55 protein-coding genes and 2 tRNA genes (1 of these 57 running past the window's edge) are annotated in these 55,567 nt (G+C 70.5%); 23 read left to right on the top strand and 34 right to left on the bottom strand.

Features of this window, described 5'->3' with window-relative positions; translation table 11 throughout:
- Positions 1–101: 101 nt before the first annotated feature.
- The 8 genes from AB0G28_RS09365 to AB0G28_RS09330 form a co-directional block, all read right to left on the bottom strand.
- Positions 102–986, bottom strand: a complete 885-nt coding sequence (locus tag AB0G28_RS09365; protein WP_361085239.1) for a DUF4268 domain-containing protein — start codon at positions 984–986, stop codon at positions 102–104.
- A gap of 351 nt (positions 987–1,337) precedes the next feature.
- On the bottom strand, positions 1,338–2,033 hold the full coding sequence (locus tag AB0G28_RS09360) for a TetR/AcrR family transcriptional regulator (RefSeq protein WP_361085236.1): 696 nt from the start codon (positions 2,031–2,033) through the stop codon (positions 1,338–1,340).
- Positions 2,034–2,067: 34 nt separating this feature from the next.
- On the bottom strand, positions 2,068–2,445 hold the full coding sequence (locus AB0G28_RS09355) for a gamma-glutamylcyclotransferase (protein WP_361085233.1): 378 nt from the start codon (positions 2,443–2,445) through the stop codon (positions 2,068–2,070).
- 10 nt (positions 2,446–2,455) lie between these two features.
- Positions 2,456–3,901, bottom strand: coding sequence for an NCS2 family permease (locus AB0G28_RS09350; RefSeq protein ID WP_361085231.1), 1,446 nt, complete (start codon positions 3,899–3,901; stop codon positions 2,456–2,458).
- 108 nt (positions 3,902–4,009) lie between these two features.
- A complete protein-coding gene (locus AB0G28_RS09345) occupies positions 4,010–4,492 on the bottom strand; it encodes a nucleoside deaminase (RefSeq protein WP_361085228.1) in 483 nt (160 codons plus the stop codon).
- Position 4,493: 1 nt separating this feature from the next.
- Complete coding sequence (gene pucD, locus AB0G28_RS09340; protein ID WP_361085225.1) at positions 4,494–6,785, bottom strand: xanthine dehydrogenase subunit D; 2,292 nt, start codon at positions 6,783–6,785, stop codon at positions 4,494–4,496.
- A complete protein-coding gene (locus AB0G28_RS09335; protein ID WP_361085222.1) occupies positions 6,782–7,252 on the bottom strand; it encodes a (2Fe-2S)-binding protein in 471 nt (156 codons plus the stop codon). The genes pucD and AB0G28_RS09335 overlap by 4 nt, the downstream gene beginning before the upstream one ends.
- The gene (locus AB0G28_RS09330) at positions 7,243–8,112 is read right to left on the bottom strand and encodes an FAD binding domain-containing protein (RefSeq protein WP_361085219.1); all 870 of its coding nucleotides are present in this window, start codon (positions 8,110–8,112) and stop codon (positions 7,243–7,245) included. The genes AB0G28_RS09335 and AB0G28_RS09330 overlap by 10 nt, the downstream gene beginning before the upstream one ends.
- Before the next feature lie 297 nt (positions 8,113–8,409).
- On the opposite strand from AB0G28_RS09330, the gene AB0G28_RS09325 reads away from it, so the two are divergent.
- On the top strand, positions 8,410–8,703 hold the full coding sequence (locus AB0G28_RS09325; RefSeq protein ID WP_361085216.1) for a hypothetical protein: 294 nt from the start codon (positions 8,410–8,412) through the stop codon (positions 8,701–8,703).
- A gap of 7 nt (positions 8,704–8,710) precedes the next feature.
- Here the strand turns inward: AB0G28_RS09325 and gcl are convergent, their stop codons facing one another.
- Genes gcl through AB0G28_RS09310 form a run of 3 tightly spaced genes read right to left on the bottom strand, consistent with a single transcriptional unit; the run spans position 8,711 to position 12,106 of the window.
- Positions 8,711–10,402 (bottom strand): glyoxylate carboligase, encoded by a 1,692-nt coding sequence (gene gcl / locus AB0G28_RS09320; protein ID WP_361085213.1) that lies wholly within the window; start codon positions 10,400–10,402, stop codon positions 8,711–8,713.
- A gap of 1 nt (position 10,403) precedes the next feature.
- Positions 10,404–11,291 (bottom strand): NAD(P)-binding domain-containing protein, encoded by an 888-nt coding sequence (locus AB0G28_RS09315; protein ID WP_361085210.1) that lies wholly within the window; start codon positions 11,289–11,291, stop codon positions 10,404–10,406.
- Positions 11,288–12,106, bottom strand: a complete 819-nt coding sequence (locus AB0G28_RS09310) for a TIM barrel protein (protein ID WP_361085207.1) — start codon at positions 12,104–12,106, stop codon at positions 11,288–11,290. Before AB0G28_RS09310 ends, AB0G28_RS09315 begins: the two co-directional genes overlap by 4 nt.
- Positions 12,107–12,323: 217 nt before the next feature.
- Here AB0G28_RS09310 and AB0G28_RS09305 point away from each other — a divergent pair, with 217 nt between their 5' ends.
- The 4 genes from AB0G28_RS09305 to AB0G28_RS09290 are packed head-to-tail and all read left to right on the top strand — an operon-like array spanning position 12,324 to position 15,944.
- On the top strand, positions 12,324–13,241 hold the full coding sequence (locus AB0G28_RS09305; RefSeq protein ID WP_361085204.1) for an ABC transporter ATP-binding protein: 918 nt from the start codon (positions 12,324–12,326) through the stop codon (positions 13,239–13,241).
- Positions 13,238–14,038 (top strand): ABC transporter permease, encoded by an 801-nt coding sequence (locus AB0G28_RS09300; protein WP_361085201.1) that lies wholly within the window; start codon positions 13,238–13,240, stop codon positions 14,036–14,038. The genes AB0G28_RS09305 and AB0G28_RS09300 overlap by 4 nt, the downstream gene beginning before the upstream one ends.
- 41 nt (positions 14,039–14,079) lie before the next feature.
- Complete coding sequence (locus AB0G28_RS09295; protein WP_361085198.1) at positions 14,080–15,279, top strand: histidine kinase; 1,200 nt, start codon at positions 14,080–14,082, stop codon at positions 15,277–15,279.
- On the top strand, positions 15,276–15,944 hold the full coding sequence (locus AB0G28_RS09290; protein WP_361085195.1) for a response regulator transcription factor: 669 nt from the start codon (positions 15,276–15,278) through the stop codon (positions 15,942–15,944). Before AB0G28_RS09295 ends, AB0G28_RS09290 begins: the two co-directional genes overlap by 4 nt.
- On the opposite strand, the gene AB0G28_RS09285 is transcribed toward AB0G28_RS09290, so the two are convergent.
- Genes AB0G28_RS09285 through AB0G28_RS09270 form a run of 4 tightly spaced genes read right to left on the bottom strand, consistent with a single transcriptional unit; the run spans position 15,941 to position 21,466 of the window.
- Positions 15,941–16,798: a 2Fe-2S iron-sulfur cluster-binding protein gene (locus AB0G28_RS09285; protein WP_361085192.1), complete on the bottom strand. Its 858-nt coding sequence runs from the start codon at positions 16,796–16,798 to the stop codon at positions 15,941–15,943. The genes AB0G28_RS09290 and AB0G28_RS09285 overlap by 4 nt on opposite strands.
- Positions 16,795–18,537, bottom strand: a complete 1,743-nt coding sequence (locus AB0G28_RS09280) for an NAD(P)H-dependent oxidoreductase subunit E (RefSeq protein WP_361085189.1) — start codon at positions 18,535–18,537, stop codon at positions 16,795–16,797. Before AB0G28_RS09280 ends, AB0G28_RS09285 begins: the two co-directional genes overlap by 4 nt.
- Before the next feature lies 1 nt (position 18,538).
- Complete coding sequence (locus AB0G28_RS09275) at positions 18,539–20,458, bottom strand: molybdopterin-dependent oxidoreductase (protein WP_361085186.1); 1,920 nt, start codon at positions 20,456–20,458, stop codon at positions 18,539–18,541.
- A 12-nt stretch (positions 20,459–20,470) separates the two neighbouring features.
- Positions 20,471–21,466, bottom strand: a complete 996-nt coding sequence (locus AB0G28_RS09270; protein ID WP_361085183.1) for a 2-dehydropantoate 2-reductase — start codon at positions 21,464–21,466, stop codon at positions 20,471–20,473.
- 175 nt (positions 21,467–21,641) lie between these two features.
- On the opposite strand from AB0G28_RS09270, the gene AB0G28_RS09265 reads away from it, so the two are divergent.
- Positions 21,642–22,379, top strand: coding sequence for a GntR family transcriptional regulator (locus AB0G28_RS09265; protein WP_361085180.1), 738 nt, complete (start codon positions 21,642–21,644; stop codon positions 22,377–22,379).
- A 30-nt stretch (positions 22,380–22,409) separates the two neighbouring features.
- Here the strand turns inward: AB0G28_RS09265 and AB0G28_RS09260 are convergent, their stop codons facing one another.
- Genes AB0G28_RS09260 through AB0G28_RS09245 form a run of 4 tightly spaced genes read right to left on the bottom strand, consistent with a single transcriptional unit; the run spans position 22,410 to position 28,928 of the window.
- Complete coding sequence (locus tag AB0G28_RS09260) at positions 22,410–23,786, bottom strand: OFA family MFS transporter (protein ID WP_361085177.1); 1,377 nt, start codon at positions 23,784–23,786, stop codon at positions 22,410–22,412.
- A 15-nt stretch (positions 23,787–23,801) separates the two neighbouring features.
- Positions 23,802–25,946, bottom strand: a complete 2,145-nt coding sequence (locus AB0G28_RS09255; RefSeq protein WP_361085174.1) for an acetate--CoA ligase family protein — start codon at positions 25,944–25,946, stop codon at positions 23,802–23,804.
- 1 nt (position 25,947) lies between these two features.
- A complete protein-coding gene (gene frc, locus AB0G28_RS09250; protein ID WP_361085171.1) occupies positions 25,948–27,177 on the bottom strand; it encodes a formyl-CoA transferase in 1,230 nt (409 codons plus the stop codon).
- Between the two features lie 14 nt (positions 27,178–27,191).
- Positions 27,192–28,928, bottom strand: coding sequence for a thiamine pyrophosphate-binding protein (locus AB0G28_RS09245; protein WP_361085168.1), 1,737 nt, complete (start codon positions 28,926–28,928; stop codon positions 27,192–27,194).
- 252 nt (positions 28,929–29,180) lie between these two features.
- Between AB0G28_RS09245 and sucC the strand changes: the two genes are divergently transcribed.
- The 3 genes from sucC to AB0G28_RS09230 are packed head-to-tail and all read left to right on the top strand — an operon-like array spanning position 29,181 to position 32,130.
- Positions 29,181–30,326, top strand: coding sequence for an ADP-forming succinate--CoA ligase subunit beta (gene sucC / locus AB0G28_RS09240; RefSeq protein ID WP_361085164.1), 1,146 nt, complete (start codon positions 29,181–29,183; stop codon positions 30,324–30,326).
- Positions 30,327–30,329: 3 nt separating this feature from the next.
- On the top strand, positions 30,330–31,211 hold the full coding sequence (gene sucD, locus AB0G28_RS09235) for a succinate--CoA ligase subunit alpha (protein ID WP_361085161.1): 882 nt from the start codon (positions 30,330–30,332) through the stop codon (positions 31,209–31,211).
- Positions 31,212–31,236: 25 nt separating this feature from the next.
- Entirely contained in the window at positions 31,237–32,130 is an 894-nt protein-coding gene (locus AB0G28_RS09230) for a LysR family transcriptional regulator (RefSeq protein WP_361085158.1), read from the top strand.
- Here AB0G28_RS09230 and fdhD read toward each other — a convergent pair.
- The 3 genes from fdhD to AB0G28_RS09215 form a co-directional block, all read right to left on the bottom strand.
- Complete coding sequence (gene fdhD, locus AB0G28_RS09225; protein WP_361085155.1) at positions 32,118–32,951, bottom strand: formate dehydrogenase accessory sulfurtransferase FdhD; 834 nt, start codon at positions 32,949–32,951, stop codon at positions 32,118–32,120. The genes AB0G28_RS09230 and fdhD overlap by 13 nt on opposite strands.
- Position 32,952: 1 nt before the next feature.
- Positions 32,953–34,284, bottom strand: a complete 1,332-nt coding sequence (locus AB0G28_RS09220; RefSeq protein WP_361085152.1) for an OFA family MFS transporter — start codon at positions 34,282–34,284, stop codon at positions 32,953–32,955.
- Positions 34,285–34,811: 527 nt separating this feature from the next.
- Entirely contained in the window at positions 34,812–35,213 is a 402-nt protein-coding gene (locus AB0G28_RS09215; RefSeq protein WP_361085149.1) for an Lsr2 family protein, read from the bottom strand.
- Positions 35,214–35,431: 218 nt separating this feature from the next.
- On the opposite strand from AB0G28_RS09215, the gene AB0G28_RS09210 reads away from it, so the two are divergent.
- Positions 35,432–36,313, top strand: a complete 882-nt coding sequence (locus AB0G28_RS09210; protein WP_361085146.1) for a class I SAM-dependent methyltransferase — start codon at positions 35,432–35,434, stop codon at positions 36,311–36,313.
- 7 nt (positions 36,314–36,320) lie between these two features.
- Here the strand turns inward: AB0G28_RS09210 and dinB are convergent, their stop codons facing one another.
- Complete coding sequence (gene dinB / locus AB0G28_RS09205) at positions 36,321–37,511, bottom strand: DNA polymerase IV (protein ID WP_361085143.1); 1,191 nt, start codon at positions 37,509–37,511, stop codon at positions 36,321–36,323.
- A gap of 155 nt (positions 37,512–37,666) precedes the next feature.
- On the opposite strand from dinB, the gene AB0G28_RS09200 reads away from it, so the two are divergent.
- Both AB0G28_RS09200 and AB0G28_RS09195 read left to right on the top strand, forming a co-directional pair.
- Entirely contained in the window at positions 37,667–38,086 is a 420-nt protein-coding gene (locus AB0G28_RS09200) for a hypothetical protein (protein WP_361085140.1), read from the top strand.
- 30 nt (positions 38,087–38,116) lie between these two features.
- On the top strand, positions 38,117–38,629 hold the full coding sequence (locus AB0G28_RS09195; protein ID WP_361085137.1) for a 2'-5' RNA ligase family protein: 513 nt from the start codon (positions 38,117–38,119) through the stop codon (positions 38,627–38,629).
- A gap of 6 nt (positions 38,630–38,635) precedes the next feature.
- Here the strand turns inward: AB0G28_RS09195 and AB0G28_RS09190 are convergent, their stop codons facing one another.
- From AB0G28_RS09190 to AB0G28_RS09175, 4 genes are all read right to left on the bottom strand, one after another.
- Entirely contained in the window at positions 38,636–39,694 is a 1,059-nt protein-coding gene (locus tag AB0G28_RS09190; protein WP_361085135.1) for a hypothetical protein, read from the bottom strand.
- Positions 39,695–39,703: 9 nt separating this feature from the next.
- Positions 39,704–40,291 carry a hypothetical protein gene (locus AB0G28_RS09185; RefSeq protein ID WP_361085132.1) on the bottom strand — a complete coding sequence of 196 codons (588 nt, stop codon included), beginning with the start codon at positions 40,289–40,291 and terminating at the stop codon, positions 39,704–39,706.
- Positions 40,292–40,314: 23 nt separating this feature from the next.
- Positions 40,315–40,749, bottom strand: coding sequence for an XRE family transcriptional regulator (locus tag AB0G28_RS09180; protein WP_361085130.1), 435 nt, complete (start codon positions 40,747–40,749; stop codon positions 40,315–40,317).
- Positions 40,750–41,036: 287 nt separating this feature from the next.
- Positions 41,037–41,870 (bottom strand): helix-turn-helix transcriptional regulator, encoded by an 834-nt coding sequence (locus tag AB0G28_RS09175; protein ID WP_361085307.1) that lies wholly within the window; start codon positions 41,868–41,870, stop codon positions 41,037–41,039.
- 78 nt (positions 41,871–41,948) lie between these two features.
- Between AB0G28_RS09175 and AB0G28_RS09170 the strand changes: the two genes are divergently transcribed.
- Positions 41,949–42,299, top strand: coding sequence for a VOC family protein (locus AB0G28_RS09170; protein ID WP_361085127.1), 351 nt, complete (start codon positions 41,949–41,951; stop codon positions 42,297–42,299).
- Between the two features lie 52 nt (positions 42,300–42,351).
- Here AB0G28_RS09170 and AB0G28_RS09165 read toward each other — a convergent pair whose 3' ends face one another.
- Positions 42,352–45,585 (bottom strand): TIM-barrel domain-containing protein, encoded by a 3,234-nt coding sequence (locus tag AB0G28_RS09165; protein WP_361085125.1) that lies wholly within the window; start codon positions 45,583–45,585, stop codon positions 42,352–42,354.
- Positions 45,586–45,698: 113 nt separating this feature from the next.
- Positions 45,699–46,187, bottom strand: a complete 489-nt coding sequence (locus AB0G28_RS09160) for a DinB family protein (RefSeq protein WP_361085122.1) — start codon at positions 46,185–46,187, stop codon at positions 45,699–45,701.
- A 98-nt stretch (positions 46,188–46,285) separates the two neighbouring features.
- On the opposite strand from AB0G28_RS09160, the gene AB0G28_RS09155 reads away from it, so the two are divergent.
- The 4 genes from AB0G28_RS09155 (at position 46,286) to AB0G28_RS09140 (ending at position 48,914) form a co-directional block, all read left to right on the top strand.
- Positions 46,286–46,684: a hypothetical protein gene (locus tag AB0G28_RS09155; RefSeq protein WP_361085120.1), complete on the top strand. Its 399-nt coding sequence runs from the start codon at positions 46,286–46,288 to the stop codon at positions 46,682–46,684.
- Positions 46,685–46,694: 10 nt separating this feature from the next.
- Positions 46,695–47,777 carry a histidine kinase gene (locus AB0G28_RS09150; RefSeq protein ID WP_361085117.1) on the top strand — a complete coding sequence of 361 codons (1,083 nt, stop codon included), beginning with the start codon at positions 46,695–46,697 and terminating at the stop codon, positions 47,775–47,777.
- Entirely contained in the window at positions 47,774–48,382 is a 609-nt protein-coding gene (locus AB0G28_RS09145) for a response regulator transcription factor (protein WP_361085114.1), read from the top strand. Before AB0G28_RS09150 ends, AB0G28_RS09145 begins: the two co-directional genes overlap by 4 nt.
- 458 nt (positions 48,383–48,840) lie before the next feature.
- A tRNA-Met gene (locus tag AB0G28_RS09140) sits at positions 48,841–48,914 on the top strand.
- 44 nt (positions 48,915–48,958) lie between these two features.
- Here the strand turns inward: AB0G28_RS09140 and AB0G28_RS09135 are convergent.
- From AB0G28_RS09135 to AB0G28_RS09115, 5 genes are all read right to left on the bottom strand, one after another.
- A complete protein-coding gene (locus AB0G28_RS09135; protein WP_361085111.1) occupies positions 48,959–49,420 on the bottom strand; it encodes a hypothetical protein in 462 nt (153 codons plus the stop codon).
- Positions 49,421–49,460: 40 nt separating this feature from the next.
- Positions 49,461–49,847 (bottom strand): hypothetical protein, encoded by a 387-nt coding sequence (locus AB0G28_RS09130; RefSeq protein WP_361085109.1) that lies wholly within the window; start codon positions 49,845–49,847, stop codon positions 49,461–49,463.
- Positions 49,844–50,140, bottom strand: coding sequence for a hypothetical protein (locus AB0G28_RS09125; protein WP_361085106.1), 297 nt, complete (start codon positions 50,138–50,140; stop codon positions 49,844–49,846). The genes AB0G28_RS09130 and AB0G28_RS09125 overlap by 4 nt, the downstream gene beginning before the upstream one ends.
- 127 nt (positions 50,141–50,267) lie before the next feature.
- Positions 50,268–50,468, bottom strand: a complete 201-nt coding sequence (locus AB0G28_RS09120; protein WP_361085103.1) for a DUF397 domain-containing protein — start codon at positions 50,466–50,468, stop codon at positions 50,268–50,270.
- On the bottom strand, positions 50,410–51,318 hold the full coding sequence (locus AB0G28_RS09115) for a helix-turn-helix transcriptional regulator (RefSeq protein ID WP_361085100.1): 909 nt from the start codon (positions 51,316–51,318) through the stop codon (positions 50,410–50,412). The genes AB0G28_RS09120 and AB0G28_RS09115 overlap by 59 nt, the downstream gene beginning before the upstream one ends.
- A gap of 662 nt (positions 51,319–51,980) precedes the next feature.
- On the opposite strand from AB0G28_RS09115, the gene AB0G28_RS09110 reads away from it, so the two are divergent.
- The 6 genes from AB0G28_RS09110 to AB0G28_RS09085 all read left to right on the top strand — a co-directional run.
- On the top strand, positions 51,981–52,355 hold the full coding sequence (locus tag AB0G28_RS09110) for a hypothetical protein (protein WP_361085097.1): 375 nt from the start codon (positions 51,981–51,983) through the stop codon (positions 52,353–52,355).
- A gap of 634 nt (positions 52,356–52,989) precedes the next feature.
- A complete protein-coding gene (locus AB0G28_RS09105) occupies positions 52,990–53,322 on the top strand; it encodes a hypothetical protein (RefSeq protein WP_361085094.1) in 333 nt (110 codons plus the stop codon).
- Positions 53,323–53,547: 225 nt separating this feature from the next.
- Positions 53,548–54,021 (top strand): hypothetical protein, encoded by a 474-nt coding sequence (locus AB0G28_RS09100; RefSeq protein WP_361085091.1) that lies wholly within the window; start codon positions 53,548–53,550, stop codon positions 54,019–54,021.
- Positions 54,022–54,069: 48 nt separating this feature from the next.
- A complete protein-coding gene (locus AB0G28_RS09095; protein ID WP_361085304.1) occupies positions 54,070–55,020 on the top strand; it encodes an ABC transporter substrate-binding protein in 951 nt (316 codons plus the stop codon).
- Positions 55,021–55,176: 156 nt separating this feature from the next.
- A tRNA-Gln gene (locus AB0G28_RS09090) sits at positions 55,177–55,248 on the top strand.
- Between the two features lie 29 nt (positions 55,249–55,277).
- Positions 55,278–55,567, top strand: partial view of a hypothetical protein gene (locus tag AB0G28_RS09085; RefSeq protein ID WP_361085089.1) — the 5' portion only. 148 nt of this gene lie beyond the right edge of the window; 290 of the gene's 438 nt are visible here — the first part of the coding sequence; the start codon lies at positions 55,278–55,280; its stop codon lies beyond the right edge, outside the window.

Below are 55,567 nucleotides of genomic sequence, written 5' to 3'. Positions count from 1 at the left end.
GTCAATATGTTGCGAGCCGCAACATATTGAGCCACGCGCCGGTGACAGGCAATGTCCGATCGGACTGTATCGATCCAGGCCCCTATCTGGCGTCGTCGCCCTCAGTGAGATTCGAGAAACTTGAGAACCGAGAGATCGCCGACGGCTGCGCGGAGCCGCGATTGCGTGTCGGTCATCCACCGCAGCACGTCCGCCCAGTGTTCTTCGTCTTCGACGGTGGGCCCGAGAAGCCGCGTTTCGATCCGGCAGCCCTTCTTGCCCGGCAGGTCGTCGACGATCAAACTACCCCCGAACCGACCGGTGATCTCGTCGCGCCGGTCTGCGAGGGCCTGCCAACGACTCAGATTGCGCCCACCGTCGGAATCACCGAAGTAGAGCTCCGACCGGCAACCGAACTTGGAAAAGGACACCACCCAGTTTACACCAGCGATCCCCGATGGCATTTGGAACCAGTTGTAAGTCGTGGGGGCAGCCTTGCTCCAACCATTCTGTTTCGCGATGGACGTGAATCGAGACCAGAAGTTCCGGTAGAGCGCATCCTTGGCCGATCCGGAGACACCCACGGTTTTCTCGTCAAGATTTTCTTCGGCCGGCAGATCCGGCACAGCAGGCGGTGGTCCGATGACGTGGACGATCGCCCTGGCCACCAGGTCGATGGTATCGACCGCCTCCGATGCCTCATTGGCCGTAATGGACCGCTTCGCGTCCGTTCGCTCCGGGTCTCGATCCGCTTCGTGGGCAATCTTGTTTCGCCGATTGACGATTTTCCGGAGCATGTCCTGAACCTCGCCGGGCGAGACAGCTTGCTCACGATGATGGGTTATCCACCCGGCGACGGACTGCCACAGCGAGACCTCGCTGACATGACTCAGTGCTTCCTTGATCTTGTCGGGGGCCTGGAAGGACTGCCACCCGAACTGATCACGCAGGTAAACCGCAAAGGCTTCGTGCAGGCTGTCGGGCCGGCGCCGGACATTCTCGAACAAGGACAGCGGTATCCGCAATTTCAAGAACTTCGGAGGACTCTGCGCCGACATTGTGAGCGCGAACCCGAGAGCACGGTCGTACAGTTCGCGGTGGACCCAGTGATCCAGAGCCGAAACGGTCTGACCCCACGCCGCGCGGTACAAGTCGGCGACATCGAAGGATCCGACCTGAAGCCGTTCCAGGTGCTAACCACCGCTGATCAGATCCCTGGCGTAGTCGAGGTTGCTCCGGAACTCGACGAAGCCTCCCGTAGTCCAGGTCGAGGAGTCCGCGGTTCCGAAAGGATCCACCATCCAAGCAGTATGACCGGCGCCGCCAACCGACGAGTGGTGAACGCGAGGCTCGACGACTCAGGCGTCGGCGATGCGGTCCAGCCACTCGGCCAGCAGGACCCGCTCGGCCTCGGTGAGGACGCCTGCGCCGTCGAGCCCGGCCCGCAGCGCGACCGCGCGCTCCGGGAGGTCCGAGCCCGCCGGTTCCGCCGTGCCGGTCAGGATGCGGTCCAACACGGTCTCCCGAGCCGTCGCGGACAGCTCCGTGTCGCGCTCCTCCTCCGGTGTCGCGATCAGCGAAAGCACCACACCCATGCCCGCCGCGTGCACCAGCCGCGCCGCGCGGTCGACGCTCATCCGCAACCGTCCCGCTGCCGCGACACGCTCGACGATGCTTCGCAGCATGGCCTCGCCTTCCCGCGCCGCCGGTGACGTGCGGCCCTCGCGCGCGTCGCCGTACATCAGCACGTAGAACTCCGGGCGGGACAGCCCGAACTCGATGTGCAGGTCCCAGCCGCGGCGGAGGTCCTCCACCGGGTCGCCGGTCGAGCCCAGGGCCCGCTTGCTCGCGAGGTACTCGTCGAAGCCGTACGCGGCGACCGCGTCGAGGAGGCCGTCCTTGTCGCCGAAGAGCCGGTACAACGCCGGCGGCTGGACACCCGCGGCCGCGCTCACCGCGCGCGTCGAAAGGCCGTCACGCCCTTCCGCCGCCAGCAGCGCGGCCGCCGCCTGGAGGATCCGCTCCCGGGTGTCCATCGCCGCCTTCGTCACCATGGTTCCGATGATAACAAAACCGCGGTAGCAGTCGTTACACGCTCGCTTTGAAGGCCCTCCAGTCGCCGATCTCGGTGATGTCCCGCAGCGCGACGTGCGAGGTGTACGGCCGCCGCAGCAGCATCGCGAACGCCGAACTGCCGTCCGCCAGCTCCACCACGCCCAGCTCCAGCTCGTGCGGCTCGGACGGCAGCACCTTGTCCCGCAGGTCGTCGAGCGAGATGTCGTAGACCTCGCCGGTCACCGGAGCGCCGCCGTGGGATACGGGATACAACGCCGGGCACTGGTCGCCGACCGCGTAGAACCGGTACTTCGCCGCGGTGCGCGCGGTGCCGACGAACGGCGATCCGTCGAGGAGGTGGTGCAGCGGTTCGCCGCGCATGGCGCCACCGTTGAAGAACATCAGGGCCACGGGAAACTCCTTAGCGGAAGAGGGCTTCGACGCCGTCGATGGCGAAGTACACCGCGAAGACCAGCGCCAGCAGCGAAAGCAGCCAGCCGGCCTCACGCCACTTGCCACGGCCGATCTTGATCAGCACGAACGCGATCAGGCCGGCGCCGACGCCGTTGGTGATCGAGTACGTGAACGGGATCAGCGCGGCGGTCAAGAACACCGGGATCGTGTAGTCCGGGTCGTGCCACGGGATGGTCCGGCACTGCGCGACCATCATGCCGCCGATGACCACCAGCGCGGGCGCCGCGGCCTGGGCCGGGACGACCCCGGCGAGCGGCGTGAACAGCAGCGTCCCGGCGAACAGCAGGCCGGTGACGACGCTCGCCAGCCCGGTCCGCGCGCCCTCGCCGACGCCGGCCGCGGACTCGAGGAACACCGTGTTCGGCGACGAGCCGGTGACGCCGCCGGCGATCGCGCCCGCGCCGTCGACCAGCAGGATCCGGCCCATCCGCGGGACTTTGCCGTTCTTCGACAGCCCGGCTTCGTCGGAGACGCTCGTGATCGTGCCCATGGCGTCGAAGAACCCGGAAAGCACCAGGGTGAACAGGAAGACCGTGGCCGCGAGCGCGCCCGCCGAGGCGAAGCCGCCAAAGAGATCGATGTGGCCGAAGAGCCCGAAGTCGGGGGCGGCGACGACGTGGTCGGGCAGGGCCGGGTCGGTGCGGCCCCAGCCGCCGACGCCGAAACCGTCGTGCAGCACGACGGCGAACACCGTCGCGACGCCGATGCTGATGAGCACCGCGCCCGGGACCTTGCGCGCCACCAGCACGATCATCAGCAGCAGGCCGACACAGAACACGACGATCGGCCAGCCGGACAGGTGCCCGTCGGCGCCGAGGCGGACCGGGACCGGGGTGGCCGCCGCGTCCGGCACCCGCGACACGAAGCCGGCGCTGACCAGGCCGACGAGCGCGATGTAGAGCCCGATCCCGACGGTGATCGCCGTCTTGAGCGGCCGCGGGATGGCGTTCATGATCCGTTCGCGGACGCCGCTGACGGCCATCAGCACGATGCACGCGCCTTCGAGCACGACCAGGCCGAACGCCTGCGGCCAGGTCATCTCGGGCGCCATCTGGAAGGCGACGATGCCGTTGATGCCGAGACCGGCGGCGAGCGCGAGGGGCGCGTTGCCGACGAGTCCCATGAGGACGGTCATCACGGCGGCGGCCAGTGCGGTCGCCGTGGTCACCTGCGCGGCCGACAGCCGCGCGCCGGTGATGTCGGCGGAGGCGCCGAGGATGAGCGGGTTGAGGAGCACGATGTAGGCCATCGCGACGAACGTCGTGACGCCGCCGCGGACTTCGCGGCCGATCGTGGTCTGCCTGGCGCGCAGTTCGAACAGCTTCTCGAGCGGTGAACGACGTTGCGGAGGTACTTCGTCGACTACTGGGGTGGGGACTTCGGTCTGGGTCATGCGTCCTGCCCTTGCCGGTGGGTGTGCTCGGCCAGGCCAAGGCACAGCGCCGTGCCTGGGCGAGCGGGACGTTCGATTCGGTTGGCTCCGGTCAGCTGGCCTCGTGGGTCAGTAGTCGGTGCGGTCGCTCTTGTCGAGCCAGGCCGCGAACGGCGCGAAACCGTCCTTTGCGGACAGTCGCGTCACGGGAACCGTCCACGTCTCGCGCGGACGGTCGAAGAGTTCGTAGAAGGCGCGGTCGTCGAAGCCGGCCTCCGCCGCGTCGTCGCGGTCGGCCGCATACAAAATCCGGTCGACCCGGGCCCACAGTGCTGACGACAGGCACATCGGGCACGGCTCGCAGCTGGAGACGAGCACGCAGCCGTCCAGCTTGAACGTGCCCAGCTCCTGGCAGGCCGCGCGGATCGCGACCACCTCCGCGTGCGCGGTCGGGTCGAGGTTCGCCGTGACGCGGTTGACGCCGGTCGAGACGACCTCACCGTCCTTCACGACCAGCGCGCCGAACGGGCCGCCGCCGTTCTCGACGTTCTGCGTGGCGATGCGGACGGCTTCGTGGAGCCATTCCTGCTCGACGGAAAGCGACGTGGTCATCTCAGACTCCGGTGATGTGTTCGGGACGGATCGGGACGCGCGGCAGCTCGAGGCCGGTGGCCGCGCGGATGGCGTTGGCGATCGCGGGCGTGGCCGAGATCGTGGGCGGCTCGCCGACACCGCGGACGCCGTAGGGCGCGTGCGGGTCGGGCCGTTCGAGGACCTCGACGCGCATCGGCGGCATGTCGAGGATCGTCGGGATCAGGTAGTCGGTGAACGACGGGTTCCGGACCTTCCCGCCCTCGACCAGGATCTCCTCCATCACGGCGAGGCCGAGGCCCTGGGCCGAGCCACCCTGGATCTGGGCGACGACGGCGTCGGGGTTCATCGCCTTGCCGACGTCCTGGGCGCAGTCGAGCTGCACCACCTTGACCAGGCCGAGGTCCAGGTCGACGTCGACCACCGCGCGGTGGGCGGAGAAGCCGTACTGGACGTGGGCGTCGCCCTGCCCGGTCTCCGGGTCGAGCGGATACGTCTTGCGGTGGTGGAACTCGCGGGTCTCCTCGATCGCGGTGTCCCCCAGCAGCTCCGCCAGGTCCGCGACGACCTCGCCGTCGGCCGCGACCACCTTGCCGCCGGTCAACGACATCCCGTCGGGGGCGATGCCGAGCCGACTGTATACGGTATCCGCCAACGCACGGCAGGCGTTGCGGACCGCGCCGCCGGTGACGTACGTCTGGCGCGACGCCGAACTGGATCCCGCGTCGCCGACGCTCGTGTCGGCCGGGTGCACGCTCACCCGCGTCACGCCCAGCTCGGTGCGGGCGATCTGCTGCTGCAACGTCACCAGCCCCTGGCCGACCTCCGCGGCGGCCGTGTGCACCATCGCCACCGCTTCGCCGCCGATCACCTCCAGCCGGACGCGGGCGGTCGAGTAGTCGTCGAGGCCTTCGGCGTAGGAGATGTTCTTGATCGTCACGCCGTAGCCGACACCCCGCACCACCCCTTCGCCGTGGGTGGTGTTGGACGCGCCGCCGGGCAGCTCGCGAATGTCCGCGTCACCGCTGCGCGAAGGCGGCAGCGGCAGGTCACGGACCCGCTGGACGAGTTCCGCCACCGGCGCCGGGAAGTCGACCACCTGGCCGGTGACCACGGTGGACCCTTCGCTCAGCGCGTTCCGGATCCGCAGCTCCGCGGGATCCATGTCCAGCGCGGCGGCCAGCTTGTCCATCTGGGACTCGTAGGCGTACGTCGGCTGCACCGCGCCGAGCCCGCGCATCGCGCCGCACGTCGGGTTGTTGGTGTATACACCCCAGCCCTCGATGTGGGCGTTCGGTACATCGTAGGGACCGACGCTCAACGTCGTGCCGTTGCCGACCACGACCGGGGTCTTGGACGCATACGCTCCCCCGTCGAAATACAGCTTCGCGCGGACGCAGACGAGCTTGCCGTCGCGAGTCGCGCCGTGCTCGTAGTACATCTTCGCTGGATGGCGGTGCACATGACCGAAGAACGACTCCAGCCGGTTGTACACCATTTTCACCGGACGGCCGGTGTGCAGCGCGAGCATGCAGGAATGGATCTGCATCGACAGGTCCTCGCGGCCGCCGAACGCGCCACCGACCCCCGACAGCGTCAGCCGTACCTTCTCCAGGGGCAGGCCGAGGGCCTTCGCCGTCTGGCGCTGGTCGACGTGCAGCCACTGGGTGGCCAGGTAGAGGTCGACGCCACCGTCCTCGGCCGGGACCGCGAGCCCCGACTCCGGACCCAGGAACGCCTGGTCCTGCATGCCGATTTCGTAGACGCCGGTGACGACGACGTCGGCGGTCGCGTCCGGGTCGCCCTTGACGATCCGCTGGTGCCGGACCAGGTTCCCGCCCGGGTGCAGCTTCGGCAGGGTGTCGTCGTGCGCGGCGCGTTCGGGGTCGGTGACCGGCTCGAGGACGTCGTACTCGACGACGATCTCCTTGAGCGCCTGCCGCGCGATCTCCGGGTGGTCGGCGGCCAGGATGGCGACCGGTTCACCCTGGTAGCGGACCAGGCCGGAAGCCAGCGCCGGGGTGTCCTGGAACTTGAGGCCGTAGACGTTCTCGCCGGGCACGTCTTCGTGGGTCAGCACCGCGTGCACGCCCGGCTGGGCGAGCGCGCGGGAGACGTCGAGGCGGACGATCCGGGCGTGCGGGTGCGGGCTGCGCAGGGTGGCGCCCCAGAGCATGTCCTCGTGCCAGAGGTCCGAGGAGTAGGCGAACTCGCCGCGGACCTTGAGGGTGCCGTCCGGGCGCAACGGGCTTTCGCCGATGCCGCCGGCGATGGTGTCGTGCAGTTCCTGCGGGGAACGGGCCGGCGCGCTCATCGGGCGGCCTTCTTCGCGGCCGCGTCGCGAACGGCGTCCAGGATCTTCTCGTAGCCGGTGCAGCGGCAGAGGTTCCCGGCGAGGGCCTCGCGGATTTCGACGTCGGAGGGCTCGGGGTTCCGCTCGATCAGGTCGTGCGCGGCCACCACCAGTCCGGGCGTGCAGAAGCCGCACTGGACGGCGCCGCGTTCGACGAACGCCTCCTGCACCGGGTCGAGGGCTTCCCCGTCGGCCAGGCCCTCGACCGTGACGATCTCGCGGCCCTCGGCCTGCCCGGCCGCGACCAGGCACGCACACGCCGGGACGCCGTCGAGGTAGACCGTGCACGAACCGCATTCGCCCTGCTCGCAGGCGTTCTTCGAGCCCGGCAGGCTGAGCCGCTCGCGCAGGACGTAGAGCAGGCTTTCGCCTTCCCAGACGTTGTCCGCCCGGCGGGGTTCGCCGTTGACGGTGACGTTCACGCGCACTTCGCGCTCCCTCCGCAATATTCGGTCCAGGCCCAGGTCAGCGTCCGGCGGGCCATGACGCCGAGGGCGTGCCGCCGGTAGGCCGCGCTCCCTCGGACGTCGTCGATCGGCGAGGCGGCCGCGGCCACGAGGTCACCGAAGCGGCGTTTCACCGAGTCGGCGATCGGCTTCGGCGAATCCCAGTCCAGCTCGGCGGCCAGGAAGTCTTCGGCGGCGAAGGCCCGCCGGGGCGTCGGTGCGGCCGAGCCGACACCGGTGCCGACCCGCTTCTCCGCCGGGTGCAGGGCCAGGCCGAAGGCGGCCACGGCGATGACCATGGCGTTGCGCGTGCCGATCTTGCTGAACTGCTGCGGCCCGGTGGCCGGGGCGAGCAGGACGCCGGTGATCAGCTCGTCCGGCTCCAGGACGTTCCTCTTCACCCCGGCGTAGAAGTCCTTGGCGGCGACCATCCGAGTACCCCGGACCGAGGCGATCTCGACGTCGGCGTCCGCGGCCAGCAACGCCGGGTGGGCGTCACCCGCGGGCGACGCCGCGCCGAGGTTGCCGCCCACGGAACCGCGGTTGCGGATCTGCGGGGACCCGACCGTCCGCGCGGCCATCGCGAGCCCGGGCAGCCGCGTGCCGAGTTCGCCGATGATCCGGGCGTAGGGCACGGCCGCGCCGATCCGGATCCGGTCGCCGTCGGTGCCGTGCTCGTGCAGCTCGGGCACGCGCCCGAGGTCGAGGAGCGACTCCGGGCGGCGGTGGTCGAAGTTGAGCTCGACCATCACGTCCGTGCCGCCGGCGATCGGGACCGCACCGGGGTTCGCGGCCTTCGCGGCGAGCGCGTCGGCCAGCGAGGCGGGTCGGAGGAATTCCACTGTGGACGTCCTTTCGGGGCTGCTTCGGCAAGAAGTACACACGCTCCCGTGCGGCTCCGACCACGGCTGAACCCCTGAAAGACGGGTGAATTTCGGGCCCGCGTTTGTACTTTCCGACAAGGGCTGTGCCGTGGACGCGGAAAGGCCGCCGTGCGAGGTCGGGGGCCTCGCACGGCGGCCTGGGGTACCGCATGTTCCGGAAGGGTCCTGCGGGGAACGCGGAACCTGGGCCAGGGCGACCCGCCCCCTGGTTACCGTCGGGTGTCAGGTCCCCTTTCCGTGCTCAGGAGCTGGATCATGGTCAACCGGATCGAAACCGCCGCGGCTTCGGCCACCACCCTCACCCCGCTGGAGATCCAGGAGCCCGGCCTGCCGGTCGCCTGCTTGTTCGCCGGCATCATCCGCGCGATCGCCTGCCAGGCCGAGCTGGCCCGGGCCGCGAAGTTCGCCGCTCAGCGCCAGAACTTCTACAAGGCGGTCGCGAACGACGTCGTCCGCGGCCCCGGTTTCGTGGCCGGCGCGCCCTCGATCGACACGCCGGTCAACCTGGCCGACCGGAGCAGCGACGAGCTGCTCGGGCTGCTCGCCTGAGCGGACGTCAGCCCGCCGGTTCGAACTCGCGGACGGCGTCGAGGGCGGCGCCCATGGCGGCGTTGCCCTCGCGCTCGATCATGATCTCCACCAGGACCGGCCGGCTGGTCCGCTCGGCCTCCTTCCGCGCCCACTCCAGGGACGTCCGGATCTCCCCCGGCTCGTGCACGCGGGTGCCGGAGCAGCCGTAGGCCTCCATGATCTTCACGTTGTCCGTGCCGATCGTGTCGTAGTGGATGTCGACCTCGAAGTTCATCTCGTAGCCGGTCTCGGCCTGCCGGATGAGCCCGAGGTACTCGTTGTTCAGCATGATCAGCACGAACCCGACGTCGTACTGCGCGGCCACGGCCAGCTCCTCGACGAGGAACTGGAACGAGTAGTCCCCGACCACGCCGACGACCTCGGCGTCCGGCCGCGCCTTCTTGACGCCGATCGCGGCCGGGATCTCCCAGCCGAGCGGGCCGGCCTGGCCGCACACCTGGTAGTGCCGCGGCTTGTGCGCCTTCTGGAACTGGCCCGACCAGATCTGGTACAGCCCGATCGCGGTGACGAAGTACGTGTCCTCGCCGAAGGTTTCGTTGATCTCCTTGAACACCCGCGGCGCCTTGATCGGCAGGCTGTCGAAGTCGTCCCGCCGGGGCAGGGCCTCCTTCAGCTCTCCGATCCGGGCGACCCACTCGCGCCTCGGCGTGCTCGAACGACGCTCCAGGGCCGCCAGCAGCGCGTCGAGGAACTCGCGCGTGTCCGAGACGATCCCGAGGTCGGGGCCGAACACCTTGCCCAGCTGGGTCGGCTCGATGTCGACGTGGATGAACTTCCGCGCGCCGCGGTAGACCGAGAGCTCGCCGGTGTGCCGGTCGCCGAACCGCGCGCCCAGCGCCAGCACCAGGTCCGCCTCCAGGAACGCCGCGTTCGCCCAGCGCTGCGACGTCTGGATACCGGCCATTCCGGCGAACAGCTCGTGGTCCTCGGGGAAGCTGCCCTTGCCCATCAACGTCACCTGCACCGGGACGTCGAGCCGTTCGGCCACGGCCCGCAGCCGCTCGCTCGCCTCGCCGAGGACGACCCCGCCGCCGGCCAGGATCAGCGGGCGTTCGGCGGCCAGCAGCAGGTCCAGGGCCCGCTCGACCCGCGCGGGCGCGGGCTTCACCGCCGTCACCGGCAGCGGCGAGTCGATCGACGAGTCCCACTCGATGTCCTGCTTCTGGACGTCGATCGGCAGGTCGACGAGCACCGGGCCCGGACGGCCGGACCGCGCGATCCGGAACGCCTCGCGGAAGATCCACGGCAGCTGCGCCGCCTCCTTGACCTGCACCGCCCACTTCGTCACCGGCTTGGCGATCTCGACGATGTCGACCGCCTGGAAGGCTTCCTGGTGCAGTTTCGCCGTCGCGGCCTGGCCGGTGATGCAGATGATCGGGATCGAGTCCGCGTGCGCGGTGTAGAGGCCGGTGATCATGTTCGTCCCGGCCGGGCCGGACGTCCCGATCGCGACGCCGACGTTGCCGTTCGTCCTCGCCCAGCCGTCGGCCATGTGCGTCGCGCCCTCTTCGTGCCGGACGATCAGGTGCTCGATCGCCCGGCCTTGTAGGGCGTTATACAGCGGGAGGATGGCGGCCCCGGGGCAGCCGAAGACGGTGTCGACGCCTTCGCTTTCCAGGACGTCGACGACCGCCTGCATCGCGGGGATTCTGGGCATGTCACACCTCCGCCGGGACGCGGCCCGACAACTGTTCGACGACCTTCAGCAAGGCCGAGTGGTCCAGGGAGCCGTACCCCATGGCGCGGCCGGCGGCGACGAGCTGGGCGACCAGCCCGGTGAGCGGGAGCGCGACGTCGGCCTGCCGGGCGGCGGCCAGCGCGATCCCCATGTCCTTGTGGTGCAGGTCGATCCGGAACCCGGGAGCGAACCGGCGGTCCACCATGGACTGCCGCTTGAGCTCGAGGATCCGGCTGCCCGCGAGACCGCCGGCGAGCACGTCGAGGCCCGTGGCAGCGTCCACACCGGACGCTTCGAGCAGCACGATGGCCTCGGCCACCAGACCGTAGATCCCGCCCACGACCAGCTGGTTCGCGGCCTTCACGACCTGGCCGGCGCCGTGCGGCCCGACGTGCACGATCGTCTTGCCGACCACGTCCAGGACCGGCTTCGCGGCTTCGAAGTCTTCTTCGAAGCCACCGACCATGATCGACAGCGACGCCTGCTCGGCCCCGGCCTGGCCCCCGGACACCGGGGCGTCCAGCACGCGGATCTTCTTGTCCCGCGCGGCTTCCGCGACCGCGATCGACGTCTCGGGCCGGATCGTGCTCATGTCGATGAGCAGCGTGCCGGGCCCGGCGGTGTCCAGGACGCCGCCGTCGGCCAGCACCACCTCCTCGACGTGCGGGTGGTTCGGCAGCATCGTGATCACGACCTCCGCCCCCGCCACCGCGTCGGCGACACCGGTCGCGGCGCGGCCGCCCGCGGCGGCGAGCTTCTCCCCCGCCGCCGCGCTGACGTCGTAGCCGCTCACGTCGTGCCCGGCCGCGACCAGGTGCGCGGCCATCGGGGCACCCATCACGCCCAGTCCGATGAATCCCAGTTTCATGCTCGTCCCCTTCGGGTCTTCGGCAGCCAGGCCAGCGACGTGACGGTGTCGGGGTCCGGGACGTACTCGATCCCGACGAACCCCGCGTAGCCCGCGGCTTCCAGCCGCCGCAGGTGCCCGTCGAGGTCGAGGGAGCCGGTGCCGGGCTGGTGCCGGCCGGGCGCGTCGGCGATCTGCACGTGCCCGATCCGGGAGATGTGCTTCGTCGCCAGTGCGTCCAGGTCGTCGCCGTTGACTGCCAGGTGGTAGAGGTCGGCCAGCAGCCGCACGTTTTCGCGCCCGAGGTCGTCGAGCACGGCCACGGCGTCCGCGGCGGTCTTGAGCGGATAGCGGTCCGCGCCGGAGAGCGGTTCGAGGACCAGCTGCGCGCCGATCCGCGCGGCCGCGTCGGCGGCCTTGTCCAGGTGCGCCCGGGCGAGGTCGTCCTGCTTGGCGGGGTCTTCGCCGTCGAGCCGGTTGCCGTAGAGCGCGTTGAAGCTGCGGCAGCCCGTGCGTTCGGCGATGCCGAGGGCGACGACGAGGCTGTCGGCGAACTCCGCCTCGCGGCCGATCCACGAGACCAGGCCCCGCTCCCCCGCCGCCATGTCCCCGGCGTAGAAGTTCAGCCCGCGCAACCGGACGCCGGCCTCCTCGAGCGAGCGGACGAAGCCGTCGGCCTCGTCGCGCGCCGGGACCGCGGTGTCGAACGGCCACCAGTACTCGACGTCGGTGAACCCGGCCTCCCGCGCGGCGGCCGCACGTTCGGGCAGCGGCACCTCCTTGAACAGGATCGACAGGTTGGCGACGTACGGCAGGGAGTGACCCTCTTCAGGCATCGCGACCTCAAATTTCACTATCCGGAATCTTTCTTTCGTATATCGAGAATAGCCGGCGCGCGGCCGGGTGGTCAACGCCCGAGCGGGTGCGACCTCCGGCGTAGCCCGTACGCCGCGAGTCGCACGCCGGCGCCCGACGGATCGTCCGCGGGACGGTCGATCAAGCCGCGGTACGCGCCTACGTTGGGCCGCCACGACCGGCGAAAGGACCACAGGAATGATCGAGGCACGGGCGGTGTCGAAGCGGTACGGCCGCCGCACCGCCGTCGACGGGGCGACGTTCACCGTCCGGTCCGGGGCGGTGACCGGCTTCCTCGGCCCGAACGGGGCGGGCAAGTCCACCACCATCCGGATGATCATGGGCCTGGACGCGCCCACCTCGGGCTCGGTGACCGTCAACGGCAAGGCCTACCACCGGCACGCCGCGCCGCTGCGGGAAGTCGGCGCGCTGCTCGAGGCCCGGTCCGTCCACACCGGACGGTCGGCCTACCACCACCTGCTCGCGCTCGCCCTCACCACCGGCATCCCGCGGCGGCGCGTCGACGAGGTGCTCGCCCTGGTCGGCCTGACCGAGGTCGCGCACCAGCGGGCCGGCGCGTTCTCCCTCGGCATGGGCCAGCGGCTCGGCGTCGCCGCGGCCCTGCTGGGCGACCCGGCGACGCTGATCCTCGACGAACCCGTCAACGGCCTGGACCCGCAGGGCATCCTGTGGATCCGCACGCTGCTGCGCCGGCTCGCCGCCGAGGGGCGCACGGTGTTCGTCTCCTCGCACCTGATGAGCGAAATGGCGCTGACCGCCGACCACCTCGTGGTCATCGGCAAGGGCCGGATCATCGCCGAGGCGTCGGTGAGCGAGATCGTCGACCGGGCGTCGGCGAAGGTGGTGCGTGTCAGCACGCCCCGGGCCGCCGAGCTGCGGACTCTGCTGGCCGGGCCCGGGATCGACGTCACCAGCACCGCGCCCGGGCTCCTCGAAGTGCACGGCCTGACCAGTGCCGAGATCGGCCTGCTCGCCTGCCGGCACGAGCTCCCGCTCGAAGAGCTGACGCCGGTCCGGGCGTCGCTCGAGGAGGCCTTCATGGAACTCACCGACGACGCGCTCGAGTACCGCACGCCGGAAGGACAGCCCGCATGACGACCACGAACCCGCCCGGCGTCACGTTCGGCCGCGTGATGCGCTCGGAGTGGGTGAAGTTCCGCTCGCTCACGTCCACGTCCGTGACGATCACCGCCGCCGTCGCCGGCATGGTCGGTCTCGGCTGGCTCACCTGCGCGCTCTACGCCGACCGGTGGCCGCAGCTGACCGAGCAGACTCGCGAGCGGCTCGAACCCACCGCGCTGAGCCTGCAGGGGTACGCCCTCGTCCAGCTGGCGTTCGGCGTCCTGGGGGTGCTCGTGGTGTCCGGCGAGTACAGCACCGGGCAGATCCGCTCGACGTTCTCCGCGGTCCCGGCCCGGACGCCGGTGCTGCTGGCGAAGGCCGCCGTGTTCGCCGCGGTCACGCTCGTGGTCGGCGAGCTGGCCGCGTTCGCCGCGTTCCTCGGCGGCCAGGCTTTCCTTTCCTCGCAGGACATCGAGACCACGCTCGCCGCTCCCGGCGTGCTGCGCGCGGTGTCCGGCACCGGGCTCTACCTGACCGGGATCGGCCTGCTCGGCGTCGCGTTCGGCTGGCTCGTCCGCTACACCGCGGGCGCGATCGCGGGGCTGGTCGCGCTGGTCCTCATCGTCCCGGGGCTGGCCGGGACGCTGCTGCCGCAAAGCTGGGCCCCGTACGTCGTGCCCTACCTCCCGAGCACGGCCGGTCAGGCACTGCTCGCGGTGCGGCCGCAGCCGCTCAGCCTCCCGCCCTGGACCGGGTTCGCGTGGTTCTGCGGCTACGTCGTCGTCGCGCTGGCCGCGGCCGCCGTCGTGCTCAAGCGGCGGGATGCCTGAAAGCCGTGTCCGCGTGGCGGCCGGGACGAGATGATGGCCGGGTGACCCCCGTACCGATCGATCCCGCTTTCCGGCCCCCGTGGCCGGGCCTCGAGCCGCTGCGCGCGTGGGCGCGGCGGCACCCGCTGCCCGCGGACCTGCTGCTGGCGTTCGGGGTCCTCGGCCTGGCCCTGGTGGTCGGCGCGCAGGGCCCCGGCCCGGCCCCGCGGTTCCTGGCCGCGGTCGTGGTCGTGCTGCTGGCGGCGCTCACGTTCCGGCGCCGGTTCCCGCTGAGCGCGCTGGCCGTCACCGCCGCGCTGGCGCTGGCCCTCGGCTTGCTGGGCGCCTCGTTCCCGCCCGCGACGGTCGCGGTGCTGGTCGCCGTGTACACCGTCGCCGCGCACCGCGACCGGCACCGCGTCGCGGCGGCCGCCGCCACGGTCGTCGCGCTCTCGGCGGCCGACCTCGGCGGGGACACCGGGATCGCGGTGTTCGTCGCGCACCTGGTGTTCGGGACCGCGATCGTCACGACGGCGTTCGCGCTCGGGGTGACCGTGCGAACGCGCCGGGCGTACCTGGCTTCGCTGCACGACCGCGCGGTCCGGGCCGAGCGGGAACGCGACCAGGAGAGCCAGATCGCCGCCGCGCGGGAGCGGGCCCGCATCGCCCGCGAGATGCACGACATCATCGCGCACAACCTGTCGGTCATGATCGCCCTCGCCGACGGGGCCGCGTTCGCCGCCCGCACGGACGCCGGGCAGGCCGAGGCGGCCGCGAAGCACGTTTCGGCCACCGGACGGCAGGCGCTCGACGAGATGCACCGGCTGCTCACGGTGCTGCGCGGCACGGGCGAGGACAGCCCGCGGGCCCCGCAGCCCGGCATCGCCGACATCGACGAGCTGGTGGACCAGGTCCGGGCCACCGGGCTGCCGGCGACGTGGACGGTCACCGGGCGGCGGTTCCCGCTCCCGCCGACGGTCGAGCTGGCGGTCTACCGGGTCGCGCAGGAAGCCCTCACCAACGTCCTCAAGCACGCCGTCGCCCCGACGTCGGCGACGATCCACCTCACCTACGAGGACCCGCTCGTCACGCTGGAAGTCCTCGACGACGGGCAGCCGGTGCCGGTGCCGGTCGCGTCGGGCGACGGGCACGGGCTGGGTGGCATGCGCGAACGCGCGAGCATCACCGGCGGCGCGGTCGAAGCGGGACCGCGGGCTGGCGGTGGCTGGCTGGTGCGCGGCCGGTTCGGGGGGCACGCGTGATCACCATCCTGCTCGTGGACGACGAACCCTTGCTGAGGCTGGGTTTCCGGCTGGTCCTGGACTCCCAGCCGGACCTGAAGGTCGTCGGCGAGGCGGCCGACGGGACCGCGGCCGTGGCGCGCACGGCCGAGCTCGACCCCGACGTCGTGCTGATGGACGTGCGGATGCCCGGGGTCGACGGGATCGCCGCCACCCGCGAGATCGTCCGCACCCACCCGCGCTCGCGGGTGCTGATCCTGACCACCTTCGACGTCGACGAGTACGCCTTCCCCGGGCTCAAGGCCGGGGCCAGCGGGTTCCTGCTGAAGAACGTGCCGCCCGACGACCTGCTCACCGCGATCCGCGCGGTCGCCCGCGGCGACGCGGTGGTGGCGCCGAGCGTCACCCGGCGGCTGCTGGACACCGTCGCCGAGCACCTGCCCGACGCCACCCCGGCCGGCGAGCCCCCGGCCGCGCGCGGCCTCGACCGGCTCACCGAACGCGAGCTCGAAGTCCTCGGGAAGGTGGCCGCCGGGCTGTCCAACGCGGAGATCGCGGGCGAGCTGGTGCTGTCGGAAGCGACCGTGAAGACCCACGTCGGCCGCATCCTCACCAAACTCGGCCTGCGCGACCGGGTCCAGGCCGTGGTACTGGCGTACGAGACCGGTCTCGTCCGGCCGCGCTAACGGTTCTGGACGTGCTGCCAGCCGAACCGGCCCTTGATGCAGAGGTTCCCGTGCGTCACCGAGCTTTCGTGCGGGGATGTCACCTTGACGATCTCGTTGTCCTGGACGTGCAGCGTCAGGTTGCAGCCGACGCCGCAGAACGTGCACACGGTCGTCGTCGCCATCTGCTTCGCCTCGTCCCAGCTGCCGTCCGCGCGCTTGTCGTACTCGCGCTTGAAGCTGAGCGCCCCGGTCGGGCAGACCTCGATGCAGTTGCCGCAGTAGACGCAGGCGCTGTCCGGCAACGGGTTCGCGAACTCCGTCGAGATCCGCGCGTCGAACCCGCGGCCGGCGACGCTGATCGCGAACGAGTTCTGCCACTGGTCGCCGCATGCGTCGACGCACTTGTAGCAGAGGATGCATTTCCCGTAGTCGCGGACGTACAGCTCGTTGTCCACCAGGGCCGGTTGCGCGACCGTCGCGGCGTCCGGGCCGAAACGGCCGGGGTCCGCGCCGGTCTCCGCCATCCACTCCGCGACGCCCGGGGTGGTCGACAGGTCCGTCGCCGAGCCGAGCAGTTCGAGGACGACCTTGCGGCTCGTGCGCGTCCGCGCCGAGTCGGTGTGCACCACCATGCCCGGCTCGGCCTTGCGCGAACACGACGGGACCAGCGTCCGCGAGCCTTCGACCTCGACCATGCAGACCCGGCAGGCGTTCGCCGGTTCCAGGGTGTCGCCGTAGCACAGCGTCGGGATGGTCTTCCCCGCCGCCGTGCAGGCGTCGAGGATGGTCGATCCCTCCGGCACGCGGACGGTCTCACCGTCCACAGTGAACTCGACCAGGCGCTTCGGGATACCGATGTCCACGATGGTCACTGCAGCGCTCCCAACCGGTCGATGGCGGACTCGATGGCGTTCCACGCGGTCTGGCCGAGGCCGCAGATGGAGGAGTCGCGCATCACCTGCCCGACTTCACGCAGCAGTGGCCGCTCCTCCGACCCCGCCGCCAGCACCCGGCGGATCGCCTCCTCCTGGCGCACAGTGCCGATCCGGCACGGGACGCACTGCCCGCACGACTCGTCACGGAAGAACTCGGCGATCCGCAGCAGGAACCCGCCAAGGTCGGCGAGGTCGTCCAGCACCAGGACTACCCCCGAGCCGAGCGTCGTCTTCGCTGCCCGCGCGTCCTCGAACGTCAGCGGCAGGTCCAGCTCGTCAGGCCGGACGAATCCGCCGGCCGCGCCGCCGAGCAGGACCGCCCGCATCTCGCGGCCCTCGGGTACGCCTCCGGCCAGCGCCAGGAGTTCCCGCAGCGTGGTGCCGAACGGTATTTCGTAGACACCGGGGCGTTCGACGTTCCCGGACAGGCAGAACAGCTTCGGCCCGGCCGAGCCTTCGGTGCCGATCGCCCGGTACGCGGCCGCGCCTTCGGTGAGGATGAGCGGCACGTTCACGAGCGTCTCGACGTTGTTCACCACCGTCGGCTTGCCGAACAGCCCCTGCTCCACCGGGAACGGCGGTTTCGTGCGGGGCTCGCCGCGGAAGCCCTCGATCGAGTTGAAGATCGCCGTCTCTTCGCCGCAGATGTACGCGCCCGCGCCGCGGCGGATCTCGATGTCGAACGAGAACCCCTCGTGGCCCATGATGTCCGCGCCGAGGAAGCCGCGCTCGCGGCAGACGTCGATGGCGTTGCGCAGCAGTCGCAGGGCTCGCGGGTACTCGCCGCGCAGGTAGACGAAACCCCGGGTCGCGCCGATGGCATACGCTGCGATCGTCATCGCTTCCACCAGCGCGAACGGGTCGCCTTCGAGCAGTACCCGGTCCTTGAAGGTGCCCGGTTCGCTTTCGTCGGCGTTGCACACCAGGTAGTGCGGCCCGGCGGGCTGCGCGGCGGTGGCCGCCCACTTCCGCCCAGTCGGGAACGCGGCCCCGCCGCGGCCGAGCAGGCCGGAGTCGGTGACCTCGCGGATCACCGCGGCCTGCCCCATCCGCAGGGCGTTCCGCAGGGCCGCGTAGCCGCCGGACGCGCGGTAGTCGTCCAGACTGGCCGGATCGACGACGCCGACCCGGCGCAGCAGCCGCAACCCGTCCTTCTGGTGGATGACCGGCGGCGGCCCGTCTCCCGCGGGCTCTCGCTGCGCGGCGAGCACGGCCGACGCGCCGGTCGCCGGGGCGAGGAGTTCGGTGGTGGCCGGGTCGCCGGCCTGGAACGTCAGTGCCGCGGGGGCGCGTTCGCAGACGCCGAGGCACGGACTGCGCAGCCACGTGACCCCGCCCCGAGCCTTCCCCGCGGCGCCGACGTGCTCGGCGAGAACATCGCATACAGTATCCGAACCATTGATTCGGCAGGCCAGGTCGGTGCACACGTGCACTACCCGCTCCGGGCGTTCCTCGAGCGCGAACAGCGAGTAGAAGCTCGCGACGCCGTACGCGTCGGCGGGCGGAACGTGCAGCGTCTCGCAGATGAGGTTGAGCGCGCCCTGGCTGATCCAGCCGACCCGGTCGTTCACCGCGTGCAGGGCCGGGAGCAGCTGGTCGCGGCCACCACCGGCGAACCCGGCGACCGCGTCCCGTTCTTCGCGCGACGCCACGGCGTCGAGGAGCTTGAGATCCACCTCAGACCTCCACCGGGAGCTTGTCGACGCGGATGGCCGCCGCCTTGTACTCCGCGGTCCCGGCGATCGGGCAGGTGGCCTCGATGGTGATGACGTTGACGTCGACTTCGTCCGGGAAGTGGAAGGTCATGAACGCCAGCCCGGGCTTCAGCCCCTTGTCCAGCCGCACCGGCGCGACGATCTCGCCGCGCCGGGACGAGATCCGGACCAGCTCGTCGGGTTCGACGCCGAGGGCCCGCGCGTCCTCCGGGCAGAGGTCGAGGGTCTCGCCCTGCCGCAGCGGCGACGGGAACCCGCCGGACTGGACGCCGGTGTTGTACGAGTCCAGGCGCCGCCCGGTGGTGAGCCGGATCGGGAACTCCTCGGTGAGCAGGTCGACCGGCGGGCTGTGCTCGATGACCGTGAACGGCGCCGGCCGGCCGCGTTCGGCCGGATCCTCGGCCCACAGCCGCGCGTGCAGGAACGTCGGTTCGAGGGTGTCTTCGGAGTAGCACGGCCATGGGATCCCGCCGAGCTCCTCCAGCCGTGTATACGACATACCGGCGTGCATCGGCGACAGTGAGCGCAGCTCGTCCCAGACCTCTTCGCCGCCGGTGTAGTGCCAGTCGTGCCCGAGCCGGCGGGCCAGTTCCGAGAGCAGCTCGATGTCGTCGCGCGCGCCTTCCGGCGGTTCGAGGGCCTTGCGGACGCGCTGGACCCGCCGTTCGGAGTTGGTGAAGGTGCCGTCGCTCTCGCACCAGGCCGCCGTTGCCGGCAGCACGACGTCGGCCAGCTGCGCGGTCTTGGTGAGGAAGATGTCCTGCACGATCAGGTGGTCGACGTTGCCCAGCCGCTTGATCGTGTGCTCGCAGTCCGCTTCGGACTGCACCGGGTTCTCGCCGACGATGTACACGCAGGTCAGGTCGCCGCGTTCCATCGCGTCGAGCATCTGGGTGAGGTTGAGGCCCTTGTGCGGCGGGATCGAGGAGCCCCAGGCGGTGTCGAACTTGGCGCGGACGCCGGCGTCGAGGACGTCCTGGAAGCCCGGAAGCCGGTCCGGGATGGCGCCCATGTCGCCGCCGCCCTGGACGTTGTTCTGCCCGCGCAGGGGGTTCAGCCCGGCGCCGTAGCGGCCGACCTGCCCGGCGAGCAGCGCGAGGTTGATCAGGGACAGGACGTTGTCGGTACCGTTGTGGTGCTCGGTGATGCCGAGGGTCCAGGACAGCTGGGCCCGGTCGGCGCGGGCGTAGGTGTGGGCGAGCTCGCGGATCAGCTCGGCGGGCACCCCCGTGGTCTTCTCGGCGACCTCGAGGGTCCACGGCTCGACCGAAGCCGCGAACCCGGCGTAGCCCTCGGTGGCGCGTTCGATGAAGGTCGTGTTGGCCAGTCCGGAGTGGATGATCTCGCGCGCGATCGCATGGGCCAGCGGGATGTCGGTGCCGACCTCGAGCTGCAGCTGCCGGTGCGCCCAGCTCGCGGTGCTGGTCCGCCGCGGATCGACGACGAAGAGCTTCGCTCCCCTGTGGACGGCCTTCAGCACGTGCTGGAAGAAGATCGGGTGTGCTTCGCGGGGGTTGCCGCCCCAGATCACGATGACGTCGGCGTCCTCGATCTCCTGGTAGGACGACGTCCCGCCGCCGCTGCCGAACACCCGCGCCAGCCCGGCGACGCTCGGCGCGTGGCAGGTCCGGTTGCACGAGTCGACGTTGTTCGTGCCGATCACCGCGCGGGTGAACTTCTGCGCGACGAAGTTCATCTCGTTGGTCGCGCGGGCGCACGAGAACATCCCGAACGCCTCGGGCCCCTTGCTCTCCAGAGTCCGGCGGATCCCGGCGGCGGCCCGGTCGAGGGCCTCGGTCCAGGTCGCCGGCCGCAGCACGCCGGAGTCGCGGACCAGGGGTTGCGTGAGCCGGACGTACGGCTCGGTCTTCCTGCGCTTCACGGGCACCTCCGGTCAGGGCGATCCGACGGGGACGGGGGTCTTGCTGGTGTGGTCGAGCAGGGAAACGGCGGCGTGGACGTACCGCAGGGCCGGCGCGGGCACGCCGGTCAGGCCGGCCAGCTCGACGACCGCGCCGACGATCGCGTCGATCTCCAGTGGCTTGCCGGCTTCGAGGTCCTGCAGCATCGACGTCTTGTGGTGGCCGACGCGCCAGGCGCCGTCGATGCGCTTTTCGACCGAGACCCTCGGGTCGCTGCCGGCCGCGCGGGCGATTTCCAGGGTCTCGGCCATCATCGTGGCGACGAGCGCGCGCGTGTCGTCGTGCTCGCACATCTGGGCCATGGTCGCCCGGGTCAGCGCCGACAGCGGGTTGAACGCGACGTTGCCCATCAGCTTGACCCAGATGTCGTTCCGGAGGTCCGGCTCGACCGGCGCCTTGAGCCCGCCGGCGATCATCGCCGCGCTGAGCACCTTGCAGCGCGCGGAGATGTCGCCGTCCGGTTCACCGAGGGAGAAGCGGGTGCCCTCCAGGTGCCGGATCACGCCGGGTTCTTCGATCACCGTGGAGCAGTAGACGACGCAGCCGATCGCGCGCCGCAGTTCGAGCACGGCGGTCACCGAACCGCCGGGGTCGACGGTCTCGACGCGCCGCCCTTCGAGCGGGTGTCCCGTCAGGCCGTGGAAGTACCACCAGGGGATGCCGTTCTGCGCGGCCACGATCGCCGTTTCGGGGCCGAGCAGCGGGGCGAGGAGCGGCCCGCACGAGGCGTAGGAGTTCGCTTTCAGGCCGAGGAACACGAAGTCGACCTCGCCGACCTCGGCCGGGTCGTCCGTGACGTGCGGATGCGCGGTGAAGTCGCCACGCGGGCTGAGCACGCGGACGCCGTGCTCGCGCATCGCGGCGAGGTGGGCCCGCCGGGCGATCAGGTGCACCTCGGTCCCGCCGCGGTGCAGCGCGGCCCCGACGTAGGCGCCGATCGCCCCGGCCCCGAGAACAGCCACCTTCATGATGTGCCTCCCAGTTCGGTCCAGCACGCGATTGCATACAGTATCCTGGATTCACCTCCGAGACCAGGGGCGTCGCGCCACGCAACCCCAGACGGGTGAGATTCTGGGATTTTGCATACCAAAACCTGTATCCTGAGTGGAGATCATCGCTTTCCTCTCCCCTTCGAGGTGTCCCGTGAGCCAGCCCGCTTCCCCCCTTCCCGACCGCGGCCCCACCGGCCGCCGCACGGCCAAGGGCTCGCTCGGCTCGACCGCGGCCAAGCGCGTCGAACGGCCCGCTCCGCTGCGCCAGGTCGTGTACGAGGCCCTCGCCGAACTGATCATCAACCGCACCCTCGAACCCGGGCAGCACCTGGTCGAGGCCGACCTGGCCGAGTACCTCGGCGTCAGCAGGCAGCCCGTCCGCGAAGCCCTGCAGCGGCTGCAGAGCGAAGGCTGGGTGGACCTCCGCCCGGCGCAGGGCGCGTTCGTGCACCTGCCCACCGACGAGGAGGCCGACCAGCTGCTGAGCGTCCGCGGCGTGCTGGAGGCGCACTCCGCGAAGCTCGCCGCCGAGCGCGCCTCCGTGGCGGACATCGACCGGCTCTGGGAACTGCAGAAGGCCGGCGTCAAGGCGCTCCAGGCAGACGACACCGAGGGCCTGGTCGCGGCCAACGCCGCCCTCCACGCGTTCATCACCCAGCTGTCCGGGAACGCCGTGCTCGCGGAACTGATCGGCCTGGTCGACCGCCGGGTCCGCTGGTACTACACGCCGATCGCCCGGCCCCGCGGGCAGGACGCCTGGCACGAGCACGAGGAGCTGATCACCGCGATCGCGATGGAGGACGCGGAGCTGGCCGAGAAGATCATGGCCAAGCACACCGAACGGACCCGCCAGGCCTACCACGAACGTCCGGAGGCGCCCCGATCCTGATGGCAGCAGGACCGGGGCGCAGGAACCGGATCAGCCGCCGGCCGCGGCCGACGGTCGCGCCACCAGCTCGGTTTCGGCGAGCTGGTGGCGCATCCGGCCCGGCTGGCGCAGGAACAGCGTCAGCACCGCCGAAAGCACCGCGATGCACCCGGCCAGGACGTACGCGCCGGTGTAGCCCCACGCGCTGATGACCCCGGCGGCGAGCCCGCCACCGCCGACGCCGCCGACCAGTTTCGCGCTGTAGACGAGGCCGTAGTTCGACGCGTTGTTGTTCTCGCCGAAGTAGTCCGGCACGAGCGCGGCGAACAGCGGGTAGAACGCCCCGCCGCCGAACCCGGTCAGGAACGCGAACACCATGAACAGGACCAGGTTGTGCGTGTTGCCGGCGTACAGCACGCCGAACTGCGCGCCGCCGGCGATCAGCAGCACGATCGTCAGCGTCTGGCGGCGGCCGAGCTTGTCCGACGCCCAGCCGACGACCGCGCGGCCGGTGCCGTTCACGATGGCCAGCACCCCGGCCGAAGAAGCCGCGACGAACGCTCCGAAATGGCTCTCCTTGGCGAAGGGCACCTGGAAGTTGATGCCGAACAGCGAGACCCCGCCGATGATCACCAGGCACACCCACATCAGCGGGAGCATGCCGGTCCGGATCGCCTCCATCGGCGTGAACTGCCGGACCGCCGGCGGGTTCTTGGCCAGGCTCTTGACCCCGGCCTTGCCCTTCGCCCACGAGATCGGGTCGACTTCCTTCGGCCACCAGCTCTTCGGCGGGTCCTTGAACAGGAACCCGCAGACGCCGACGACGATCAGCATGTACAGGCCGATGCCGTCCAGCACCCCGGTCACGTTCTCGTGGCCGAGGAACGCGCTGAAGAGGTAGATGAACGGCACCGAGCCGTAGGCGAAGCCGCCGTTGACGAACCCGGTCCGCGCGCCGCGCTTCTCGGGATACCACTTGCCGACCATGTTGATGCAGGTCGCATACACGAGCCCGGCGCCGGTGCCGCCGAGGACCGAGTACCCGATGAACGCCAGCGTGAGGTTCCCGCTGTGCGCGATGGTGAAGTAGCCGATGCCGCTGAACAGGGCGCCGAGCAGCATCGCCGTCTTCGCCGAGACGACGTTGCGTTCCCTGAGCCGTCCCGCCGGGAACGCGACCCCGGCCTGGAACACCGCCCAGATGCTGGCGAGCCAGAACGCGTCCGACAACGTCCAGCCGTACTTCTCTTCCAGCGTGCCTTCGACGGCGCCCCAGCCGTACTCGAACACGCTGACCGCCATCATGGCGATCCAGGGCAGCCAGACCATCCAGCTGCGTGAGCGCCCCATGATGTCGTGCGGGGACTCGCCTACCCGGTAGACTCTTCCGTTCTCGTCAACTATCTCCTGGTACGTGGCTGCGGTCATGAGACTTCTCCTTCGTCACCGTTGACTCAGGTTCGAAAGCAGACCCGCGGCCCGCGCCCAACGATACTTCGCGCCGAGCACGGCCACGGGTTTCTCGGTGGTGTACGGGTACGCGACGACGCCGCGGTCGTACAGGTAGTCACTCGCCTCCTCGACTTCGACGTCACCGGACAGGGACGCGACAACGGGCTTGTGGATCCCCTTGGCGCGGTACTCCCCGACCACTTCGGACACCAGTTCCGCGAACACCATCGGCGGGGTGACGATGGTGTGCCAGTAGCCCAGGATCAGGGCGTGGATGCGGTCGTCCTCGAGGCCCAGCGCGATCGTGTCGCGGTAGGTCGAGGGCGGTTCGCCGCCGGTGATGTCCACCGGGTTGCCCGCCGCGCCGAACGGCGGGATGAACCTCCGGAACGCCGCGTCGAGGTCCGGCGGGATCTCCATCAGGCTCAGGCCGTTGTCGACGCAGGCGTCCGACAGCAACACGCCCGAACCGCCGGCGCCGGTGATGATGACGACGTTCTCGCCCCGCGGCGTGGGCAGCAGCGGGATGCCGCGGGCGTACTCGAGCATGTCGTTCAGCCCGGGCGCCCGGATCACGCCGCTCTGGCGGAGGATGTCGTCGTAGACCTTGTCGTTCCCGGCCAGCGCGCCGGTGTGCGAGCTGGCCGCCTTGGCTCCCTGCGACGTCCGCCCGGCCTTGAGCACCACGACCGGCTTGCGCTTCGAGACCCGCTTGGCCGTCTCGGCGAACGACCGGCCGTCCTTGAGGTCTTCGAGGTGCATGGCGACGAGCTGGGTGTTGTCGTCCTGTTCGAAGAAGGTGAGCAGGTCGTCCTCGTCGATGTCGGCCTTGTTGCCGACGCCGACGATCGAGGAGACGCCCATCTTCGCCGAGCGGCTGAAGCCCAGGATCGCCATCCCGATGCCGCCGCTCTGCGACGAGAGCGCCACGCCGCCCTTGACGTCATACGGTGTACAGAAAGTCGCCGACAGGTTTTCCGGCGTGTAGTAGTAGCCGTAGATGTTGGGCCCCAGGATGCGCACGCCGTGCTTGCGCGCGATCGAGACGACCTCGTCCTGCAGCTCGATGTTGCCCGTCTCGCCGAAGCCGGACGGGATGAGGATCGCGCCCGCGACCCCCTTCTTGCCGGCTTCTTCGAGCGCCGCGGGGACGAACTTCGCCGGGATGGCGAAGACCGCCACGTCGACGTCGCCCGAGACGTCGGTGATGCTCGCATAGGCCTTGCGGTCGAGGATCTCGGCGGCCTTGGGGTTGATCGGGTGGATCTCCCCCGCGTACCCGCCGTCGACCAGGTTCTTCATCACCGAGTTGCCGATCTTCCCGGCTTCGGCCGACGCGCCGATGACGGCGACCGACGCCGGTTTCATGATCCGGTTCATGGAGGCGAGGATCTCCTCCTGGGTGAACCGGTGCGGCTCCTTCGCGGCCTCCGGGTCGACGAGGATGCGGACGTCGACCGCGGTGGCCCCGTTCGCCGTGGCGAGCACCGGGTTGAGGTCCACCTCGGACAGCTGCGGGAAGTCGGTGACCAGTTCGCCGAGACCGGTGATCACGGCCGCGAGGGCGGCACGGTCGACAGGATCCGATCCACGGACTCCCCGGAGGATTTCGGCCGCTTGGATACCGTCGACCATCGACAGTGCTTCTTCCGTGCTCGGCGGCGCGAGGCGGAAGGTGACGTCCTTGAGCACCTCGACCAGGACACCGCCGAGGCCGAAGGCGACGATCTTGCCGAACGTCGGGTCGGTGACCGAGCCGATGATCACCTCCTGGCCTTCGGTGAGCATCTGCTGGACCTGGACGCCGAGGATCCCCGCGTCGGCGTTGTACGCCTTCGCGTTGTCTACGATCTGCGTGAATCCGGCGGATACTGCATCCACGTCGTTCAGCCCGACGAGCACGCCGCCGGCCTCGGTCTTGTGCAGGATGTCCGGTGAGACGATCTTGAGCACCACCGGCAGCCCGATGGCTTCGGCGTGCGTCACGGCCTCCTCGGCCGTGGTGGCCAGCCGCTCGGCCGGCGTCGGGATACCGTATGCCTCGCAGACCGCACGCCCCTCGGGCGCGGTCAGCGAGGACCGGCCTTCGGCCGCCGCCTGGCCGAGGATCTTTTCGACCGCCGCGCGATCCGCCACCTCAGATCACCCCCGCCGCACGGAACTTGTCCAAGTCGGCCTCGGTGTAGCCGAGTTCGGCCAGCACTTCGTCGTTGTGCTCGCCGAGCAGCGGTGAACGCTCGATCTCGACCGGCGAGTCGGACAGCTTGAGCGGGCAGCCGACGGTCTTGAAGGTGCCGCGCTCCGGATGCGGAACCTCGACGACCGAGCCGAGCTCTGCCAAGGTCTCGTCCTCGATGAGTTCCTTCGTGGACAGGATGGGGCCGCACGGGATGTTGCAGGCGTTGAGCTGCTCCATCACTTCCCACTTGGTGTGCTTCTCGGTCCACTCCTCCACGAGCGCGAACATCTTGTCCAGTTTGGACAGGCGGACCTCCGGGGTGGCCCACGCCGGGTCGTCGGCCAGCTCCCCCTTGCCGATCAACCGGGCGAGCGGGGCCCAGCCGGGTGGCTGGACGATCACGTAGATGTAGTCGTTCGGCCCGCCGGGGGCGCACTTCACCGCCCAGCCGGGCTGGCCGCCACCGGAGGCGTTGCCCGAGCGCGGGACCTCTTCGCCGAAGTGGTCGTTCGGGTACTCGCCGAGCGGGCCGTGCGCCAGCCGCTGCTGGTCGCGCAGCTTGACGCGGCACAGGTTGAGCACGGCGTCCTGCATGGCCACCTGGACGCGCTGGCCGCGGCCGGTGGAAGTCCGCTGGTACAGCGCGGCGAGGATGGCGGCCACCAGGTGGATGCCGGTGCCGGAGTCGCCGATCTGCGCACCGGTGGCGGTCGGCGGTCCTTCTTCGAATCCGGTCGTGCTCATCGCGCCGCCCATGGCCTGCGCGATCACTTCGTAGGCCTTGAAGTCGGCGTAGCGGCCGGGGCCGAAACCCTTGATGGAGGCGTAGATCAGTCGCGGGTTCAGCGCAGCCAGCTTCTCCCACGGGTAGCCGAAGCGGTCGACCACGCCGGGGCCGAAGTTCTCCACGAGAACGTCCACTCCGGACACGAGCTTCTCGAACACTTCCTTGCCTTCGTCGCTCTTCATGTTGAGCGTGATGCTGCGCTTGTTGGCGTTGAGCATCGTGAAGTAGAGGCTGTCGACGCCGGGCAGGTCGCGCAACTGCCCGCGGGTGATGTCGCCGCGGCCGGGGGTTTCCAGCTTGATCACGTCCGCGCCGAGCCAGGCGAGCAGCTGCGTCGACGACGGACCGGACTGCACGTGCGTCATGTCGAGGACGCGGACGCCCTCCAGTGCCTTACCCATGCCTTGGCCTCCGCTCACTTGTACATGGTCTGGTTCATGGTTCCGGGGGCGTACACGTCGGGATCGACCCAGACGTTGATCAGCGACGGCTTGCCGGACTCCCGCGCCCGCAGCAGGGCGGGCCCGATGTCGGCCGGGTCGCGGACCTCTTCGCCGTGGCCGCCGAGCATCCGGGCGAACTCGTCGTAGCGGACGTCGCCGAGGGTGTTGCCGACGCGCTCACGCGGCAGGCCGTACTTCGCGGCCTGGCCGTAGCGGATCTGGTTCATCGACGAGTTGTTGCCGACGATCCCGACGAAGGGCAGATCGAACCGCACGAGCGTCTCGAAGTCCCAGCCGGTGAGGCTGAAGGCGCCATCGCCGAAGAGCGCCACGACCTCCTTGTCCGGGCGCGCGTGCTTCGCGGCCATGACGAACGGGATGCCGACGCCGAGCGTCCCGAGTGGACCGGGGTCCATCCAGTGGCCGGGCGACTTCGGCTGCACGACCTGGCCGGAGAACGTGACGATGTCGCCGCCGTCGCCGATGTAGATCGAGTCCTCGGTGAGGAACTCGTTGATCTCGTGGACCAGCCGGTACGGATGGATCGGGCTCGCGTCGGAGTGCTGCAGCGGCAGCCGCTTCTGCTTGGCTTTCTCCTCCACGGCCTGCAGTTCTTCGAGCCAGGTCTTGCGGCCGACGGCGCCGTTGTCGGTGCGGCCGGACGCGGCCTCGGCGACGGCGGAGAGGACTTGCCCGGCGTCGCCGACGATGCCGAGGTCGATGTCGCGGTTCTTGCCGACCGTGCGGTAGTCGAGGTCGATCTGGACGACGGTGGCGTCCTTCGACAGCCGCTTGCCGTAGCCCATCCGGAAGTCGAACGGGGTGCCGACGATGACGATGACGTCGGCGTTGTCGAAGGCGTACCGGCGCGAGAGCTGGAAGTGGTGCGGGTCGCCCGGCGGAAGCGTGCCGCGGCCGGCGCCGTTCATGTACGCCGGGATGTTCAGTGTCCGGACGAGCTCGGTCGCCGGACCGGTGGCCCGGGTGGTCCAGACCTGGCTGCCGAGCAGGATGGCCGGCTTCTTCGCGTGGACGAGCAGGTCGGCGAGCTTCTCGACGTCGGCGGGGTCGCCGGCGTTCCTCGTGGACGCCCGGTAGCGGCCCGCTTCCGGAATCCTCGCACCGGCAAGGGGTACGCGCGCGTCGAGGACGTCTCGCGGGATCTCCAGGAACGACGGCCCGGGTGCGCCGGCGTAGGCCTCGCGGAACGCCATCGAGACGAGGTCCGCGACGCGGGCGGTGTGCGGCACTGTGGCGGCGAACTTCGTGATCGGCGCCATCATGTCCACGTGCGGAAGGTCCTGCAGGGACCCCATCTTGTGTTGCGTCAGCGCGCCTTGGCCGCCGATGAGCAGCATCGGGCTCTCCGCGCGCAGCGCGTTGGCCACCCCGGTGACGGCATCGGTGGTCCCCGGTCCGGCGGTGACGACCGCGCAGCCCGGCTTGCCGGTGATCCGCGCGTAGCCGTCGGCCGCGTGCGCGGCGACCTGCTCGTGCCGGACGTCGATGACCTCGATGCCTTCGTCGACGCAGCCGTCGTAGATGTCGATGATGTGGCCGCCGCACAGGGTGAAGATCGTGTCGACCCCTTCGGCCTTCAGCGCCTTGGCCACCAGGTGCCCGCCGGAGATTTCGGCGGGCGCGGGCTCGGCGCCGTTCGTCGCCGTGGCACTCTCCCCCGCGGTGGTGCCGGTCGTTGTCAGCGCCATGGCTCAGCTCCTCTGGTCCGCCGCCGGATCTCTCTTGTCCGGCGGTCCGTGTCGCCTTTTCTCCGAGGTCAGCGGCCCCTTCGCGGCAGACTGTAGATTGCATACCGTATGGGGTAGGCATATAGTCACCCTTCTAGCAGCCCGTGTCCAGGCCCATCGGCAGGGTTTTTTCCCGCCTGGTGGACCCACCGCCCCGCGCCCGGACACGGCGGACCTCCTTGCTCTGCCCCGCCGCGGAAAGGACGCTCCCGCATGGATCTCTTCGAACACGAAGCCCGCGATCTCTTCGAGAAGCACGGCGTACCCGTCCCCCGCGGCCGCGTCGCCGCCGACCCGGCGGAGGCCCGGGCCGCCGCCGCGGCACTCGGCGGTCCCGTCGTGGTCAAGGCCCAGGTGAAGACCGGCGGTCGCGGCAAGGCGGGCGGCGTCCGCGTGGTGCATACAGCCGACGACGCCGAGCAGGCCGCCGACGACATCCTCGGCATGGACATCAAGGGCCACACCGTGCACCGCGTCCTGGTGACCGAAGCCAGTGAAATCGCCGAGGAGTACTACGTCTCCTTCCTGCTCGACCGCGCCGCGCGCACGTTCCTCGCCATGGCGTCCGCCGAAGGCGGGATGGACATCGAGGAGGTCGCCGCTTCCCGGCCGGACGCCCTGGTCCGGGTCCCGGTGAATCCCCTGGCCGGCGTCGACGCCGCCTCCGTGGTGTCGGCGTTCCCGGCCGGCGTCCGGGCGGAAGCCGCGGCGGTCGTCGAAAAGCTGTGGGCGGTGTTCGTCGCCGAAGACTGCACGCTGGTCGAGGTCAACCCCCTCGCGAGCACGCCGGCCGGGATCGTCGCACTGGACGGCAAGATCACCTTGGACGACAACGCGTCCTTCCGCCGTTCAGCCTCCTTCGACGAGACGTCCGGCAGCGACGCGCTGGAGCGCGAGGCCCGCGCGAAAGGCCTCAACTACGTCAAGCTCGACGGCGACATCGGCGTGATCGGCAACGGCGCCGGCCTGGTCATGTCCACTTTGGACGTCGTGGCGGCCGCCGCGGCCGAAGCGGGCGCGCGGGGGCCGGCGAACTTCCTCGACATCGGCGGCGGCGCGTCGGCGCAGGTGATGGTCGACGGGCTGACCGTGATCCTCGGCGACGCGCAGGTGCGCAGCGTGTTCGTCAACGTCTTCGGCGGCATCACCGCGTGCGACGCGGTGGCGACCGGCATCGTGCGCTCACTGGAGATCCTGGGTTCGCGCGCCACCAAGCCCCTGGTGGTCCGGCTCGACGGGAACAACGTCACCGAGGGCAGGCGGATCCTCGCCGAAGCCGCCCACCCGCTGGTCACCGTGGTGGCCACCATGGACGACGCCGCCCGCGAGGCGGCGAAGCTCGCGATCGCGGAGGTCTGAACCATGGCCATCTTCCTGGACGAGAACAGCCGGGTCGTCGTCTCCGGCATCACCGGTTCCGAAGGCGCGAAGCACACCCGGCGGATGCTGGCCGCCGAGACGAACGTCGTCGGCGGGGTGAACCCGCGCAAGGCGGGGCAGCGGGTCGACATCGGCGCTGTCTCGTTGCCGGTGTTCGGCAGCGTCGGGGATTCGATGGCGGCGACGGGCGCCGATGTCTGCGTGCTGTTCGTGCCGCCACCGTTCGTCGAAGACGCCGTCGTCGAGGCGGTCGACGCCGGGATCGGCCTCGCGGTGGTGATCACCGAAGGCGTCCCGGTGCACGACACCGCGAGGCTGTGGGCGCACGCCGTCGCCGCGGGCGGACGGACCCGGATCATCGGCCCGAACTGCCCCGGCATCATCTCGCCCGGCAGGTCGAACGCCGGGATCATCCCGGCCGACATCACCGGCCCGGGCCGGATCGGCCTCGTGTCGAAGTCGGGCACGCTGACGTACCAGCTCATGCACGAGCTGCGCGACCTCGGGTTCTCGACCTGCGTCGGCATCGGCGGCGACCCGATCATCGGGACGACGCACATCGACGCGGTGGAGGCGTTCGAAAAGGACCCGGAGACCGACCTCATCGTGCTGATCGGCGAAATCGGCGGCGACGCCGAGGAGCGGGCGGCGGAGTTCGTGCGCGCGAACGTCTCGAAGCCGGTCGTCGGGTACGTGGCGGGGTTCACGGCGCCGGAAGGCAAGACGATGGGCCACGCGGGCGCGATCGTCTCGGGATCGGCGGGGACGGCGGCGGCGAAGAAGGAAGCGCTGGAGGCCGCGGGAATCCGCGTGGAACGCACGCCGAGCGAAACGGCGGCCCTCGCGCGCGAGATCCTCGGCTGATGCGGGTCTTCGGCGAGGTGCGGTGATGGAGCTGCGCCAGCTGGCGGTGGTGGTGGCGGTCGCCGAGGAGGGCGGTTTCACGGCGGCCGCCCAGCGGCTGCGGACGGTGCAGTCGACCGTATCCACGGTGGTCCGGGCGCTGGAGCGCGACCTGGGCACACCGCTGTTCCACCGCACGACGCACCGGGTGGTCCTGACTCCCGCGGGCGAGGCATTCGTGCCCGCGGCGCGGGCGGCCCTGGAAGCGGCGGAGCGAGCCCGCGCGGCCGTCTCCCCGGTGAGCGGCCGCGTGCGGCTCGGGGTGTGCCCTGGCCTGCTGGTGGACCTCCACCGCGTGCTCGCGAAGGTCCAGCAGTCGCACCCGGGTTTGGCGGTCGAGGTCCGGCTGCTGCCGGCTCCCGGGGTTCGGCGGGCGGTGGCCGAGTCCACTGTGGACCTGGCGTTGACGCTCGCCCCCGGCTGCGCCGACGGGGCAGGGGCGGCCGGGCCAAATACCGCCCGCCAAGACCTGGCGGCCGATGGCTCCGCGCCCGGCACCACCGGTGCCACCGTGCCGGTCACCACCGTGCTCCCCCGCGAAGACCTGGTCCTCGCCACCGCCCCCGGCGGGACCCGCGCCACTCCCGCCGACCTCGCCGGACTGTCCCTTGTGGACTTTCCGCCAGGCTGGGCGATCCGCGAAGCCGTCGACCGGGCATTTCCCGGCCGCCGGGTCTGCCTCGAAGTCGACGATCTCGCTGTCGCCGCGGGGCTCGTGCGGGCCGGGCTTGCCGCCTGTGTCCTGCCCGCTTCGGTCGCCGCGCGGTTCGGCGATCTCACCGTGCGGCGGTTCGGCCGGCCTCCGTCGTGGCAGCTCGGCGCCGTCCACCGGCGTGAGATCTCGGCCGCCGTGGGGGCGGTGCTCGCTCAGCTCGGCTGAAGGCCCAGGCGATCCGGTCGCGTGTAGACGTTCATCGACGTGCCGCGCAGGAAGCCCACCAGCGTCAGGCCCAGCTCGGCCGCCAGGTCCACCGCCAGCGACGACGGCGCGGAAACCGCCGCCAGCAACGGGATCCCCGCCATCGCCGCCTTCTGCACCAGCTCGAACGACGCCCGGCCGCTGACCATCAGCGCCGTCCCCGCCAGGGGCAGCTTGCCGTCCCGGACCGCCCAGCCGACGACCTTGTCCACCGCGTTGTGCCGCCCCACGTCCTCGCGCAGGCACAGCAGCTTGCCGTCGGCGTCGAAAAGGCCCGCCGCGTGGAGGCCGCCCGTGCGGTCGAACACCCGCTGCGCCGCCCGGAGCTCGTCCGGCAGGCCGGCCAGCGCCGCCGGGTCGGTCGCGAACGGATCGCCGTCGATCGGCCAGGTCACCGTGGTGCGCACCGCGTCCAGGCTCGCCTTGCCGCACAGGCCGCACGAGGACGTCGTGTAGAAGTTCCGCTCCACCGACGTGTCCGGCGGGGCGACGCCCGCGGCCAGCACGACGTCCAGGACGTTGTACGTGTTGCCGCCGTCCGCGGTGGCTCCGGCGCAGTAGCGGATCGACTGGATGTCCGCGGCCGCCCGGACCACGCCCTCGCCGACGAGGAACCCCGCGGCCAGGTCGAAGTCGTCACCCGGCGTGCGCATCGTGACCGACAGCGGCTTGCCCGCGACGCGGATTTCGAGCGGTTCCTCGACCGTGAGCGTGTCCGGCCGCGTCGTGAGCCCGCCGTCGTGGACGCGCAGCACCCGGCGCCTGCTGGTCATCCGCCCCACGTCACGCCGCCGGCAGCAGCGACTTGGGCCGGCCCGGCTGGGTCAGCCGCCCGGACAGCACCGCGCCGGCGAGGCTCAGCACCCCGGCCGCGGTGAACGCGCTCACGAACCCGTGCGAAGTGACCACCACCGCGGCCAGCCCGATCCCGACCACCGCCCCGACCGCCTTGGCGGAATACAGGATCCCGAAGTTCTGGGCCGCCGACTCGTCGCCGAAGTACTCGCGGACCAAGCCGACCAGGAGTGTGTAGCAGCAGCCGTTCCCCAGCCCCGCCAGTACGACGCCCAGCAGCAGGCCGACGGCGTGCCGGTGCTCGCCGGAGTAGAACAGCACGAACTGCGCGACGCCGCCCGCGAGCAACGCGAAACGCAGGATCCGGTGCCGGCCGAGCCGGTCGGCGAGCCGTCCGATCAGGACCCGGCCGCTGCCGGTGGCCGCGGCGAGCGAGGCGAGCGCGGCGGCGGCGAGCCCGGGCCCGCTGCGGGCGGTGACGAACGTCGCCAGGTAGGCCAGGTCGAACAACAGGACCGCGGCGGCGAGGACGACGACGAAGTAGAGCGAAAGCGTCGTGCCGCACCGGAACAGTTCCGCCGGCCGGTAGTGCCGCACCGCCGGACGCCGGTTGTGCGCGCGGTCCAACGCCCACGTGCGGGGCTCGGGCGTGGCCGGCCACCAGTGCCGTGGCGGGTACCGCAGCACCGCGCCGCAACCGGCGATCACCGTGAGCACGACCGCGGCGGTGACGTCCAGGAGCACCGGACGCGCGGCCGGCAACGCGGCGGCGAGCACGACGAAAGGCACGCTGCCGTAGGCGAACGCGCCGCTGACGACGCCGGCCCGGGACCCCGTGCGCTCCGGGAACCACGCGAGCACCGCACCGAGGCAGGTGGCGTAGACGAGGCCGGTCCCGAGCCCGCCGAGCACCGAGTAACCCAGGAAGACGGCAAGCAGGCTGCTCGCGTGGCCGAGCGTCACGAGCCCGCCCGCGCACAGCACCGCGCCGGTCGCCATCGCCACCGGCGCCGGGAACAGACCGCGTTCGCGGAGCCACGCGGCCGGGAACGCCGCCCCGGCCTGGCAGATCGCCCACACCGCGAGCGACAGCACGATCCCGCCGAACGTCCAGCCGTGCTCCCGGCTCAGCGCGGGCACGATGGCGCCGAAGCCGTACTGCTGCACCCCGGCGGCGAGCATGGCCGCCGTGGCGAGCCAGGCGATCCGGCTCCGCGGCCGGCCGAGCAGGTCGCGGTCGGACTCCCCGACGCGGTAACGCCGTCCGTAGACGTCCCGGAGTTCGCGGACTTCGGCCATGGCGACCGCCTCCTCGACCAACTGAAGATTGTATGCAGTATTCAGTAGGCCGAGTGTGCGCCTGTCCGCCGCGGAAGTCCACAGGAATGTCGGATGAGCCGCCCGGATGGACCTGCCCGAGGTCCGTCGACGGGCGAAAAGGGAGGCGGCCCGGTGGCCATCGAGGGAGGAGGCGGCCACCGGACCGGTGCTCCGGCGCGGTACCGGCCGCGAGGAGCATTGACAGTCTGGCGACCCGAGCCCCCGCCGACAAGCTTTGACTGCCCGGCAAGCCGCGCGACTCCCGCCCGCCGGAGCCGGCGGAGCGGACGAGCACAGGCCATCTCCGGGCGGTGAACACTCAACGCAACGGCCCGGCTACTTCCGAACACAACGCAAAAGGCGACCCCGAAAGGTCGCCGGACGTGGCACGCGAGGACACGACATCAACGGCCGCGACAGGCGCACGACCAACGCCTCGCTGACGAAGCCGCACGCGGCGGCACAGCTTCGTCAGCGCACTCGCACAACACAGCGCGGCTTGGTCGGCACGCGCCCGCGAACACGGCTCAAGACTTCTTGCGCGATGCCCGCCTGCGCGCCGGCTTGGCTTCGGCGGGCTCGGCCTGGTCGGCTTCGAAGCCGGCGATGATCTCACTGGACAGCCGGCCTCGCTCGGCGACGTCGTAGCCGTTGGCCTGCGCCCATTCCCGGATCTGCCGGTTGCGCTCGCGGTCGGTGCCCGAGCCGGACGACCCGGCCAGCGTCTGACCGGTCGCGAGGCGGACCTTGCGGCCGCCGGTGCGTCGCGCGGCCGCGACGTAGCGGGCGAGCTCGTCTCGCAGCGCGGAGGCGTTGTCCTCGGACAGGTCGATTTCGTAGGTCACGCCGTCGAGGCTGAAGGGGACGGTCTGCGAAGCCTCGCTCCCGTCGAGATCGTCCACCATCTGGACTTGCACCCGTTGCGCCATGGTTCTTCGTTCCTCATCTTCTCCAGAACACGGTCGGACAGACCCTAACCTGTCGAATCACGTCCGGCACGCGCGACACCCGTGAAGCGTCCACAATGGCCGCCCGGGCGAGCGGGTCGCCCGGGTCCAGGGTGACCGCAACCGAGCCGGAATGCTCGTCGTCTTGCCGAATATTTGTATTTGTGATATGCTCGGAATCAAATCGGTACCATGACGGGATGACGACCGTCGATTTTCCCGCTAATCCTCCTCGCGTCAGCCGCACGGCCTTCACCGCGGCCGCCGCACGGGCGGCACATTTGCTCGTCGACGCCGAGCCGTTCCTCTTCTCCGACACCCTCGCCGCGCCTCTCCTCGGCGACCAGGCCGAGGAACTCCTGGCCTACCACCGGCTCCACGGCACGCATCCGATCCTCGCGGGCGCCCGCGCCGAAGCGGTCTGCCGCAGCCGCTACACCGAAGAACGGCTTACCCGCGCCAATTCTGGTATAGACCAGTATCTGATTCTGGGCGCCGGGCTCGATTCCTTCGCCTATCGGACCCCGCCGGGCCGATTCCGGGTGTTCGAGGTCGACCACCCGGCGACCCAGACCGTGAAACGGGAACTGCTCGACGCCGCCGGAGTCGCCGTTCCGGCTTCGGTCACCTTCGTCCCGGTCGACTTCGAAACCGATCCGCTCCGGGAATGTGTCGTCCAGAGTGGACTCGATCCGTTTCGCCCCGTGTTCGTGAGCTGGCTCGGTGTCACCATGTACCTGACGCGCGAGGCGGTGGCCTCCACATTGGCCCAGCTCGGCGGTTTGGCACCGGGCTCGGAAATCGTGACCGACCACCTGCTGCCCGAACAGCTGCGTGACGCGGCCGGAAACGGCTATGCCGAAGCGGTCGGGCCGGTGGCCGCCCGGCAGGGCGAGCCGTGGCGCACGTTCCTCTCGCCCGCGGACATGGCCGGACTCGTGCGCGACGCCGGATTCGAGGTCGTCGGCCAAGCCGGGCAACGGGAGAGCGTCGCCGCGCGGCTGTGGCACCGCACCGACGCGCTCCGGCCCGCCGCCCTTTCCGCGCTGACCCACGCGCGCCTTCCCCGCGGCGGGAGCTGAAGCCCGCTCAGTCGGGCAGCGTCGGCATTTCGAGGTCGTCCGGGCGGCCGAGCAGGACCGCGCGGGTGACCGCGGCCTTCCCGAACCGGTCCCGCACCGCGTCCAGCGCGGTGTCGAGCTCGCTCGCCCGCTCCCGCTCGAAGGGCAGGGCCGGCTGGAACGGGTCTTCGTCGGCCAGATTGGACAGCGCGGCACCCAGCAGCGTGATCCCGCGGTCGGCGATGAGCGGCAGCGCGGCGACGAGCAGCTCCCGTGCCGCGGCGAGCAGCACGCCGGTGCCGGCCGTCGGCCCGGTCAGCGTGTGCGAGCGGGTGACGCGGGAAAAGTCGGCGAAGCGCAGGCGGATCGTCACCGTCCGGCAGACGCGGCGAGCCGCGCGCAGCCGGCGGGCGATCCGGTCGATCAGCGCCACCAGCACCACGTCGAGTTCGGCCGGCGTCCGCCTGCCGCGCCCGAGGGCCCGCTGGGCGCCGATCGAGCGCCGCCGCCTGCCGAGCTCGACACGGCGCGGATCCTCGTTGTGCGCCAGGTGGTGCAGGTGCGTCCCGGCGCCCCGGCCGAGCAGACCGACCAGGTCGACCTGCTCCGACGCGGCGAGCTGGCCCACCGTCGCGATCCCCCGGGCACGCAGCTTCTCCGCGGTGACCTTGCCGACGCCCCACAGTGCGGAAACCGGCAGCGGGTGCAGGAACTCCAGCTCGGCGTCGTGCGGCACGACGAGCAGGCCGTCCGGCTTGGCCACCCGGCTGGCGACCTTGGCGAGGAACTTCGTCCGCGCCACCCCGACGGTGATCGGCAGCCCGGCCCGCTCGGCGACGGCGGCCCGCAGCCGTTCGGCGATGCGGCTCGGCCGCCCGCCGATCCTGGTCAACCCGCCGACGTCGAGGAACGCCTCGTCGATCGAGATGCCTTCCACCCACGGCGTGGTGTCGTGGAAGACGTCGAACACCGCCCGGCTGGCGGCCAGGTAGGCCGACATCCGCGGGCGCACGACGACGGCGTGCGGGCAGAGTTTCCTGGCCTGCGCGCCGCCCATCGCGGTGCGCACGCCGTAGGCCTTGGCCTCGTAACTCGCCGCGAGCACCACCCCGCCGCCGACGATCACCGGCCGTCCCTTCAACGCCGGATCGTCGCGCTGCTCGACCGACGCGTAGAACGAATCGAGGTCGGCGTGCAGGATGGGCCCCTCGTCTTCCATAGAACACATGTTCGCATACCCCGGGGCCGAAGTCCGCTCGTCCGCCCGCCGCGGGTGACATGCCGCCGACCGAAATTGCGCGTTTTCCCGGTTGTCGACGCTCTGTGGCCGCGCCCACACTCGAAGCATCGAACGACCCGACCACTGGGGGCGACATGACCGAGAAGTGCCGATGCGGCGATCACCACGCATGGGCCGCACCGAACCCGCAGGACCGGCCCACCGCGCCGCGCCAGCCACTCCTGGCCTCGACGCTGGCGCGCGAAGACCGCGTGGAGGACGCGGGCGGGCTCGACCCGACCGACCGCGTCACCTGCCGCACGCACCGCCGCTGGCTGCACGAATGCGTGGCGTCGCCGGTGCACACGAACCCGGCCATCGGCTACCGCTGGTGCCGCCGCTGCGACCACCAGGCACTGGTCGCGGTGGACGAGCTGGCCGGCGAGGTGACCATCCACTGCGGACTCTGCGGCCGGATCCCACGCAGCCGCGCGAACCAGGAGCTCGTCGAGCTGTGCCGGCGCAGCCTCGCCCTGGCCCGGTCGGGCCGGTTCCCGGAGACCGCCGTCGCCTGACCGCCCGATCCCGGCTGCCATGATGCGGAGGTGCCCGATCCCGGAACCACCGCGCTCGTGATCCTGCTGCCCGCCGCCGAACCCGCACTGGCCGCCGCCCGGCGTGTCGACCCCGCCCTGGTCCGCCCCGGCCTGCCCGCCCACGTGACGGCGCTCTACCCGTTCCTGCCGGACGGCGAGCTGACCGGCGAGGTCGCCACCGCGGTCCGCGAACTGGCGGCGGCCGTCCCGCCGGCCGAGGTGCGGCTCGGCGAGTTCCTGACCGGGCCCCGGTTCGCGGCCATCCCGGCCCCCGCACTCCAGCCCGTCACCGACGCGGTTTGCGCGCGCTGGCCGGAAGTCCCGCCGTACGGCGGCCGGTTCGGGCCGCGGCCGCCGGCGCACGTGACCGTCGCGCTGGGCGGTGACGAGGAGACCCTCGAGCGGGTGGCTCGCGAGGTCCGGCCCCTGCTGCCGCTGACCGGCCGGGCGGAGGGGCTGCAGCTGGTGGCTCTCACCGACGACGGCTGGGTCTCGCGGCTCGAGGCGCCGTTCGGCGGCTGAGACGGACTACGCCGTGGTGTCGAGCTTGCGGTACGCGTCGGCGATCGCCCGCAGCCGGGTCACGTCCGCGGCGAACGGTTCGCCCTCGACGGTGGACGGCTCGGCTTCCGCCCGCTCGTCGGGAAGATCGCGCACCAGCCTCGCCGCGGCCACCGCGGGCAGGTCCGGGGTCACGCCGGCCAGGATCAGGCCGTCGTTCGTCTCGCTCATCGCCGTCAGGAGGCGCTCGCGGCGGGACCGGCCGCCCGGGTCGATGCGGGCGATCTCCGGGAACCGCCGGGTCAGGTGCGCTCGCAGCGGACGCAGCAAGCGCAGCGTGCGGGCGTCGCGGCGGGCCGTCAGCAGGCCCGGGACCGCCGGGATCGTCAGCCCCACCACGATCAGGAGCACCGAGACCGCCGGGAAGCCGACGTCGAGCGTGCACGGCAGCGTCGAGAACGGCCCGCGGCACAACGCCTTCGCCGGGTGGTCGGCCTGCAGGGCGCGGATCGTCGCGACGACCTTCCCGGCGAGGTAGGCCACCGCGAACGCCGACGCCAGCAGCAACAGCGCCAGCCCCGCGCGCAGCGCGCCGCCGCTCGCCCGGATCGTCACCGCCGCCACCACGCCGATGTCGAGGACCGCGAACCCGAGGTAGACGGTGTAGGTGAAGACGTAGACGACCAGCGTCGGGTGGGTGCGGTACAGCTCGTCGAACACGCCGATGCCGCGCGGCAGGTCAGGAGTGCTGAAGAACGTCACCACCAGCAGGGTCAGCGCCAACCCGAGCGCCACCAGCCGGGTGCGCCGGCCACGGTCGCGGGTGCCGCTGATCTCCGCGACGGTCAGCCCGATGCCGTAGGCCGCGACCATCGTCGCCAGGTTCGACAGCAGCCGGCCGAGGCTGGGGTAGATCTCGCTTTCGACGAGCTGCGCGCGGTTGGCCAGGAAGCAGAACGCCGCGCCCAGCGCGATGAGCGAGACGGCCAGGCCCGCGCCCGCGCCGGTGCGCCGCGCGCGCACGGCCCGCCAGATCCCGGCGAACAGCGCGAACAGCCCGACCCCGACGAAAAGAATGTCGATCACGGGACGCCACTATCCCAGCAGCGCCGCCAGCCGCCTGGCCTGGTCGGCCGCCCGGCCGGACGCGCCCGGCTGAACGGCGGGCGGCTCGCTCGTCGCCGCGCTCATCAGCAGGACGGCGATCAGCTCGGCTTCGTACTCGTCGGCGCCGGACGTGACGCGGGTGAGCAGGTGCGACAGCGCCCGCGGCGCCAGGTCCGGGGCGAGCGCGGCGGCTTCGGACTCCGACATCAGGCAGGTGCCGGTGTGCGCGCACAGCAGATGAGCGAGCTCGTGGGCGATGATGTGGTCCTGGTGCAGCGCCGACGTCTGCGCGGTGTAGGCGATCAGGTCGTAGTCCGGCCGGGCCTGCCAGGCACCGGAGGGCTGACCGGGCCGGTGGGCGACCGGCACGAGGTCGATCTCGCGCCCGCGCCAGGCTTCGAGGCGGTCGACCCAGGCGTTCATCGACCACGGCCACGGCAGCGGGACGGCGGCCAGCACCGCCCGTACGCGTTTCCGCGCCCGTTCGCGGAGCTCCGCCAGGCCGCGCTCGTCGATGGGTCCTCCCCGCTCACCGGGCGCCAGCCGGGTGCACCGGGGCGCGATCACGGACGGCATCATCGTAGCCGAGGCACCCGGGGTCACTCCGGCTTCCGGCGCCGGCCCTCCCGGTGCCGGGTGTCGTCGTAGCTGCTGAGCTGGTCCAGCAGTGCCGTCACCGTTTCGCGGTCGCGGGGCGAGAGCCGCATGGCCCGTTGCGCCAGGTTGCGCGCCTCGCTGTCGCGCCACGCCACGACGTCTTCGACCTGCCGGTCGACCTGGCCGGCGATCTGCTCGTCGAAGAAGTAGGTCACCGGCACGCCGAAGAACTGGGCGAGGGCCTGGATGTGCGAGCGCTTGGGGTCCTTGCGCGCACCGACGGCGAGCTGCTGCACGTGGGTGGCCGACATCGTCACGCCGGTCTGCTCGGCGACGCCGTGCGCGATCTCCCGGTAGGAGTAGGGCCTGCGGTCGGGCGGGTGCACGGTCGCGATCAAGTGCGCCAGCCGTTCGGCGAAACTGCGCTCCTCGCTCACCGCATCCTACTTTCGTCTGTGAAACGTGACGCTCGCCAGCTTAGCTGTCCTGAAAACTTGACACCTTCTGTGCCGGAAAGACTACGATACTCCCGTTCGGTGTTTCGGAAACATGACACAGAACCCGGGGTGGCGCCGCGGCCGCGGGGTGACTCACGTGGCCGCTGGGGGTGGCCACGCGCCCAGCCCCATTCCCGCCGCGCCACCCCGTCTCGTACGGTTCCGCCCGCGCGCGAAAACGCCCCGGCGAGGCCGCGCCGGTCCAGGCAGCGGTTTCGGCGAGCGGCTCATCCGGCCAGCAGCCTGCGCAGCGCCGCCGGCGTCTCACCGGCGTGCTCGCGCACCGTGCGCGTCAGGTGTGCCTGGTCGGCGAACCCCAGATCCGCCGCCAGCACCGCCAGCCCCCGCTCCCCCGCCTCCAGGCGGTCGAGCGCCCGGCCGACACGGACCCGGTTGCGGTAGCGCGTCAGCGAAACACCCAGCTCGCGCGGGAACGCCCGGCTGAGCCGGTACGGCGACACACCCAGCAGATCCGCCAGCGGAAACAGCCCGGCGGCCGCCGGGACGTCCGCCGCGATCGCTTCGCGGGCGAGCGCCACCAAGGCGCGCTCGCCGGTGCGGCGCCCCCGATGCGGCGATGCGGGCGTCGGCGCCGCGGCTGCCTGGGTGATCGCCCGGCCCGCCAGCACCAGCAACTCCTCCGCCAGCGCGTAGTCCGGGTCGGCGGCAGAAGCCACTACGCGGCGGTGAGCGAGGTCGAGGGCGCCGTCGACGTACACCGTCGTGCGCTCGAGCCGGTCGCCCGCGAGCTGCCGCCAACGCGAGGCGCCGAAGGTCACCGACGTGCAGACGTCGCCGCCCGCCGGGTGCGCGAACCGTTCCTCGTCCCCGGGCTCGGCGAGGTACGCCACCGTCGGGTCGGCGTCCGCCACGACACCGCGGGCGCGACGGCGGAACCGGCCCCGCCGCACGAGCACCATCCGGTGGCCGCCGGCCACCTCGGGCGGCGACCAGCCGGCGTGGTCCTCCACGCACTTCACCACGCTCACGGCGTAACCGGGCCGCGCCGCGATTTCGACTGCTTCGAGCACGAGCCGGACGGTACGCCGGGGGTCCGACAGTTTCCGGCGCCGCAAGGATCTTCAAGACCGCGGCCCGCGCGCCGGGCAGGCTGCCAGGCGAACGAAAGGAGTCGGGAAATGCCCGCGGAACTCACCACGCTCGTCTTCGACTGCGCCGACCCGGCGGCGCTCGCCGCGTTCTACGCCAAGGCACTCGGCTGGGAGGTGACCTCTTCGGACGACGACACCGTGCAGCTCGGCGGCGGCCCGGTGGGCCTCGGCTTCCAGCGCGTGGACGGCTACCGCGGCCCGGGGTGGCCGGACAACGCCAAGCACGCCCACCTCGACCTCCGCGTCGGCGACCTGGAAGAAGCCATCGCGGAGTTCCGGTCGCTCGGCGCGACGAAACCGGACTTCCAGCCCGGCGGCGCCGACTGGGTCGTGCTGGCCGACCCCGAAGGCCACCTGTTCTGCCTCATCCCGGGCTGAGCCGTGGGTGGCCCCTCGGCGAGGGGCCACCCATCGCCTCATCGCGGCGGGCTCAGTAGGTGACCGTGACCGGTGCCCGGCCCGGGTGAGCCGGGGACGTCACCGTCAGCGTCTGCGTTGCGGCGTCCCACTTCCAGCTGTTCGACGGCGCCCAGCCGTCGCCGACCCGCACCCGCGAAGGCGACGACGTCACGCCGAGGAACTTCACCGTCCACTCCCGCGAAGCGACCTGGCCCCGGAACCCGCTGCCGCACGAAGGCTCCACCGTCACCGTGTGCTTCCCGTGGCGCTCGGCGTACGTGACCCGGGTGGTCGAGCTGCGGGCCGACGAGGTGCCGTCGTCTTCGTACAGCGTGAAGGAGCCGGACGCGCCCGGCGCGACCGTCACCGTCAGCCGGTTCATCGGGTTCTGGACGTCGTTCGCCACGTCCGCTGTCCGGGTCACCGCGACGCCGCCCGCGCGCAGGAACACCGGCATGGTCCCGAGGTCGGTCGTGACCTGCTGCGTCGTCCCGCCCGCGTAGGTCTTGCCGGTGAAGTAGTCCGTCCACTGCCCCGGCGGGAACCACACCGGCGTCGTCGCGGACGTCCCCGCGGTCGTCACCGGCGCCACGAGCATGTCCGGCCCGTAGAAGTACTCACTGCCGGCCGCGGCGTAGGCGGCTGGCTCGTCCGGGTACTCCAGATACGTCGGCCGCACCACCGGGACGCCGGTCGTCGCGGCCTCCTGGGCCAGCGTGTAGGTGTAGGGCACGAGGTTCTCGCGCAGGTTCAGGAACTTCGTCGCCGACGCCTTCGCCGCGTCGCCGTACTGCCAGGGCAGCCGGTCGCTGTGGTTGCTGTGCAGCCGGTCGATCGGCTGGAACGTGCCGAGCTGCACCCACCGCGCGTACAGGTCGTCGGGCAGCTTGACCGTCTGGCGCTGCTGCCCGCCGGAGGTGTAGGTCTCGCTGCCGCGCAGGCCGGTCGTGTCGTTGTGGCCGCCGATGTCGTGGCTGATCGCCGACATCCCCGTGGCGGCCGACTCGCCGGGTGTCAGGCCGACTTCCAGGCGGAGCGTCGACCACGTCGAAGACGTGTCGCCGGTGAAGTGGAGCGTGCTGCGCTTGTCCGCCCACGGCCCGGTCGCCAGTCCCGTGGGACCGCCGTAGCCGCCGGCCTGCAGTGACCCGTACGCCCGCGAGATGACGAACCCGCGGCCGGTCGCCGGCGCGGCGAGGTCCGCGTACTGCTGGTTGATCCAGGCGTCCGGGGTGACGCCGGGCAGGCTCGAGCGCGAGGCGTCGCAGCACCAGTCGAGCCACCAGAAGTCGTTGCCCTGCTGCATCATCCCGGCGTGCAGGTCGAGGTACGCCTTGAGCTGGTCCGGGTCGCCCCAGTCGAAGACGTAGCAGTCGGTCCCGCAGTTCGACTTGGCCAGCTTGCCCTTCGCCGTCGCCTGGGCGCGGGCGAACTGCGGGTCCGAACCCATGATGCTGGGGTGGATGTTCAGGTTGTTGTGCAGCCCCTGCGCCTTCGACCAGGCGAAGAACCCGGCGGGGTCGGGGAACTTGGTCGTGTCGAACTGCCAGCCGTTCCACGTGTCCGGCGCTTTGAAGTCGGTGTCGGTCACCAGGACGTCCAGCGGGACGCCTTCGCTGCGGAACCGCGGCAGGATCCGGTCGCGGTAGTCGGCCGCGGTGCGGTCGATGTACTCGGAGTACCAGACGCCGTAGGCCCAGCGCGGCAGCAGCTGCGGCGGCCCGGTCAGGGTCGCCAGGTCGCGCAGCCCGGCCTTGTAGTCATGGCCGAAGGCGAAGACATAGCCGTCCTGGTAAGGGTTTCCGCCGTGCGACGGCCGCTGCGTCACCGCGCGGGTCCGCGTGTCGTACAGCGCGGACGGGCTGTCGTCGAGCAGGTACCAGCCGTCGGAGTGCAGGAGCCCTTCGGTGGTCGACGGCGCGCCGTTGTCGCCGTTGACGCCGTCGAGGCCGCGCCGGTAGCCGCCGAGCGCGAGGTGCGGCGGCGGCGCCGTGCCGCCGGCCGGGGTGACCGCGACGGTGTCGATGTTGACGTGGCAGCTGACGTCGTCGGGACAGCCGAGGACGACGTCGTTCGTGCCGGTCTTCAGGTCGACCGGGACCGACGCGCTCTGCCAGGCGTCCCAGCCGTCGGTGACCGGGAGGGTCAGCGTGCGGGTCACGCCGTTCGCGGTGACCGCCGCGGTCCGGGTCTGGTGGAGGCCGTCGCCGCCGGTGCCGTTCGCGTAGCGGACGTGCAGCAGGTACGTGCCGTCGGCCGGGACGTCCGCCGCGCGGTGGGTCAGCGTCGAGCCGCGGTTGAGCTCGGCGACGAACCCGCGTCCGGCGTACCCGGAGTGGTCGGTCGCGACGATGGCGGAGCCCGACCGCAGCCCGGCTTCGGCCTCGCAGCTCACGCCGGCCGGGCAGCCGGTGAACGCGCGGGCGGACGCCGGCGGGAAGGCCGCGCCGGAGGTCAGGAGGGCCAGGCCGTCGAGGTTGACGTTGCCGGAGTCGCTCGCCGTTCGTTCGAGGCGGACGCTGTGGTGACCGGCGCCCAGGGTGAGCGGGACCGACGCGAGGGCCCAGGCGTTCCAGTCGGCGGTCACCGGCAGGGTGAGCTTCTGCGCCGCTCCCCCGTCGACGGAAACGCTCAGCGTGCGCGTGACGTGCTGGCCGTCGCCGCCCTGGCCGTTGGCGTAGCGCGCGGTCAGCGAGTACGTCCCCGCGGTGGGCGCGAGGACGTCCGCCGTCACCGAGTTGCCGGTGCTTTCGAAGCCGGCGAGGAAGCCTTCGCCGGTGTAGCCGGCGTGGTCGGTCGCGACGCCGACCCCGTCGGCCGTGAGGTCTTCGGCCTCGCAGCGCGCGCCCGCAGGGCAGGTCAGGTGCCGCCAGGGAGCCGCGAGCACCGGGGTCGCGCCGGCGGTCGTGCGGACCTCGAGGTTGCCGCCGTCGAAGGGGCCGGAGTCCAGCCGGTAGGTCAGCGTCGCCGCGCTGGTCCGGATCGTGAGGACGCCGCCGGAAACCGTGCTGGTGTACGACGTCGGCGTGAAGGTGCCGCGGCCGACGGCGTTGAAGGTGGCGGCGTCGGTGAAGCGGCCGTCACCGGCGTACTCGGTGCGGATCAGGGTCGGGGACAGCACCTGGAAGCGGGCGTTCCCGGCGGTGACGGTCTGGCGCGCGGGCCCGGCGACGGCGGGCGTCGCGACGGTCACCCCCGCGACGGCCACCGCGGCGACGGCGAGCGCGCACGCCCGCCGGATGGTTCTCGCTGTTCTGCTCCGCACGACGGAACTCCGTTCCGGTGAAGGGACTTTTTACAACGTTGGAAAAGCCGTCCCGATCTGAGCACAGCGGGCCCGCGGATGTCCAGACCACTGAGCGGAACTGTCCGGACAGATCAGCGTCCGGTGACCCCGTCGATCTGTTCGCGCAGGATGTCGGCGTGCCCCGCGTGCCGGGCCGTCTCGCTGGTCATGTGGGCGAGCACCCACCGCAGGGTGTGGAACTTGCCGTCGATCGGGACGGCCATGGGCTTGTCCGGGTCGCCCGCGGCCCGGATCGCCGCGTCGCTTTCCCGGATCGCCTCACGGTAGGCGGCCAGGACCTCCGCCGCGGTCAGGCCGTCCGGGACCGTCATGTCGGCGTCGCCGGGATTCGGGCCGCCCGCGACGTAGTGGCCGAACCAGACCCGCTCGGCGAAGGTGAGGTGGTGGACCAGCCCGAGCAGCGTGGTGCCCGAGCCGACCAGGACCCGGCGCAGTTCCTCCTCGCCGAGCCCGTCGGATTTCTTGATGACGCATTCCCGTGCGAAGGTCAGGAACGCCGTCGCGGTGTCGAGCTCGCCGCCGTCGTTGCGCGGGACCGGCTGTCGCTGGGTTTCGGGCACACCGGAAACCTAGCGGCCCGCGCCGATGACAAATGTCATGGGCAGCCGCTGCGCGACGGCACTGCCGTGCGGGCACCCCCGGCGGCGAGCATTTCCCCATGACCACCACGCCTCGCACCACCGCCGCCGGCTTCCGGCCCGTCCTGCTCCTCACCGGCGCGTACGCCGCGCTCTGCGTCCTCACGCTCGTCGTGATCGTCCTGTTCCGGAACCACCCCGCGATGGTGACCGACGCCGTCTGGGTGCGCGCCACCATCGTCTTCGCCAGTTCGCTCCTGACCCTCGCCTTCGCCCGCAGCGCCGCCCGGGGCTCGCGGAAAGGCCTCCTGCGGCTGCGGATCGTCTCGGCGGTGATGCTCGTGGCGATCGTCGTCATCGTCGTGCTGCCCGGGCTGTTCCCGGTCTGGCTGCGGATCGAGCAGGCCGCCTGCGGGCTGCTGCTGCTCGGCGTGACCGTGCTCGTCAACGGCAGGCGGCTGCGGTCGCCGTCGCGGTAGCGTGCCGGTGATGGACGGGACGAGCGACGTGCAGCGCTGGGTGCGCGGCTGGCGGCTGCGGCTGCTCGACGCCGGGATGCTCGTCTACCCGGCGGTGACGGCCGCCTCCGTGCCGCAGCACTCCACGGGCGCCGACGTGGCGCTGGGCTGCGTGATCGTCGCCGCGTTCGCCGTCTGCTACCTCCTGGCCGCGGCCGCCGCGGCACGCCGGGCCACGCGGCCGTTCTGGCTGCTGCTGGGCGGCTGCGCCGCGCTGTTCGGCCTCACGCTCCCCTTCGCCCACGCCGATGCGTTCTTCCTCGCCGCCGTCGTCGTTTCGCTCGCCGCGCCGCGACTTCCCCGCTTGGCCGCCTTCGCGCTCGTCGCGGTCTCCGCGTCCGCCGCGGTCGTGGTGCCGTGGGCGGTGCGGCCGTGGCAGACGGGGCCGGGCTGGACGCAGGCGGTCGCGCTCGTCTTCACCGTGCTCGTCGTGTCCGTCTTCGCCGAGGCGATCCGGGCGAACGCCGCGCTCGTGGAGGCCCGCGCCGAGGTCGCGCGGCTGGCGTCCGAGGCCGAGCGCAACCGGATCGCCCGCGACCTGCACGACCTGCTCGGCCACTCGCTCACCGCGATCACGGTCAAGAGCACCCTCGCGCAGCGGCTCGTGACGGCCGACGGCGCTCGCGCCGGCGAGGAGATGTCCGCCGTCGAAACGCTCGCGCGTCAAGCACTGGCGGACGTGCGCGCCGCGGTGTCGGGCTACCGGGAGGTCACCCTGGCCGGCGAGCTGGCCCGCGGCCGCGAACTGCTGCGCGCGTGCGGGGTCGCCGCCGACCTGCCGACGGCCGCCGACGTCGTCGGCCCCGCGCACCAGGAACTGTTCGGCTGGGTGGTCCGGGAGGGGTTGACCAACGTGGCGAGGCACGCCCGCGCGACGCGGTGCACGGTGACGCTCTCGGCGTCCACAGTGGAGGTCGTGGACGACGGCGTCGGCGGGTCCCCCGGCCCGGGCTCGGGGCTGGCCGGGCTGCGCGAGCGCGTCGCCGCGGCCGGCGGAACCCTCGACGCCGGGCCGGTGCGGCCCCGCGGCTGGCGGCTGCGGGTGACGGTATGACCATCCGGCTGCTGCTCGCCGACGACCAGGCGCTGGTCCGGGAGGCGCTGTGCGCGCTGCTCACACTCGAGGACGACTTCGCGGTGGTCGCGTCGGTCGGCCGTGGTGACGAGGTCGCCGCCGCCGCACGCGAACACCGGCCCGACGTCGCCTTACTGGACATCGAGATGCCGGGCCTCGACGGGCTCGCGGCCGCCGCCGTGCTCGCCGCGCAGGTCCCGGACTGCCGCGTGATCATGCTGACGACGTTCGGGCGCGCCGGCTACCTGCGCCGCGCCATGGAGGCCGGTGCCGCCGGATTCGTGGTGAAGGACGCGCCCGCGGACGTGCTCGCCGACGCGATCCGCCGGGTGCGGGCCGGCGAGCGGGTGGTGGACCCGGCCTTGGCCGTCGCCACGCTGGCGGCAGGCGAGTCGCCGTTGACGGCGCGGGAACGGGACGTGCTCATCACGGCCCGCACCGGGGCGACGGTCGCCGAGATCGCGTCCCGGCTCTACCTGTCCGAGGGGACGGTCCGGAACTACGTCTCCGCGGCGATCACCAAGACCGGCGCGCGCAACCGCGTCGAGGCCGTCCGGATCGCCGACGAACGCGGCTGGCTCTGACCCCCGGAACCCGAGTCCGTGAAGGCCTCTTCATGGGACTTGCGCGAGCTGACCTGGTGTTTCGCAAGAAGTAGGGTCTCACCTGCGCGTTTGCTGTGTCAACGTCTCGAAGGGTGTCGCACCGTGTAGGCCCAGAGGGCGTCAGTTCGGGGGCTGTTCCCACGTGTTCCCACGAACAGGCTACGTGGCCAGGCCGCGTCTGCACCCTTACCTGAGGACGCCGGATGGCACACTTTCGTCCATGGGTTCGAAGGCGAAGGCTCGGAGGCGGGTCTCCTTACTGGGGCCTGCTGTCCTGCATGCTCGGGTGCGCATTGGTCACCGGAGTCTGGATCGGCCAGGCTGCCGCCGGCCAGTTCCTCTGGGCAGCGATCCCGGGCGTGTTGATCCTCGATGGTGTCGTGGTGTTCCTGGGTGGCCGGAAGCTCCGGGCGCTCCGGTAGCCTGTTGATCATCGGAGCGGGGTGGAGCAGCTCGGTAGCTTGCTGGGCTCATAACCCAGAGGTCGCAGGTTCAAATCCTGTCCCCGCCACGAAGGCCCCCGGGCGTCTTAACCGGGGGCCTTCTCCGTTACCTTCACTGCGCGGACCCGCCCGGGACATCCGGAGCTGCGGGTCTAGCTTTCCAAGCCTCCGGAGGCCCCTCGGGGCGAGCCTCCCAGGCTCGAATCTGCTCCGGCAACGGCGGCTTCAGGTCGCTCAGCGCCCAGAACGTCGGCGTGATCGGCCCCGGCTTGGGGCCCAGCCGCCTCACCTGACGCTCGACGGGCTCGGTGAAGGTCAGGACCGCTCCAGCCAGGACCGTCGACTCATCACCCAGCGGGGACACCTGCACGCGCCACCGGGCGGCCGGGCCGCCGTTCTCCAAGAACCAACGGTGCAGTAGCGCCTCCAGGTCCACGCCTGTCGGCGACCCGCCGATGAGGCAGCTCTGCGGCGACCAGTACCGGCCAGCCGGCTTGAAGCTGATCGTCCAGGCGTACCGCTGACCGTCCACGGTCGGCGGGCACCAGCCCGGCGAAGTCCACGTAGCACCCATAGCGAACAGTCGAACATTTGTTCGCTAGATGCGCAAGGCTTCACGACATTGAGCGGAACGTCGACCTGACGAACTCGTCCCATCGGTCATCCACGCCGATCTCCACCACCGGCTCGCCGAGATCCGCCAGGGACGCCGCCACCGCGTCCTGGTGGCCACGCAGGGCATCCTCTTCGGAATCGTAGGTGGCGACCTGGACACGCCGCCGGTTCTCGATTTGGATCGTGTCGAACAGTGGGCCCGGGTGCAGATTGATACCGAACCAACTGGTCAGCACCGCTATCTGCCGTTCGCCATCGGCAATGACGGTCTGCGCGAGCCGGGCATACGTGGGATCGCTCCGTAGCCGGTCCCACTCCAGGGGGCCGACGGGGCGGCCGTTGCGGTCAAGGAAGGACGGGGTGTCGTCCGCGAGGCCGGCGGTCATTCGTCACCCTCCGGCCGCGGGTTGTACGCCTGCTTGTCGCGGGTCCCGTAGTTGCGGTTCAGGTGACTGCGTCCGGCGTCGGTCAGCACGTACCTTCCATCCTCGGCTATCCGGATGAAGTTGAAGTTCGCGTAGACATCCAGGGCGTTCAGGTGGGGCGGGTCGGCCCAGAAGGTCATGATCGAGACGCCGTCAGGTTCCTCGCGAACCACCCCGGCCTCGACGGCGGCGAGCAGTTCGAGGCTTTCGGCAACTGACAGGCGCGCTGATCGTGGTTCTGGATCTGGCTGCATGGCCTGCGATAATAGCTGAGACCCCACTGAGGCGAGCGGGTCAACGGGGTGAATATAAGACGAACCCCCCGGCGGTGTCTGCCGGGGGGCTCGTCTTCCCCTTCCCAATTACCTGATTGCAGCCAGCCTAGGCGTCGGCGGTCATCTCACCCCTGATGCGAGCCTTGAAGGCATTGAACGCCTCCCGTCGCATACCGATGACTCCGTCGTTCGGGGCCTTGGAATCCCGGATCAACGCCGTTGCCGCATCGTCGGCGACTTCGACACAGTCAGTCTGAGCCTGACTGTAAGTCGACTTCCGCCAGTTCTGCGGCTGCTGATTTTTCATCCACTCTCTCCATTTTTGTGATTATCCCGGCGATGAGCCCCTTTGACTCATCGACGCTCAGGGCGATCGTCCCTGTCCTCTCGATAGCCGACTCGAAGACGGCAAGGTCGATCGGGTCGTTGTAAAACACGGCCACGCGATGGAGTTCTTGATGGACTGCAACCCCACCCTCAGAGGGTTCGATCCATACGAATCCCCCGAGTTGCAGCGGGCTACGCCCTTTGGAGAACGGCAGAATCCGAATGCGAACATTCGGCAGGTCGGCACACTCCAGGAGATAGCGAAGCTGATCCAGGTGTTGCTGCGGCAATGACGGGTCGATCGGCCGCCAAAGTACGGCCTCGTCGATGAAGGCATCGAGTGCCACAGGGTTGTCGCGACGGTGAATGATTCGGCTGCGGCCAAGTCGCTCGGCAACTCGCTGGCGTATCTCATCTTCAGGAACGTTCTCGAACGCCATGATCGCACGAACATATGCATCAGTCTGCAACAAGCCCGGAACAACGGCGTCTGCCAAGTAGACAATGCGGCGAGCCGTATCCTCAATCCTCAGAAGTGTAGCCATCATCCGAGCACGTTCAACCGGACGAAACGAAACCCACATCGAGGCCTCGCGGTTTCGCGCCATGTCCATAACTTCGTCGATCTTCTGGACGGATGCACCTACCGCTTGGAGATACCGAACAATGTTCTGCTCTGTGATGCCACGGACGCCGTTTTCCCAACGTGACACTGTTGAGACGGCCCCAAGACCCAGAGCGTCCTTCACCTGCTCACGGCTCATGTGTGCCGCCTCGCGGGCCAGCTTCAGCTCGTCGCCGACAGCGCGACTCTGAACGGTGCCTTCCATGCCGTCGAGCATAGTGCGCGGCTCCCGTCACTTGATCAATCACAGTGAGTGATCTTGAGACCACTCGTTTGGCGTATTGCGTGCCAGATGTGCCAGTGGCCAGTCTTGCACGGCACAGTTGGCACATCTCGGCAAGGGTGGCCCCACAGTGCCAAGATCGCAAGGGCGGGAGCACGTTATGAACCGAACACCAATACCGGCACCGACGCCGGGTGACGTCATGCCGATGACCTGCGCCCTTGACAAGCACGACCACGCGGTGACGGCCGAGAGTTTCGCGGAGGGGCGCGGCCTGGGTGTCTACCTGGCGGTATGCGGCTGGATGGTTGAAGCCGCCTCGATGAGTTGCGCCCCTGGTCCCCCCTGTCCGCTATGCGTGCGCGTCCTGAACCCGAGGCCGGTCTCGATCCCGGTTCAGCGGTCGGCCCGCCGGGGCGGGCTGGGTGCGCTGGTCCGCAGGCTCCACCACGGGAGCGCGGCATGACCTTGAACTTCTTCTTCGTACTCACGGACGTTGACCCGCGTCCGTCGCGGCGATTCTGCCGCCCCCAGTCCCCGGCGTCCGCGAACGGTCCCTCACCTTCTCCGGACGCCGGGCCAAGCCCCGCCCTCGCCGAGGAAAGCCGCCCGAGCACGCGCGAGGGCGGGGCCCACTGTGCCGGATGCTGCTGCACCCCCCGCAGTCGCAGCAGCATCCGGCGCTCCAGGAGTGCGGCGTGACTGCCTATCCCGGCTGGCTGGCCGGTGTCTCCAGCCTGCTGGACGAAGCCGTGAAGGCTGAGTTCGGAGAGTGGGAGATGGTGCAGCCTCGGGAGAACGCCCCGGTGGCGTGGAGCCACCGAGAGGTACCTGGGTTCCTGGACAACGTGTTCCTCCTCCGCCACATACCCACCATGTCCTTCGCTGCACGTCACGTGGCTGGCGTGAAGCCGTGGTGGCGGGAGTCGTTTCGGCAGATGCCGGTCCCGATCCTTCGGGCGCGCGGTGAGCCGGAGGACGTGCTCCGCGTTGTCTTGAGTTGGCCGGTGGGTCCGTGACGCCTACGAAGCGCTTCCGTCCGATCGCTCGGGGCGCATGGTTGTACTCGCCGCGCACACCTGGGGGCGAGCCGCCGCGGTTCTGGCACTGGATGCCCCGTGGCTACTACCGAATCGGCCGTCTCTACCGCGTTGCCTGCGGTGGCCTTGTCTGGGGAGATCCGTATGCGAGCACGTCAGCCCGGCCGTGGGCTCCGACTTGTACGGGATGTTCCGGATGGCTCCTCGCCGCAAGGCGAGCCGCCGTCTACCGCCGTCTCCGACGAGGCGCGGGAACGGCTGTACGAGTCGATGCACCGCCAGCGGGCTTCGGCGGCGTTGGCCACAACCCTGCTCAGCCTCATGAACCACGGCTTCCATCCCACCGCGGCCCGTGCGTTCCCCGGCGTTCTCGTCATCCGTCTCGAAGACGTTGAACCTGTGTCACCGGTTACCCCAGGAACCGGTGTGCACGCCCCCTCGTCCCCGTCTGCCGCCCCTGGATCCCCTTCCCGGGCTGGCGGCGGGGACGAGGGTTCTTGAAAAGTTCGCGTGCGCCAACTGGGCGGTGCGCACGCGTCCAACCCCGGCCCGCCCGTTCGCGGCTCCTCCTGTGTGCGGCGGGCCGGGCTCCAACTTCGCGAATCGAGAAGCAATGGCAGATGAGCCCGACGCGGTGCACACATCCAACCTCACAGAACTGGTCGCCGGCCTGCTTCAGGGCGATGTGGCTTTGTTGGCGTGGGAAGACGTCGGTGGCCCTGGCGCCAACCTCGACGAATGGACGCTTGAAGTCAGGGAAACCTGCCTCCGGGCGGGGGTGACACCGTGCTTTATCCGGCTTGAAAAGCCACGAATGACGCTTGTACTCAACGAGCAGAAAAAGGCGCCCTCTGTGGAGACGATCCGCGCCCTGATTTCATGGCGCGAAGCCGAGCGAGCGGCGCGCTCGAACGAGGGGCCGCCAGCGGAACAGACGCCGTCGTGACTCGCGCCGGACGGCACCACTTGGAGCAGGGGCCCGGCAATCGCAGTATCCCGGCGGAGCCGGATCATCCCCTGCACAGTTTCACCTCGACAACCCAGCTGCATCGTCGCTTGCTGGATGCCCGAGGCCGACGAGCCGGTCCCTGTGTAGCGGTCGCAGCCGTTGGCTTGGCACTCATGATCCTTGTGTCCATCGTGACGCAGCTCTGACCTGAAGGAAGTACCCATGATCGCTGCCGCGCGCGAAGAGCGAACTGGCCGGGCCTTGATGAACCCGACGGACTTCGCCCTGATCACCACGAAGATCAGCCACGACTACGGCGTCTCCGTGTACGACGCGAGTATCGCCTTGGACCAGGCGATCGCCTTCGTGATGACGGTGGCCGCACTGGACGGGCCGGGCAAGCCGAAGTTCTGGCCCAGCATCCCCGTTGACAACGCCTGGAGGGTTTGGCTGGCGCATCAGCCGCAGTATGGGCACGTTGCGGGCATCGCCGGTGCACACGTGGATCGGTACGCGATGGTCGACCCGGCACGGCCGGACAGCGTGATCCGCAGTGCGGAAGCCGTTGCCGGCCAGGGGTGGGTTTTGCATCGCGAAGCGTGGTACGACCAGGGCGGGGCCCGCTCCATCGGCTTCGTGACGAGTCGCCTGATGACTCCGGCGCAGTCCGCGCCGGGAACGGTAGGTCCCCACTAGAGAAGGAGCGGTCCTTTGATACGTCATGCGAGGGTGGCGGCACTCGCGCTGATTGTTCCGGTTCTCGTGTCCGCGTGCAGCGCCTCGGGCGACAACACGGACAACCCCGCATCCGGGAACGGCTTGGAGAGAACCTCGATCAAAGTCTCGATCTTGACCACCATCGACAGCGCTCCACTGTGGCTTGCCCAGGATGGCGGCTATTTCAAGGCCGAGGGTCTGGAGGTGGAGCCCGTCGTGGTCGCGAGCGGCCAGGCGGCGCTGACCAACGTGATCTCCGGCAACACCGACATCGCAATTTCGAGTTACATGCCGTTCTTCGTCGCGAAGGCGACGGGTACAGCCGACATCCAGCTCGTCTGCGCCGCAACCTCGGTCAGTGACAAATCTTTCGCGATCGTCGCAACGCCGAATTCGCCGGTGAAGACGATCTTCGACCTGGCGGGTAAGCGGATCGCGATGACAGCCAAGAACACGGCAACCGACCTGCTAGCGAAGAGCCTGATGCAAGATCACAACGTCGACTCCACCCACGTGAACTGGGTCCCAGTCGCGTTCCCGAATGTCGCTGCCGCGCTGACCCAGAATCAGGTCGACGCAGCTTTGTTGCCTGAGCCTTTCATCACGCAGTTCGCCAAGACCGCGGGCGCGATCCCAGTTATCGACGTCAACACCGGTGCCACCAAGGATTTTCCGATGTCGGGCTATGGCGCGACCCGGAAGTGGGTGCAGGCGAACCCGAAGACGCTCACCGCCTTCCAGCGCGCGATGAAGAAGGCCACCAGTGACGCGATCAACAACCGCGCCAAGATCGAGCCGCTGCTGGTCAAATACGCCAAGATCGACGAAGACACGGCCAAGCTGCTCACCCTGCCCGCGTTCGGCAGCGAGCTGGACCCTCGACCCATCCAGCGCGTGCCTGACTTGATGTTGCAACTGGGCGCGCTCACGACGCCCGTTAACGCGGCGTCGATGATCGCTCCGCAGCCTCCAGCGTGAACTTTCAGTACCGTCTAGATTTGTAGCTATACAGCAGAAGGTCGGGCACATGCCGCCCCAAGACAATGCCCCTGCGGATTGCCTAACAGCAATCATCTCCCGAAGAGGAAGCATAACTGTGTAGCGAAACCTCCGGCCTGTACCATGCCGGAGCGACACCCCATAGTGTAGTTGGCAGCACGACAGGTTTTGGTCCGGTCAGGCTAGGTTCGAGCCCTAGTGGGGTGGCGAGAAAAGTTAGCGCGTCAGGAGTTGAAATGAGCAAACCCGTGGACCGTAAAGCTGCGTTCGACCTCATCCCGCACGAGGACTTCGCCGCGCTCGTTCGTGACCTGGTGCGAAGAACGGGCGAGGATAAAGGCGAGGCCACGCGTTTGATGGATCAGGCGATCGCCTTCGTGGCGACGGCCGCGGACATCTGGCACGGGGGCCGGTACGGCGATCTCCAGCACAAGCTGGTTCCGACGAAGCGTATCGAGGCCGCGTGGCTGGTCCTGATCCAACACACGGTCTTCATGCGCGCCTTGGCTGGGTCGCTGGGCGTGTT

The sequence above is a fragment of the Amycolatopsis sp. NPDC021455 genome (assembly GCF_040640995.1).
Lineage (GTDB): Bacteria > Actinomycetota > Actinomycetes > Mycobacteriales > Pseudonocardiaceae > Amycolatopsis.
Note: the sequence above shows the minus strand (reverse complement) of the source record. Positions and strands in the feature narration are given on the sequence as shown.

Excerpts from the sequence above, each read along its gene's own strand:
- AB0G28_RS09360 (WP_361085236.1), bottom strand. The coding sequence starts at position 2,033 with ATGGTGACGAAGGCGGCGATGGACACCCGGGAGCGGATCCTCCAGGCG.
- AB0G28_RS09350 (WP_361085231.1), bottom strand. The coding sequence starts at position 3,901 with ATGACCCAGACCGAAGTCCCCACCCCAGTAGTCGACGAAGTACCTCCG.
- AB0G28_RS09345 (WP_361085228.1), bottom strand. The coding sequence starts at position 4,492 with ATGACCACGTCGCTTTCCGTCGAGCAGGAATGGCTCCACGAAGCCGTC.
- pucD (WP_361085225.1), bottom strand. The coding sequence starts at position 6,785 with ATGAGCGCGCCGGCCCGTTCCCCGCAGGAACTGCACGACACCATCGCC.
- AB0G28_RS09325 (WP_361085216.1), top strand. The coding sequence starts at position 8,410 with ATGGTCAACCGGATCGAAACCGCCGCGGCTTCGGCCACCACCCTCACC.
- gcl (WP_361085213.1), bottom strand. The coding sequence starts at position 10,402 with ATGCCCAGAATCCCCGCGATGCAGGCGGTCGTCGACGTCCTGGAAAGC.
- AB0G28_RS09315 (WP_361085210.1), bottom strand. The coding sequence starts at position 11,291 with ATGAAACTGGGATTCATCGGACTGGGCGTGATGGGTGCCCCGATGGCC.
- AB0G28_RS09310 (WP_361085207.1), bottom strand. The coding sequence starts at position 12,106 with ATGCCTGAAGAGGGTCACTCCCTGCCGTACGTCGCCAACCTGTCGATC.
- AB0G28_RS09305 (WP_361085204.1), top strand. The coding sequence starts at position 12,324 with ATGATCGAGGCACGGGCGGTGTCGAAGCGGTACGGCCGCCGCACCGCC.
- AB0G28_RS09300 (WP_361085201.1), top strand. The coding sequence starts at position 13,238 with ATGACGACCACGAACCCGCCCGGCGTCACGTTCGGCCGCGTGATGCGC.
- AB0G28_RS09270 (WP_361085183.1), bottom strand. The coding sequence starts at position 21,466 with ATGAAGGTGGCTGTTCTCGGGGCCGGGGCGATCGGCGCCTACGTCGGG.
- AB0G28_RS09260 (WP_361085177.1), bottom strand. The coding sequence starts at position 23,786 with ATGACCGCAGCCACGTACCAGGAGATAGTTGACGAGAACGGAAGAGTC.
- frc (WP_361085171.1), bottom strand. The coding sequence starts at position 27,177 with ATGGGTAAGGCACTGGAGGGCGTCCGCGTCCTCGACATGACGCACGTG.
- AB0G28_RS09245 (WP_361085168.1), bottom strand. The coding sequence starts at position 28,928 with ATGGCGCTGACAACGACCGGCACCACCGCGGGGGAGAGTGCCACGGCG.
- sucC (WP_361085164.1), top strand. The coding sequence starts at position 29,181 with ATGGATCTCTTCGAACACGAAGCCCGCGATCTCTTCGAGAAGCACGGC.
- sucD (WP_361085161.1), top strand. The coding sequence starts at position 30,330 with ATGGCCATCTTCCTGGACGAGAACAGCCGGGTCGTCGTCTCCGGCATC.
- AB0G28_RS09230 (WP_361085158.1), top strand. The coding sequence starts at position 31,237 with ATGGAGCTGCGCCAGCTGGCGGTGGTGGTGGCGGTCGCCGAGGAGGGC.
- AB0G28_RS09215 (WP_361085149.1), bottom strand. The coding sequence starts at position 35,213 with ATGGCGCAACGGGTGCAAGTCCAGATGGTGGACGATCTCGACGGGAGC.
- AB0G28_RS09210 (WP_361085146.1), top strand. The coding sequence starts at position 35,432 with ATGACGACCGTCGATTTTCCCGCTAATCCTCCTCGCGTCAGCCGCACG.
- dinB (WP_361085143.1), bottom strand. The coding sequence starts at position 37,511 with ATGGAAGACGAGGGGCCCATCCTGCACGCCGACCTCGATTCGTTCTAC.
- AB0G28_RS09200 (WP_361085140.1), top strand. The coding sequence starts at position 37,667 with ATGACCGAGAAGTGCCGATGCGGCGATCACCACGCATGGGCCGCACCG.
- AB0G28_RS09185 (WP_361085132.1), bottom strand. The coding sequence starts at position 40,291 with ATGCCGTCCGTGATCGCGCCCCGGTGCACCCGGCTGGCGCCCGGTGAG.
- AB0G28_RS09170 (WP_361085127.1), top strand. The coding sequence starts at position 41,949 with ATGCCCGCGGAACTCACCACGCTCGTCTTCGACTGCGCCGACCCGGCG.
- AB0G28_RS09155 (WP_361085120.1), top strand. The coding sequence starts at position 46,286 with ATGACCACCACGCCTCGCACCACCGCCGCCGGCTTCCGGCCCGTCCTG.
- AB0G28_RS09150 (WP_361085117.1), top strand. The coding sequence starts at position 46,695 with ATGGACGGGACGAGCGACGTGCAGCGCTGGGTGCGCGGCTGGCGGCTG.
- AB0G28_RS09145 (WP_361085114.1), top strand. The coding sequence starts at position 47,774 with ATGACCATCCGGCTGCTGCTCGCCGACGACCAGGCGCTGGTCCGGGAG.
- AB0G28_RS09135 (WP_361085111.1), bottom strand. The coding sequence starts at position 49,420 with ATGGGTGCTACGTGGACTTCGCCGGGCTGGTGCCCGCCGACCGTGGAC.
- AB0G28_RS09130 (WP_361085109.1), bottom strand. The coding sequence starts at position 49,847 with ATGACCGCCGGCCTCGCGGACGACACCCCGTCCTTCCTTGACCGCAAC.
- AB0G28_RS09125 (WP_361085106.1), bottom strand. The coding sequence starts at position 50,140 with ATGCAGCCAGATCCAGAACCACGATCAGCGCGCCTGTCAGTTGCCGAA.
- AB0G28_RS09120 (WP_361085103.1), bottom strand. The coding sequence starts at position 50,468 with ATGAAAAATCAGCAGCCGCAGAACTGGCGGAAGTCGACTTACAGTCAG.
- AB0G28_RS09115 (WP_361085100.1), bottom strand. The coding sequence starts at position 51,318 with ATGGAAGGCACCGTTCAGAGTCGCGCTGTCGGCGACGAGCTGAAGCTG.
- AB0G28_RS09110 (WP_361085097.1), top strand. The coding sequence starts at position 51,981 with ATGCTGCTGCACCCCCCGCAGTCGCAGCAGCATCCGGCGCTCCAGGAG.
- AB0G28_RS09105 (WP_361085094.1), top strand. The coding sequence starts at position 52,990 with ATGGCAGATGAGCCCGACGCGGTGCACACATCCAACCTCACAGAACTG.
- AB0G28_RS09100 (WP_361085091.1), top strand. The coding sequence starts at position 53,548 with ATGATCGCTGCCGCGCGCGAAGAGCGAACTGGCCGGGCCTTGATGAAC.